General features: G+C 72.6%; 48 protein-coding genes (1 of these 48 running past the window's edge). 21 read left to right on the top strand and 27 right to left on the bottom strand.

The genetic code is table 11. The features are described 5' to 3' along the window. The 4 genes in view from AB0G14_RS12770 to AB0G14_RS12755 are tightly spaced (at most 33 nt apart) and all read right to left on the bottom strand, a layout consistent with a single transcriptional unit that may run on beyond the window. A protein-coding gene (locus AB0G14_RS12770) for an acyl-CoA dehydrogenase family protein (protein ID WP_357460643.1) crosses the window boundary here: on the bottom strand, positions 1-41 show its 5' end (the start). The gene continues 1,150 nt to the left of window position 1, outside the view; 41 of the gene's 1,191 nt are visible here — the first part of the coding sequence; the start codon lies at positions 39-41; its stop codon lies off the left edge, out of view. Then, positions 38-409 (bottom strand): DUF6285 domain-containing protein, encoded by a 372-nt coding sequence (locus AB0G14_RS12765; protein WP_357696680.1) that lies wholly within the window; start codon positions 407-409, stop codon positions 38-40. Before AB0G14_RS12765 ends, AB0G14_RS12770 begins: the two co-directional genes overlap by 4 nt. Then, positions 406-1,062 (bottom strand): carboxymuconolactone decarboxylase family protein, encoded by a 657-nt coding sequence (locus AB0G14_RS12760; RefSeq protein WP_357696678.1) that lies wholly within the window; start codon positions 1,060-1,062, stop codon positions 406-408. Before AB0G14_RS12760 ends, AB0G14_RS12765 begins: the two co-directional genes overlap by 4 nt. A 33-nt stretch (positions 1,063-1,095) precedes the next feature. Then, positions 1,096-1,647 carry a VOC family protein gene (locus tag AB0G14_RS12755; protein ID WP_357696676.1) on the bottom strand — a complete coding sequence of 184 codons (552 nt, stop codon included), beginning with the start codon at positions 1,645-1,647 and terminating at the stop codon, positions 1,096-1,098. 119 nt (positions 1,648-1,766) lie between these two features. Here AB0G14_RS12755 and AB0G14_RS12750 point away from each other — a divergent pair, with 119 nt between their 5' ends. Continuing rightward, on the top strand, positions 1,767-2,375 hold the full coding sequence (locus AB0G14_RS12750) for a TetR/AcrR family transcriptional regulator (protein ID WP_357696675.1): 609 nt from the start codon (positions 1,767-1,769) through the stop codon (positions 2,373-2,375). 56 nt (positions 2,376-2,431) lie between these two features. On the opposite strand, the gene AB0G14_RS12745 is transcribed toward AB0G14_RS12750, so the two are convergent. The 8 genes from AB0G14_RS12745 to AB0G14_RS12710 form a co-directional block, all read right to left on the bottom strand. Continuing rightward, positions 2,432-3,001, bottom strand: a complete 570-nt coding sequence (locus tag AB0G14_RS12745; RefSeq protein WP_357696673.1) for an NAD(P)H-dependent oxidoreductase — start codon at positions 2,999-3,001, stop codon at positions 2,432-2,434. After that, positions 2,998-3,768 carry an ABC transporter ATP-binding protein gene (locus AB0G14_RS12740; protein WP_357696671.1) on the bottom strand — a complete coding sequence of 257 codons (771 nt, stop codon included), beginning with the start codon at positions 3,766-3,768 and terminating at the stop codon, positions 2,998-3,000. Before AB0G14_RS12740 ends, AB0G14_RS12745 begins: the two co-directional genes overlap by 4 nt. Position 3,769: 1 nt before the next feature. Then, positions 3,770-4,570: an ABC transporter ATP-binding protein gene (locus tag AB0G14_RS12735; protein WP_357696669.1), complete on the bottom strand. Its 801-nt coding sequence runs from the start codon at positions 4,568-4,570 to the stop codon at positions 3,770-3,772. After that, positions 4,560-5,702, bottom strand: coding sequence for a branched-chain amino acid ABC transporter permease (locus AB0G14_RS12730; protein ID WP_357696667.1), 1,143 nt, complete (start codon positions 5,700-5,702; stop codon positions 4,560-4,562). Before AB0G14_RS12730 ends, AB0G14_RS12735 begins: the two co-directional genes overlap by 11 nt. Further along, positions 5,703-6,584, bottom strand: a complete 882-nt coding sequence (locus tag AB0G14_RS12725; RefSeq protein ID WP_357696665.1) for a branched-chain amino acid ABC transporter permease — start codon at positions 6,582-6,584, stop codon at positions 5,703-5,705. A gap of 57 nt (positions 6,585-6,641) precedes the next feature. Then, positions 6,642-7,877 (bottom strand): ABC transporter substrate-binding protein, encoded by a 1,236-nt coding sequence (locus AB0G14_RS12720; RefSeq protein ID WP_357696663.1) that lies wholly within the window; start codon positions 7,875-7,877, stop codon positions 6,642-6,644. Positions 7,878-8,397: 520 nt separating this feature from the next. Next, positions 8,398-9,930 carry a pyridoxal-dependent decarboxylase gene (locus AB0G14_RS12715; protein ID WP_357696661.1) on the bottom strand — a complete coding sequence of 511 codons (1,533 nt, stop codon included), beginning with the start codon at positions 9,928-9,930 and terminating at the stop codon, positions 8,398-8,400. Positions 9,931-10,069: 139 nt separating this feature from the next. Continuing rightward, complete coding sequence (locus tag AB0G14_RS12710; protein ID WP_357696659.1) at positions 10,070-10,204, bottom strand: hypothetical protein; 135 nt, start codon at positions 10,202-10,204, stop codon at positions 10,070-10,072. Between the two features lie 162 nt (positions 10,205-10,366). Between AB0G14_RS12710 and shbA the strand changes: the two genes are divergently transcribed. The 4 genes from shbA to AB0G14_RS12690 all read left to right on the top strand — a co-directional run bounded on the left by shbA (position 10,367) and on the right by AB0G14_RS12690 (position 13,887). Continuing rightward, a complete protein-coding gene (shbA, locus tag AB0G14_RS12705; RefSeq protein WP_357696657.1) occupies positions 10,367-10,945 on the top strand; it encodes an RNA polymerase sigma factor ShbA in 579 nt (192 codons plus the stop codon). Then, the gene (locus tag AB0G14_RS12700; protein ID WP_357696655.1) at positions 10,942-11,727 is read left to right on the top strand and encodes an anti-sigma-D factor RsdA; all 786 of its coding nucleotides are present in this window, start codon (positions 10,942-10,944) and stop codon (positions 11,725-11,727) included. Before shbA ends, AB0G14_RS12700 begins: the two co-directional genes overlap by 4 nt. A gap of 270 nt (positions 11,728-11,997) precedes the next feature. Beyond that, positions 11,998-12,456 carry a hypothetical protein gene (locus tag AB0G14_RS12695; RefSeq protein ID WP_357696653.1) on the top strand — a complete coding sequence of 153 codons (459 nt, stop codon included), beginning with the start codon at positions 11,998-12,000 and terminating at the stop codon, positions 12,454-12,456. A 201-nt stretch (positions 12,457-12,657) separates the two neighbouring features. Continuing rightward, entirely contained in the window at positions 12,658-13,887 is a 1,230-nt protein-coding gene (locus AB0G14_RS12690; RefSeq protein ID WP_357696651.1) for a helix-turn-helix domain-containing protein, read from the top strand. Between the two features lie 177 nt (positions 13,888-14,064). Here the strand turns inward: AB0G14_RS12690 and AB0G14_RS12685 are convergent, their stop codons facing one another. Beyond that, a complete protein-coding gene (locus AB0G14_RS12685) occupies positions 14,065-15,978 on the bottom strand; it encodes a Xaa-Pro dipeptidyl-peptidase (RefSeq protein ID WP_357696649.1) in 1,914 nt (637 codons plus the stop codon). 242 nt (positions 15,979-16,220) lie between these two features. Between AB0G14_RS12685 and AB0G14_RS12680 the strand changes: the two genes are divergently transcribed. The 6 genes from AB0G14_RS12680 (at position 16,221) to AB0G14_RS12655 (ending at position 23,302) form a co-directional block, all read left to right on the top strand. Beyond that, on the top strand, positions 16,221-17,111 hold the full coding sequence (locus tag AB0G14_RS12680; protein ID WP_357696647.1) for a carbohydrate ABC transporter permease: 891 nt from the start codon (positions 16,221-16,223) through the stop codon (positions 17,109-17,111). Beyond that, positions 17,108-18,409 carry a sugar ABC transporter substrate-binding protein gene (locus AB0G14_RS12675; protein WP_357696645.1) on the top strand — a complete coding sequence of 434 codons (1,302 nt, stop codon included), beginning with the start codon at positions 17,108-17,110 and terminating at the stop codon, positions 18,407-18,409. The genes AB0G14_RS12680 and AB0G14_RS12675 overlap by 4 nt, the downstream gene beginning before the upstream one ends. Continuing rightward, entirely contained in the window at positions 18,406-19,416 is a 1,011-nt protein-coding gene (locus AB0G14_RS12670) for an ABC transporter ATP-binding protein (protein WP_357696643.1), read from the top strand. The genes AB0G14_RS12675 and AB0G14_RS12670 overlap by 4 nt, the downstream gene beginning before the upstream one ends. Next, a complete protein-coding gene (locus tag AB0G14_RS12665; protein WP_357696641.1) occupies positions 19,413-20,294 on the top strand; it encodes a sugar ABC transporter permease in 882 nt (293 codons plus the stop codon). Before AB0G14_RS12670 ends, AB0G14_RS12665 begins: the two co-directional genes overlap by 4 nt. Positions 20,295-20,311: 17 nt before the next feature. Further along, positions 20,312-20,779, top strand: a complete 468-nt coding sequence (locus tag AB0G14_RS12660; protein ID WP_357696639.1) for a hypothetical protein — start codon at positions 20,312-20,314, stop codon at positions 20,777-20,779. A 135-nt stretch (positions 20,780-20,914) separates the two neighbouring features. Then, positions 20,915-23,302: a glycosyl hydrolase gene (locus AB0G14_RS12655; protein WP_357696637.1), complete on the top strand. Its 2,388-nt coding sequence runs from the start codon at positions 20,915-20,917 to the stop codon at positions 23,300-23,302. Positions 23,303-23,622: 320 nt separating this feature from the next. Here the strand turns inward: AB0G14_RS12655 and AB0G14_RS12650 are convergent, their stop codons facing one another. The 7 genes from AB0G14_RS12650 to AB0G14_RS12620 all read right to left on the bottom strand — a co-directional run bounded on the left by AB0G14_RS12650 (position 23,623) and on the right by AB0G14_RS12620 (position 30,238). After that, the gene (locus tag AB0G14_RS12650) at positions 23,623-24,804 is read right to left on the bottom strand and encodes a peptidoglycan DD-metalloendopeptidase family protein (RefSeq protein WP_357696635.1); all 1,182 of its coding nucleotides are present in this window, start codon (positions 24,802-24,804) and stop codon (positions 23,623-23,625) included. Between the two features lie 193 nt (positions 24,805-24,997). After that, positions 24,998-25,987, bottom strand: a complete 990-nt coding sequence (locus AB0G14_RS12645) for an ABC transporter permease subunit (protein WP_357696633.1) — start codon at positions 25,985-25,987, stop codon at positions 24,998-25,000. Next, entirely contained in the window at positions 25,984-26,874 is an 891-nt protein-coding gene (locus AB0G14_RS12640) for an ABC transporter ATP-binding protein (RefSeq protein WP_357696631.1), read from the bottom strand. Before AB0G14_RS12640 ends, AB0G14_RS12645 begins: the two co-directional genes overlap by 4 nt. Before the next feature lie 11 nt (positions 26,875-26,885). Further along, entirely contained in the window at positions 26,886-27,302 is a 417-nt protein-coding gene (locus AB0G14_RS12635; protein WP_357696629.1) for a GntR family transcriptional regulator, read from the bottom strand. A 108-nt stretch (positions 27,303-27,410) separates the two neighbouring features. Next, on the bottom strand, positions 27,411-28,172 hold the full coding sequence (locus tag AB0G14_RS12630) for a hypothetical protein (protein WP_357696627.1): 762 nt from the start codon (positions 28,170-28,172) through the stop codon (positions 27,411-27,413). 156 nt (positions 28,173-28,328) lie between these two features. Further along, entirely contained in the window at positions 28,329-28,973 is a 645-nt protein-coding gene (locus AB0G14_RS12625) for a response regulator transcription factor (RefSeq protein ID WP_357696625.1), read from the bottom strand. Next, on the bottom strand, positions 28,925-30,238 hold the full coding sequence (locus AB0G14_RS12620) for a sensor histidine kinase (RefSeq protein ID WP_357696623.1): 1,314 nt from the start codon (positions 30,236-30,238) through the stop codon (positions 28,925-28,927). Before AB0G14_RS12620 ends, AB0G14_RS12625 begins: the two co-directional genes overlap by 49 nt. Before the next feature lie 130 nt (positions 30,239-30,368). Here AB0G14_RS12620 and AB0G14_RS12615 point away from each other — a divergent pair, with 130 nt between their 5' ends. Beyond that, on the top strand, positions 30,369-32,489 hold the full coding sequence (locus AB0G14_RS12615; protein ID WP_357696797.1) for an MMPL family transporter: 2,121 nt from the start codon (positions 30,369-30,371) through the stop codon (positions 32,487-32,489). An 80-nt stretch (positions 32,490-32,569) separates the two neighbouring features. On the opposite strand, the gene AB0G14_RS12610 is transcribed toward AB0G14_RS12615, so the two are convergent. Further along, positions 32,570-33,928, bottom strand: coding sequence for a hypothetical protein (locus AB0G14_RS12610; protein WP_357696621.1), 1,359 nt, complete (start codon positions 33,926-33,928; stop codon positions 32,570-32,572). Positions 33,929-34,423: 495 nt separating this feature from the next. Between AB0G14_RS12610 and AB0G14_RS12605 the strand changes: the two genes are divergently transcribed. From AB0G14_RS12605 to AB0G14_RS12575, 7 genes are read left to right on the top strand one after another with little or no spacing between them, the layout of a single operon-like run. After that, positions 34,424-35,449, top strand: a complete 1,026-nt coding sequence (locus AB0G14_RS12605; RefSeq protein WP_357696619.1) for a LacI family DNA-binding transcriptional regulator — start codon at positions 34,424-34,426, stop codon at positions 35,447-35,449. 60 nt (positions 35,450-35,509) lie between these two features. Then, entirely contained in the window at positions 35,510-37,105 is a 1,596-nt protein-coding gene (locus AB0G14_RS12600; RefSeq protein ID WP_357696617.1) for an FAD-dependent oxidoreductase, read from the top strand. A gap of 21 nt (positions 37,106-37,126) precedes the next feature. Further along, positions 37,127-38,410 carry an extracellular solute-binding protein gene (locus tag AB0G14_RS12595; protein ID WP_357696615.1) on the top strand — a complete coding sequence of 428 codons (1,284 nt, stop codon included), beginning with the start codon at positions 37,127-37,129 and terminating at the stop codon, positions 38,408-38,410. 12 nt (positions 38,411-38,422) lie between these two features. Further along, entirely contained in the window at positions 38,423-39,370 is a 948-nt protein-coding gene (locus AB0G14_RS12590; RefSeq protein ID WP_357696613.1) for a sugar ABC transporter permease, read from the top strand. Then, on the top strand, positions 39,360-40,202 hold the full coding sequence (locus AB0G14_RS12585) for a carbohydrate ABC transporter permease (protein WP_357696611.1): 843 nt from the start codon (positions 39,360-39,362) through the stop codon (positions 40,200-40,202). Before AB0G14_RS12590 ends, AB0G14_RS12585 begins: the two co-directional genes overlap by 11 nt. Then, a complete protein-coding gene (locus AB0G14_RS12580) occupies positions 40,199-41,140 on the top strand; it encodes an ROK family protein (RefSeq protein WP_357696609.1) in 942 nt (313 codons plus the stop codon). The genes AB0G14_RS12585 and AB0G14_RS12580 overlap by 4 nt, the downstream gene beginning before the upstream one ends. Then, entirely contained in the window at positions 41,137-41,847 is a 711-nt protein-coding gene (locus AB0G14_RS12575) for an N-acetylmannosamine-6-phosphate 2-epimerase (RefSeq protein ID WP_357696607.1), read from the top strand. Before AB0G14_RS12580 ends, AB0G14_RS12575 begins: the two co-directional genes overlap by 4 nt. 124 nt (positions 41,848-41,971) lie before the next feature. On the opposite strand, the gene AB0G14_RS12570 is transcribed toward AB0G14_RS12575, so the two are convergent. The 6 genes from AB0G14_RS12570 to htpG all read right to left on the bottom strand — a co-directional run bounded on the left by AB0G14_RS12570 (position 41,972) and on the right by htpG (position 55,005). Beyond that, entirely contained in the window at positions 41,972-46,015 is a 4,044-nt protein-coding gene (locus AB0G14_RS12570) for a ThuA domain-containing protein (protein WP_357696605.1), read from the bottom strand. 69 nt (positions 46,016-46,084) lie between these two features. Continuing rightward, the gene (locus AB0G14_RS12565) at positions 46,085-47,263 is read right to left on the bottom strand and encodes a multicopper oxidase domain-containing protein (RefSeq protein ID WP_357696603.1); all 1,179 of its coding nucleotides are present in this window, start codon (positions 47,261-47,263) and stop codon (positions 46,085-46,087) included. Next, entirely contained in the window at positions 47,260-48,228 is a 969-nt protein-coding gene (locus tag AB0G14_RS12560) for a sugar phosphate isomerase/epimerase (protein ID WP_357696601.1), read from the bottom strand. The genes AB0G14_RS12565 and AB0G14_RS12560 overlap by 4 nt, the downstream gene beginning before the upstream one ends. 19 nt (positions 48,229-48,247) lie before the next feature. After that, positions 48,248-51,400 carry a family 16 glycoside hydrolase gene (locus AB0G14_RS12555; RefSeq protein ID WP_357696599.1) on the bottom strand — a complete coding sequence of 1,051 codons (3,153 nt, stop codon included), beginning with the start codon at positions 51,398-51,400 and terminating at the stop codon, positions 48,248-48,250. Between the two features lie 675 nt (positions 51,401-52,075). Continuing rightward, entirely contained in the window at positions 52,076-52,999 is a 924-nt protein-coding gene (locus AB0G14_RS12550; RefSeq protein ID WP_357696597.1) for a diacylglycerol kinase family protein, read from the bottom strand. A 77-nt stretch (positions 53,000-53,076) separates the two neighbouring features. Beyond that, positions 53,077-55,005, bottom strand: a complete 1,929-nt coding sequence (gene htpG / locus AB0G14_RS12545; RefSeq protein ID WP_357696595.1) for a molecular chaperone HtpG — start codon at positions 55,003-55,005, stop codon at positions 53,077-53,079. A 287-nt stretch (positions 55,006-55,292) separates the two neighbouring features. Here htpG and AB0G14_RS12540 point away from each other — a divergent pair, with 287 nt between their 5' ends. Next, on the top strand, positions 55,293-55,652 hold the full coding sequence (locus tag AB0G14_RS12540; protein ID WP_357696593.1) for a hypothetical protein: 360 nt from the start codon (positions 55,293-55,295) through the stop codon (positions 55,650-55,652). Continuing rightward, positions 55,639-56,670 carry a hypothetical protein gene (locus AB0G14_RS12535; protein WP_357696591.1) on the top strand — a complete coding sequence of 344 codons (1,032 nt, stop codon included), beginning with the start codon at positions 55,639-55,641 and terminating at the stop codon, positions 56,668-56,670. Before AB0G14_RS12540 ends, AB0G14_RS12535 begins: the two co-directional genes overlap by 14 nt. Positions 56,671-57,671 lie beyond the last annotated feature (1,001 nt).

Raw genomic sequence — 57,671 nt, 5'->3', positions numbered from 1 at the left:
TCGCGCAGTGGGCGGATGTGCTCCGGGACCTGGAACGTCATGGCGTCTCCTTCAGGTACGCGGGATTGGCCACACGCAGCTTGGCGGCCACGCTCTCGGCGATCGCCGCCTTCACCTCGGCGTACCGGCCGTCCTCGGCGCCGGACCGGATGGCCTCCGCCAGCCCCGCGTCGTCGGCGTACCCGAGCCGGGCCAGCCGCTGCCGGTGGGCGAGCACGTCGGCGCCGCCCTGCGCGAGTTCGCGTTCGACGATGCCCAGGGCGTTCATCGCCACCCGGGTGTGGAACCGGGTGGCGCCCGCGACGGCGCCGAGGACCTCGTCGGCGAGGAACTCACGCACGGCCGCGACCAGTTCGGCGGCGGTGGGTACGTCGTGCAGCGCGACCCGGGGCGGCACGGTCGTGGTCAACGGCGGTCCTCGGCGAGGCTGGTGGCCGCGCCGACGTCGAAGGCCTCGTATCCCTCGGGCGCGGCGACCTCCACGACCGGGTCCTCGCGGTCGTCGAACTCCAGGCGCAGGGCCCGGCTCATCACGGCGTGCATGTCGTAGAGGCACGTGATGTAGGTCAGTTCGAGGATCTGCTCGTCGGTCAGGTTCGCCTTGAGCACCGCGAAGGTGCCGTCGTCGACGCGGCCGCCGCCGGTGACGAGGCTGTCGGTGTAGGACAGGACCGCCCGCTCCAGCGGCGTGAACAGGTCCGACACGCCCCAGGACGGGATGGCGGCGATCCGCTCCTCGCTCACCGTCAGCGCGCGCAGCGACTTGCAGTGCTGGGAGAAGACGAACTGGCTGCCACGCAGCCAGCCGGCGCGGGTCTGCCCCAGCTCACGGAGCACCGGGTCGAGCAGCCGCCTGGGGCTGCGGTAGAGCGCGAAGCCGCGCACGGCGTGCTTGAGCACGTCCGGCACCAGCGCGAAGACCGTCCACCAGTCGCCCGGGGTGCCGGCGGCGGTGCCGGGCTCGGCGACCGGGTCGCGGTCCGGGCCGAAGAGCTGGTCGTACATGGTGACGACGATGTCGGCCTCGGCCTCGTCGCGAGGAACCTGCCGGAGACGTGGCACGGGTGTCCTTCCTTCCCTCGGTGCGGATCGCGGTCAGGCGGTGGCGGGAACGACGGCCCGGGCCGGCGCGTGACGGACGTCGGCGGGGGTGAACTCCCGGAGGTACGCGGCGAACTCGAGGAGGATCCCGTCGGGGTCCTGGAAGTAGAGCGAGCGGACGAAGACCCCGTCGTGCATCTCGCGCGCAACCCCGGACGGGCTGTCGTCGTGGTTGACGATGTAGCCGACCCGTACACCCTTCTCCTTGAGCTTCGCGCGGTACTCGTCGAACTTGTCCGCGGGAATGGTGAAGGCCACGTGGTTCATCGAGCCGACGGCGGTGGTGAACTCGCCCTTGCCGGGGATGGTGGCCGCGGCGGCGATGCCGGGAGCGGCCGGTGGGGCGTCGGGGAACCAGAAGAACGCGAGGTGGTTGCCGCCGCCCAGGTCGAAGAAGAAGTGCTGGCCACCGCCGTCGGGCAGCGCGATGGTCTTGATCAGCGGCAGGCCCAGCACGTTGCGGTAGAAGTCCACGGTGCGCTCCATGTCGGAGCAGACCAGGGCGAGGTGGTTGATGCCCCTGATCTCGAACTCGGTGTTCGTCATCGTCCCGGTTCCTCTCTGGCGGCGCCTCCGGTGCTGGCCGTCCGGCCGGCCCAGAGTTGACATGATAGTCAGGTCAAGTTGAGGGGTCAACGGTCTGCGGGACTGCTACGCTTCCGCCCGTGCCGACGCCGTCCCTGCCCCTGAGCAGCCGCGGTCGCGCCACGCGCGAGCGCCTGCTCACCGCCGCCCGGAAGGTGTTCGAGGAGCGGGGCTTCGTCGACACCCGGATCGCGCACATCGCGTCGACGGCCGGCGTCGCCTACGGCAGCTTCTACACGCACTTCCCGTCCAAGGAGGCGATCTTCTACGAGGTCGCCTCGCGGCTGTTCGACGAGATGTTCGCGACCGACCCGTCCACGTCGCGGCCCGCGAGCCCACGGGAACGCCTGGAGCAGGCCAACCGCAACTACTGCGCCCGTTACCGGGAGAACGCCGCCCTGATGGCGATCGTGGAGCAGGTGGCGACCATCGACGAGGGTTTCCGCACGCTGCGCCAGTCCCACCGCAGGACCACGACCGAGCGCACCGCCCGGTCCATCCGCCGTTGGCAGGCCGAGGGCCTCGTGAGTACCGACCTCGACGCGTACGTCGCGGCGCAGGCGCTCGGGGCCATGGTCGACCGGACCCTCTACCTGCGGTACGTCCTCGGCGAATCGGACGCGAACGACAACGTGGTGGACACCCTCAACCTGCTGACCGTGCAGGCCCTCGGCCTGCCCCGGGACTGAGGGACGGCCGGCGGCACCCGGCGGTCGCCTCGGGGCCCGTCGGGTTGCGGCGGGGCTCAGGAGGGCACCAGCGGGTGGGAGCCGCGGATCTCGCGGACCAGCCTGCCCACCAGCTTGCCGAGCAGCAGCCGGGCCTGCTCGTCGGCCAACGCCAGGTCGTCGTCGAAGCGCCGGTGCGCGTGCGCGACCAGGACCTCGGGGGCGGCCACCACCCGGGCACCGCACAGGGTGAGGACCGCACGCAGCTGGGTCTGGGCGCGGGCGGTGCCGAGCATCCCCGGGGAGGCGCCCACCAGGGCGACGTGCTTGCGCCGCAGCGCGGACGCGGTCGGCGGGACCGACAGCCAGTCCAGGGCGTTCTTGAGCACACCGGTGACGCCGCCGTTGTACTCCGGGGCGGCGAGCAGCAGGCCGTCGGCAGCCACCACCTGCGCGCGCAGCCGCGCCACCGCGCCCGGCGGGTCGGGCAGCAGGTCGTCGTTGAACAGCGGCACCTCGCCGATGTCGGCGATCTCCAGTGCCACCCCCTCGGGCGCGACCGCGCGCGCGGCATGCAGCAGCGCGGTGTTGTAGGAGCGGGCGCGCAGGCTGCCGGAGATACCGAGCAGGCGTACGCGCCCACTCACAGCGCACCACCGAGGTAGGCCGTCAGCACGGCCTCGTCGCGGGCGACGTCGGCCGGCGCGCCGAGGGCGATCCGCTCGCCGAAGTCCAGTACGCAGATCTCCTCGGAGATCTCCATGACCACGCCCATGTCGTGCTCGACGAGGACGACGGCGATGCCGAGCTCCTGCCTGGCCCGGACGATGGCGCGCACCATCTCCTGCGTCTCGTCGTGGTTCATGCCGGCGACCGGCTCGTCGAGCAGCAGCAGCTTCGGCTCCATCGCCAGGGTGCGGCCCAGCTCGACCCGCTTCTGCAGGCCGTGCGGGAGCGACCCGACCCGGCGGTGCCGGAGGTCGCCGAGCCCGAGGAAGTCGATGGTCCGGTCCACCGCCCGGCGGGCGGCGACCTCCTCGCGCCGGGCCCGGCCGAACCAGAGCACCCCGGCGGGCACGCCACCGCGCATGTGATGGTGGCGGGCGAGCAGGAGATTCTCCAGCACCGTCATGGTCGGGAAGACCTCGACGTTCTGGAAGGTACGCGCGATGCCCAGCTTGGCGATCCGGTGCGGCGCCCGGCCGACCAACTCCGTGCCGTCGAACCTGATCGAGCCCGAGGTGGGGCGGTAGACGCCGGAGATGCAGTTGAACAGGGAGGACTTGCCGGCGCCGTTGGGCCCGATGACGGAGAACAACTGGCCGCGCCGGACGTCGAAGGAGACGTCGGTCAGCGCGCGCACTCCGGCGAACCGCAGGCTCAGGCCCTCGACGGAGAGCAGCACGTCGCTCATCTCACGCCTCCGTCACGGGGTCGGCGGCAACCGTCGCGACGCGGCGACCGCTGTGGAGTCCGAGGTAGACGTCACGGACCTCGTCGTCGGCGCGCAGGCTCTCCGCGGAGCCCTCCTTCGCGACCCGGCCCGTCTCCAGGACGTAGCCGTGGTGGGCGACGGAGAGGGCCATCATGGCGTTCTGCTCCACCAGCAGGATCGACGTGCCCTGCCGGTTGATGTCGACGATGACGTCGCGGATGTCCTCGACGACCTTCGGGGCCAGGCCCAGGCTGGGCTCGTCGAGCAGCAGCACCCTCGGCGCGGACATCAGCGCCCGGCCCATGGCGAGCATCTGCTGCTCGCCCCCGGACAGGTAGCCGGCCTTCTGGTCCAGCCGGTCCCGCAGCCGCGGGAACCGGTCGAGGATCGACCCGAACACCTCGTCGCCCGGTTTGCGGGAACCCCGGCGCCGGTAGCCGCCGATGCGCAGGTTCTCCTCGACGGTGAGGTCCACGAACACCTGGCGGCCCTCCAGCGCCTGGGCCAGGCCGGCGCTGACCCGCTGGGAGGCGGATGCCCGGGTGACGTCCCTGCCGAACAGCGACACCGAGCCACGGGTGACAGCGCCACGATGGATACCGAGCAGCCCGGAGACGGCCCGCATCAGCGTCGACTTGCCGGCGCCGTTGGGGCCGAGCAGGCTGACGATCTGCCCGGCGGGAACCCGCAAACTGACGTCGCGCAACACCGTGGTGACCCCGCCGTAGCCGACGGTGACGCCGCGTACCTCCAGGGCGGGGGTGGCAGGTTCAGGCGACATGGCCGGCTCCGCTCAGTTCCGCAATGGCTGGCTCGGGGGTCGGCGGCGGGGCTGCCGGTGGGCGTACGACGAACCGCTTGGCGCGCACCCACAGGGCGTGCAGGCCGTCGGGCTCGAAGAGCAGCACCAGGACGATCGCGAAGCCGTAGAGGAACTCCGACAGCAGCGGCACCGAGATCCCGCCGTCGGTGCTGGAGGTCTCGGCGATGAACGGCAGGAAGCCGGCCAGCGCGTGCACCACCTGGGGCATCGAGGTCACGAAGAACGCCCCGGCGACGGCGCCGAACGTCGTGCCCAGGCCCCCGATGACCACCATCGCGATGTACTCGATGGAGAGCATCAGGCCCCACTGGGTCGGCACGATGTAGGACTGGAAGGAGGCCAGCAGGGCGCCCGCGATGCCGGTGAACGTCGCCGAGACGACGAAGGCGGTGACCTTGGTGCGCCGCACCGGCACACCGGCGACCCCGGCGGCCAGGTCACGGTCGCGCACCGCCATGAACGCCCGGCCCATCCGACTGCGCTGGATGTTCAGGCTGGCCAGCAGCGCGACCCCCAGGGCCGCGAGGGCGAAGTACCACCAGGCCTGCTCACCGGTGAGGTGCAGCCCGCCGATCTCGACACCGCGCAGCAGGTCCTCGCCGTCGAACAGGACGGCGGGCGCGGGTCGGCCGTTGACGCCCCCGGTCAGCTCACCCCAGACCTGCCAGACGTACTGGAGGATGAAGACCAGGGCCAGCGTGGCGACGGCGAGGTAGAGACCCCGGATGCGGGCCGCGACCGGGCCGAGGACGGCGCCGGCGAGGCCGGCGACCAGCCCACTGGCCGGCAGCCAGACCCAGATCGGCAGCTCCTGGTCGACGCCCAGCCAGCACGCGGTGTAGGCGCCGATCGCCAGGAACGCGGCATGGCCGAGCGAGATCTGCCCGGCCAGGCCGGACAGCACGTGCATGCCGAGCGCCGCGATGGCGGCGATGAAGGCGTACACGCCGATCGTCTGCCAGCGGGGGCCGACCAACAGCGGCAGCACCAGCAGCAGGGCGGTGACGGCGAGGGTGCCGACCTTCGCGGAGGTGCCGGGGCGCAGCGAGAGCTCGCGGCGGTAGCGGGCCTCCGAGGTGGGGGACGACATCTAGACTCTCTCCACTTCGCGGCTGCCGAACAGCCCGTAGGGGCGGACGACCAGGACGGCGAACATCACGATGTACGGCAGCACCTCGTGCAGCTTCCCGCCGCCGAAGTCGGCCAGGTAGCCGGCGCCGAGCACCTGGATGAGCCCCACCACCAGGCCACCGACGATGGCGCCGAGGAGCGAGTCGAACCCGCCGATCACGATCGCCGGCAGCGCGGCGAGCGCGACCATGCCCATGGCCGGGGAGACCTGCCGCGGGAACGCGCCCAGGAAGACGCCGGCGACGACGGCGAGGACCGCGGCGATGCCCCACGACAGCGCGAACATCCGGCGGACGTCGATGCCCTGGGCCAGGGCCGCCTCCTGGTGGCTGGCGGTGGCGCGCAGCGCGAGGCCGTACCGGGTGCGCTGGTAGAAGTACGCCAACCCGACGAGCACGACGCCCGAGACGACGATCGTCGCGATGGCGCTGGTGGGGAGCACCACGTCGCCCCACCGGACGGTGCCGCGCCCGACCGGGTCGGCCGAGCCCTGCTCGTTGACGCCCCACACCATGACGACGACCGATCGCATCATGATCGACAGACCCAGCGTGGCCAGCACGACCGTGGTCAGTGACCTGCCAACCATGCGCCGCAGCAACAGGCTCTCCACCAGCAGCGCCACCAGCACCATCCCGCCCACGGCGATCACCACGGCCAGCGCGTAGGGCACCACGCCGGCCGCGGCGATCACCAGGTAGGCGCCACCCATGACGAACTCGCCGTGCGCGAAGTTGAACGACCGGGAGCCCTTGAACACGATCACGAAACCCAGGGCGATGAGTCCGTACACCATTCCCAGGGCCACGCCCTGGAACAGCAGTTGCAGCAACAGGCTCATGGGGCCTCTCTCATCCGGTGTGTCCGTCGGCGCGGGCTGCCCGCCCGGGAACGGGACCTACTTGCCGAGCGACCAGGTCGTGGCCGGCTGGCTGGCGGCCCAGTCGGTGATCGGCGTCAGGCCACCGGTCTTCGGGTCGATCCGGTTCACCCGGGACTCGCGGGAGACCGGGGACCGGCCGTCGCCCATGTTGAGCTTCGGCCCGACGCCCTCGAGGTCGACCTCGAGGTTCTCCATCGCGGCGACGACACCCTCGGGGGTGAGGTCCTTGTTCGCGCAGGCCTTCGCCAGGGCCGCGCCGGTGACCGCGCCGGTGACCCAGCCGGTGACCATCATGTTGTCGGGGGTCTCGTCGGCGGCGTACTTCGCCAGCGCCTCCTCGAGCTTCTTCACGCCCGCGGTGTCCTCGCCGAGGGCGGCGACGCTGTTGACCACGCGGTAGCGCTCGGTGAGGCCGCCGAGCGGCTTGGCGAGCGAGGCGGCCCAGGTGCCGCCCTGCCCGATCCACGTCGGCTCGTACCCGAACTGGGCGGCCTGACCGACCAGGCCGGCGGTCTGCTTGGGCGTGGTGTTGAGGAAGACGGCCTCGGCGCCGGCGTTCCTGAGCTTGTTCACCTGTGCGGTGAAGTCCTCGTCGGTGTTGGTGTACGTGGCGGAGGCGACCAGTTCGACGTTGGGCAGGCTGGCCACCGCGTACCTGGCCGCGGCGTGGAACTCCTCGCCGTAGGCGTCGGCCGGGTTGACCACGCCGAGCTTGAGCTTCGCGCCGGAGGCCGGCACGTTCTGCGCGGCCCAGACGATGCCGTTGATGTTCTCGATCTGGTACGGCGGGAGGAACAGGAAGATGTCCTCCAGCGTCATCATCGAGCCGGTCTGGGTCGCGGGCAGGGTCATGACGTTGTCCCGGGCGATGTCGGCCTTGATCGCGTTGATCGAGGCGGCGCCGAGCAACTGGGTGATGGCGACGACGTCGTCGGACACCGCGCGGTAGGCCTGGACCGTCACCTTCGGGTCGTACTTGGTGTCCTCCCGCACGGCGACGACCTTGCGTCCGCAGATGCCGCCCGCGGCGTTCACCGTGTCGAAGTAGACCTCGGCGCCGACCGCGGCGGCGTTGCCGAGCGCGGCGATCGGCCCGGAGAAGTCGTTGAGCAGCGCCACCCTGATCTCGCTGTCGGTGACCCCGTTGCCCTGCTTGACCCCGTCGGCGGCGGTCTCGCCCTTCGCCGCGCCGCTACCACAACCGGCCAGCAGCGCAACCGCTGTCAGGCCGACTAGCGCCTTCTTCACCATCGCGACAGCTCCTAGCTCCACACGCCGAGCCCCGGCGGGACCCACAGGTACGCGGGCCTCCATGAAATGCGAGCTTGACCACACTGTCAAGTGAATCGTATGCAATATTAAAGGATATCCCTCGCATATAGCCCTCTTTTCGGCGACCAGGACCGGGATTTGTATGCGGGATGGGGTGACCGGTGTGCCCGCGCGACGTCCGGTCCAGCCGGGGAACCCCACCGTCAAGAGCGCGCAACGCGCCGGACATCTCGGTCCGTGACGCTGTGGGGCTGGGGGGCGCACGGCCGAGACGGGCGCGACGGCCTGCCGGGCGGTGGGGTCCGGACCTCGCCTGCCGCACGGGCAATCGGCGCCCGCTGACGCGCCGGGACAGGTCCGCCCCGGCCGCTGACAATCGGGCCGGTGCCGTGCGGCTACGGTCCGGTTGGGGCGGACCTGTCCTGGCGCTCGGGGACGGCGGCACCGGTCAGCGCGCCGCGCGTGAACGTGGCGGGGCCGTGACGGCGGCCCCTTCCGGTCAGCCCGTCAGCTTGGCCGTCAGCTCACGGACCACATCGACGAGCAGGTCGATGTCGCCCTCGGTGGTGCGCCAGTTGACGATCGCCGGCCGCAGCGCCACCCGCCCGTCGTACAGGGTGGTGCCGGCGTAGACCCGGCCGTCCGCCAGCAGCGCGGCGCCCAGCCGCCGGTTGAGGTCGTCGAGGGCCTCCCCGGGCATGCCGGGCGGGTTGGCGCGGAAGCAGACGATGTTCAGCGACACGTCGGCGAGCCGCTGAAGCTCCGGCGCCTCGTCGACCAGACCGGCCAGCCGCTGCGCCAGGTCGAGGTGCCGCTCCACCATCGCCCGGTGCCCGTCCCGGCCGTACGCGGCCAGGGTCGCCCAGATCGGCAGCGACCGGGCCCGGCGCGACGACTCCGGCCCGAGCAGCGCGTAGTCCGGCCCGCCGGACGGTGACGGCAGCGCGCTGTGCTCCCCCGGCAGGTACGCCGCGCCGGGCATGCCGAACGCCGCCGGCAGCCGCGCCGGGTCCTTCAGGAACGCGAACCCGCTCTCGTAGGGCACGTTGAGCCACTTGTGGCCGTCGCCGGCGATCGAGTCGGCCCGCTCGATCCCGTCCACCAGGTGACGGGTGCGCGGGGACAGGGCGGCGAAGATGCCGAACGCGCCGTCGACGTGCAGCCAGGCGCCGTGCCGCTCGGCGATGTCGGCCAGCTCCGCCACCGGGTCGAAGTCACCGGCGTTCACCTCACCCGCGCTGGCGATCAGCACCGCCGGGGCGTCGATCTCGGCGAGCCGGCGCTCCAGCGCGACGAGGTCGACCCGGCCCACGCCGTCGCGGGCGAGCACCTCGACCGAGTCCCGCCCGTGCCCGAGCAGTTGCAGGGCCTTGCGGTCGCTGGCGTGCACGTACCCGCCGGAGAGCACCGGCATCCGGGGCAGCCCGGCCAGCCCCCGCGCCGCCACGTCCACCCCGTGCCGTTCGGCCCACCAGTGGGTGGCCGCGGCGAGCCCGGTGACGTTGGCGAAGGTGGCGCTGGCGACCAGCGCACCGCCGAACCGCTCCGGCAGGCCGAACAGCTCCCGCAGCCAGGTCAGCGCGATCGTCTCCGTCTCGGCGGCGAGCGGGGACGAGGCGCGGAACGCGGCGTTCTGGTCCAGCAGCGCGGCGGTCCAGTCGCCGGCCAGCGCCGCCGGGGTCACCCCGCCGATGATGAAGTGGAAGAACCGTGGCCCGGCCGAGTGCGTGGCGGCGGCCGTGCCGACCCGCAGCAGCCGGCGCACCGCGGCGGCGGCGCCCTCGCCCCGCTCCGGCAGCTCGCCGTCGCCGGCCGGCCACCACAGCTCGCGCAGCAGCGGCTCGGTGCCCGGGTCGTGCACCAGCCGGTCCGGCAGGGACGACAGGTAGGGGGCGGCGGCTTCGTACACCTGGCGCAGCACGGCGTCGGCGTCGCCGTCGCGCAGCGGATCGGTCACGGTGGTGGCCTCCTCACCGGTCGTCGCCGGGCCGGTCGGCGGCCGGCGCGGGCCGCGCACCTCGGGTGGCCCCACCCTGTCACCCGGCACCGGCGGCCGCGCCGGCCAATTCCGGTGCGGTGGCCCGTCCCGACGCCGAACCGGCTGCCCCGGTCGGCGCTGCGCCGGCACTGGTTCAGGTAGACCAGCAGCTCGATCCGGTGCGCGCTGGCGGTCACCACTTGCCGGTGCCGGACGGGCCGAGCAGCAACGATGTCTCTCCGGCGGGCAGCGTCAGGCTGATGCCGGACCAGACCGGCTGACCTCCGAAGGACTTCGTCAGCCCCTGTACCGTCACCTCGACGCCCACGGTTGCCTCCCGTGACTGCCTACTGGGGACATCGCCGCGACCGACCCGACCGCAGCAACTACTTTCCGACGGGCGTCGGGCACGGAACGTGCGCTAGGCAAACGGGGCCGGGCTCGATAGCGTGCCCGTAATCGGCTGGTAACGAAGGTGTTCCGCGACGCGATGACGACAACGATCGAGCCCGAGCTCGTCCGCCGGGCCGCCGAGGGCGACCGGGCAGCCGTCGCGACGTTGCTCAGCGACGTCCGTCCGGGGTTGGTGCGTTACTGCCGCGCGCGGCTGGGCCGGATCGGTGGCGCGTACGTGACCGCCGACGACGTCGCCCAGGAGATCTGCCTCGCGGTGCTGCGGGCGCTGCCCCGCTACCGGGAGCAGGGCATGCCCTTCGCGGCGTTCGTCTACGCCATCGCGGGGCACAAGGTGGCCGACGCACAGCGCGCGGCCGTACGGGCCGCCTCCGTCACGGTGACCGACACGCCTCTCGACCGGCCCGCCGCGGAGCCCGGGCCGGAGCAGCAGGCCGTGGCCACCGACCTCGCCCGCCGACTGTCAGTGCTGCTCGACCGCCTGCCCGACGTGCAGCGGGAGATCGTCGTCCTCCGGGTGGCGGTCGGCCTCTCCGCCGAGGAGGTCGGCACCGTCGTCGGCATGTCCGCCGCCGCCGTCCGAGTGACCCAGTCGAGGGCCCTCGCCCGCCTCCGTACCCTGGCAGGCGACACACTCGACGAGGTGGCGGCATGAGCGAGCAGACCCGCGACGGCGGCGAGGAGCTGGACCTGGCGACGATCGCCCGGGACGACGAGCTGCTCGACGCGCTCGGTCGCGGCGGGCCGGGACCGGCGCGCGACGACCTCGCCGCGATGCTGGCCGTCTGGCGGGACGAGCTCGTCGACGGCCACCACGCCCTCAGGCCCGCCACGGAACCCGTGCCGATGAGGAAGGCCCGGCCGGCGCCGCTCGGCCGGGGGGTGCTGCGTCTCGCCGCCGGCGTCATCGCGGTCGCCGCCATCTCCACCGGGCTCGGAGTGGGCAGCAGGCACGCCGGGCCGAGCAGCCCCCTGTGGTCCCTGACCAGGGTGCTCTATCCGGAACAGGCGGACGTACGGCTCGTCGAACACACCATCCAGCGCGCCCGCACCGCCGCCACCGCAGGTCGGCTAGACGAGGCCCGGGCACTGCTCGCGGAGGCGCGGACGGAGCTCACCGCGATCGACGACCCGGCCGCCGCCCGCCGGCTGGCCGCGGAACTCGACCTCCTGCAACACTCGCTGCTCGATCCGGTGGCGACGCCCGGCGCACCGTCGACGGGCGCCTCGCCCCCGCCGCCCTCGGATGGCGCGGGGCCGGCGACGCCCGCCAGGCCCGCCCCGTCGCAGCCCGAGAAACCCACGCCCGACGGATCCCCCACCCCCGGCCTCGTCGTCCCTTTGCCGGGGTCGCCCACGCTGCGGCCGGACCCGGGTCCGCCCGCGCGCCCGCCCCTGCCCAAGCCGCCTCTCCCCAACGGCCGCATCCTGGGCTAGGTGCCGGGCCGAGCGGCGGTCGCGGTCGCTCGCCCCGCGCCGGCTGCATCATTGTCGGGGCAGCGGCCGGGATGGCGGGCTCCGGTCAGCGCGCACATTGACGTCGATCTCCCGAAACAGCAAGGGAAGCGACCCGGTTCTCGCTGTGTGATTCGTCATACCGGAACGCTGTTACGAATCGCGGCGCCGTGCCGACAACAACATGGGAGCGCCCTCGTTCGACGGCGGCCCTCGATCACTGCGCACTACCGAGGATGGGGGATCCCGTTGTTGCCTGACCCGCACCCTGACCCCGCCCCCCGGCTGCCCGGCCTGTTCCGGGCGGTGGTCGGCGCGATCGACGAGGCCGACTGGGACTGCAGCGTGTCGTCCGAGGGTCCGTTCCGGGTGGGGGACGTGCAGCGGGAGGTGGTCCAGGTTTCGGCGTGGAGCCACACGGGTGATCGACTGTGGGCGGTCTTCGTCGCCGACGCGCCGCCCGGCCGGCCGCGTCCGCCGTTCGCGCCGCTGCACGCGCTGGTGGGGCACGGGGAGGCGGCTGCCACCGCCTCGGTGACCGACGCACTGGCCTTCGTCCGCGGGCATCCCCGCTCCGGACACCCCGAGCCCGCGCCCGATCGGCCGCGCCGGCCGCAAGTCCCCGACGGACGGTCCTGCTCGGCGGCCAGGCCGACGCGGCGGCGCTCCTCGCCCGGTCCGCGGACCGGGGGCAGCACCTGCGCGAGGTGATCGACACCGCCGCCGAGACGCCGCACGGCCTGCCGTTGTAACGCCAGGGGCCGCCGACCGCGCTCACCTATTGACGAGCTGGTCAGATCTTGATCGACTCCGGTCGGGGAGGAACGATCCGAGGCAGCACGGAAAGACCACGGACAGACCGCACGCCCGTGCGGGTCACCGGTGGCGCAGGTCGGGCGACCGGAGGGACACATGCAGGGTGAGCTGCAGCGCATCGTCGACGCCCTCGCCGCCCACGTCGGGCGTCCGGCGTTGATCGAGGACCGGCGTCAGCGCCTGGTCGCCTACAGCGAACACACCGGGTTGATGGACGACGTCCGCAAGGCGTCGATCCTGCGCCGGCAGACCACGCCCGAGGTGATGGCCTGGTTCCGCGACGTCGGCATCCTGGAGGCCCGGGAGCCGGTGCGCACGCCGCCGTCGGCGGAACTCGACCTCCTGCCCCGGGTCTGCGTGCCCGTCCGGCACCACGACCTGCTCCTGGGCTTCGTGTGGTTCATCGACCCGGACGGCACCATGACGGGCGCGGACATCGAGGCCACCGGGCTGGTGAGCGAGCTGTCGCTGGCGCTCTACCGGGAGAACCTGCTCGGGGAGCTGGCCTCCCGACGCGAGACGGAGGCGGCGCGCACGCTGCTGTCCGACAGCGAGACGACCCGTGACCGGTCGGTGCGGGCGCTGCGGGAGGCCGGGCTCATCGTCGGGGACGGGCCGGCGACCGCCCTCGTCGCGCAGCTCGTCACGCCCGGCGGCCAGGCACCCGACGAGACGGCCCGCATCGCGCTGGAGCAGGCGCTGGTCAGCACCCGGCGCTGGATCGGCACCCGGGAGGCGCTGCACGTGGTGCGCGACGACCACGGCGTGCTGCTGCTCTGCGGCGACCGGGGGGCCGGCCGCCCCTCCCCCGAGGTCGCCGCCAAACTCCTGGACGACAACCTCCAGCAGGCGATCCGTGGGCTCGCCTCGGTCGAGCGCACCGTCGTCGGCGTCGGGCAGGCGCGCCCGGGCCTGGCCGACGCCGTCGGATCGTACGCGGAGGCACTGCAGTCCGCCCGGGTGGGCGTCCGGCTGCCCGCCCTGGGCCGCGTGGTCTCCTGGTCCGGCCTGGGCATCTACCGGGTGCTGTCGCGGCTGGACGACCGGCACCTCGACATCGCCGACGTGCACCCGGGGCTGGAGCGGCTGCTCCGCGAGCAGGCGAACCCCGTGCTGCTCGACACCCTGGAACGCTATCTGGACCTGGCCGGCAACGCCCACGCCACCGCCGAGCAGCTGCGGCTGCACCGCACCACGCTCTACTACCGGCTGCAGCGGATCGAGGAACTCGCCGAGACCGACCTGAAGGACGGCAACGAGCGACTCTGCCTGCACCTGGCGCTGAAGCTGGGCCGACTCACCGGCCACTACCGGCCGGAGGGCTGAGGCCGCCCGGCGGGCGCCGAGGCCGAGCTGGGGCCAGGCGGAGGGCTGAGGCCAGGCGGAGGGCTGAGGCCCGCCGGAGGGATGAGGCCGAGCGGCGAGCGGCCCGCCGGGACGCGGACCGGTGGCGACGGGCGGGACGGAACGCCCGGCGCACCGCGCGTCCCGTCCCCGGGCCTCCTACAGGCCGGCCCGCACCGCCGCCGGCCGGCCGCCGACGACGGGCAACTCGATCCGGCTGCGGTCGAAGTGCACGGTGATGTCGGCGCGGTTCTGCTTCGCCCGGCTGCTGTAGCCCGAGTACGAGCCGAGCAGGACCACGCCGATCTGGTGACCGGTGTCGAAGACGTAGTCCTCGGGGAGCAGCCGCACGTCGACGGCATTCCTGGCACCGGGCACCAGCGGTGTCGACACGGTCGGCGAGGCCAGGTTGAGGCCGTCGAGGATGCCCTTGGTGACCAGTTCCTGCGGGTTGCTGGCCACGGTCTTCTCCGTCTGCCGGTAGCAGGCCTCCTCCGCGTGCCCGCCCCAGGTGGCCTCGCCGCCCCAGCAGTCCTCCCCGGCCAGCGTACGGATGCCGTCGCCGGAGGTGCTGAACCTCGGCCGCGTCCCGTAGTCGACGAGCAGGCCGGCCAAGCTGGTGTCCGTGCCGTCGACCGACGCGTTGATCTTCACCACGGGCGAGCCGGAGACGTGCAGCGGCGCCCGCAGCGGCTCGGACAGGAACACCAGCCGGTTCTCCGTGTTCGCCAGCGGATCCGACGGGTGCCGGATGGCGTTGGTCTGGCTCATCGAGGGCGTGTCCTGGAACGTTGCCGAGGCGTTGCCGGGGTGCGGACCCACCGACAGGCCCCCGGCCGCGCCGTCGACACCGGGCCGCAGGAACACCTGGGTCGGGTGGGCGCCCGGCAGCGGCCAGGTGGGGTGGGACTCCCAGACGTCCGGTGCGCGTTCGACGTCGACCGCGGGCTCGGCCATGATGCCGTTGTCGATGCCGTGCAGCCAGTAGTCGAACCACCGGTGCAGCGTGTCCACCCACTTCGCCCGGCGGAAGTCGAACGGGTCGACGTGGCCGGTGCCGGTCAGCCAGAGCTTGCGGGGGACGTCGTGCGCCGCGAGGGCGTTCCACCAGGTGCTGAAGTGGTCCGGCCGGACGTTGTTGTCGTTGAGGCCGTGCACGACGAAGACGCTGGCGCGCACCTGGCCGGCGTGCGGGACGTAGTCCCGCTCGGCCCAGAAGTCGTTGTAGTCGCCGGTGACGTCGTCGACGCCGTCGCCGAGCCGGTCCCGCACCGGCGCGCAGTGCGCCCTGCGGTCGGGGTCGGTGACGGTGTTGGCGAGGCTGCCCGAGTAGTTGTTGGCCCGGGTGACCAGGCCGTTGCTGCGCGAGTAGTCGTACCAGCTGGAGATGGCCGAGATCGGCACGATGGTGGCCAGCCCGTCCACCCCGCCGGCGGCGGCCGCGTTGGCCAGCGTGCCGTCGTACGACTTGCCGATCATTCCGGTCCGGCCGTTGTGCCAGTCGGCGACGACGGCGCGGCCGGCGGCGTCCCGGCCGGGGCGGCGGCCGTTGAGCCAGTCGATCGCCGTCGGCGCGCTGACGTTGTCGGCGCGGCCGCCGGTGACCGGGCAGCCGGTCGAGTTGTTGGTGCCGATCATGTCGAGCAGCACCACCGCGTACCCGCGCGGGACGAAGTAGTTGTCGTAGTACAGCGGCCAGCGGTCGTTGAGGCCGTCGCCGTCGAGGTCGGCCTTGCACTCCCCCTCGTTGCCCCGGCACACCGTCGAGTAGTAGGGGCTGGCGTCCATCACCACCGGCACGCGCAGCCCGTCGTCGCCGACCCGGGGCCGGATGATGTCCATCGCGACGACGTCGCGCGCGCCGTCCGCGTCGGTGTCGACGTCGGAGGTGACGAAGACCCGCTCGCGGATCGCGTCGCCGTAGCCGAACACCGGCTGGGTGACCCCGCCCTCGACGACCGGCCCGAGGCTCTCCGCGGCGGGCCGCGCCGTCGCGGTGGCCGCCGGCAGGCCGACGGCCACGGTCGCCACGACCACCACCGCCGCCCGCCACCAGGTTCTCGTGGTTCGCATCGCGCTCCTCCCGTTCCGGCACCCGCCGTCGGCCCGCCGCGCTCCGGCGGGAGGACCAGGAGGTCGCCGGGCCAACAGCTTGATCGAAGCGTACGAATGGGAACGCGGCCGGTCATCGGACACGTGTGGCAGGTGCGCGTCCCCGGCTCCTACGTCTGTCGCAGGCACCCCGGCCCCCGCCGCCCGCCGCCGGCGTACGACAGGCGTAGGAGGCGGCGGCACGCGATTCCAACAGGTGCCCGATGACCGGACGGCGCGCCGGCCATAGGTTCGGCGACGTGCGGTTGTCGGGTCGCGCCACGATCCCGCGGATCATCGGGCGTTTCGTGGTACCGGCCCTGTTCGCGGCGCTGTTCGCCGCCCCGCTGTGGTTCATGGTGGTCGGCTCGCTGCGCCCCGCCGGCCTGCCCCCGCCGCGTACCCTCGAACTCCTCCCGCCCGAGCCGACGGTGGCCGCCTACGCCCGACTGCCCGAGCTGATCCCGCTGTTCCGCTACCTGGCGAACTCGGCGCTGGTCGTGGCGCTCGCCGTGCCGTTGACCGTCGCCGTGGCGTCGCTGACCGGTTTCGGGCTGCGGCTGCTCGCGCCGACGGCCCGTCGGCGGGTGGTCCTCGGCCTGCTGGCGGTGCTGCTCGTCCCGGCCACCGCCGTCTGGGCGACCCGCTTCGAGCTGTTCCGCCTGGCTGGCGTGGTCGACACGTACGTCCCGCTGCTGGCCCCGGCGGTGCTCGCCGGCAGCCCGTTCCTGGTGCTGCTCTACGCCTGGAGCTTCGGCGGGGTGCCGGAGACCCAGCTCCAGGCGGCCCGCCTGGAGGGCGCCGGGTGGCTGACGGTCTGGCGGCGCGTCGCGATGCCCCAGGTGCGCCCGGCAACCCTCGCGGTGGCCGTGCTGGCCTTCACGTTCCACTGGGCCAACTTCATCGACCCGCTGCTGTACCTGCACAGCGGCGACCGGTACACCTACCCGCTCGGCCTGCAGTTCCTGCGACTGTTGAACCCCACGGACTGGCCGCTGCTGATGGCGGGCTGCGTGGTCGCCACCGTCCCGTGCGTACTGGTGTTCCTGCTGGCCCAACGGATCCTGCTGGACGACGACCCCCTGGCCGCACTCAGATCTGGAGGACGCAGTTGACGATCACCCGGGCACGACGGTGGACGGCCCTGGTCATGGCCGCCCTGCTGGCCGGCTACGCCGCCGGCTGCGGCGGCGGTGACCGCCCCGACGAGGCGTCGGGCATCACCGTCGTGCTGTTCGGCGACGCCGAGGAGGTCGCCGGCTACCGCCGCATGGTGGCCGCGTTCGAGGAGGCCCACCGCGACGTCGACGTCAACCTCTCCCCGGTCGCCGGCCAGGACGAGCTGATGGCCCGGCTGACCACCTCGTTCGCCGGCGGCAGGCCGCCGGACGTGTTCCTGCTCAACTACCGCCGCTACGGTCAGTTCGCCGCGCAGGGAGCGATCGAGCCGGCGCAGTCCTACCTGGAGCGCAGCACCGTGCTCAAGGAGAGCGACTTCAGCCCCCAGGCGCTGGACGCCTTCCGCTTCGACGGCAAGGCCCTGACCTGCCTGCCGCAGAACCTCTCCTCGCTGGTCGTCTACTACAACGCCGACCTGTTCGCCGCCGCCGGCGTGCCGCTGCCGAAGGCCGGCTGGACCTGGGACGACTTCCTGGGCGCCGCCCGCGCGCTGACCCGCGACGGCCGCTACGGGGTGGGCGTGGAGCCCTCCGTGCCCCGGCTCGCGCCGTTCGTCTGGTCCAACCGCGGCGAACTCGTCGACGACCCGACCCGCCCCACCACCCTGACCCTCACCCGGGACCCGGCCACCCGCAGGGCCGTCGACTGGTTCCTCGACCTGCAACTCACGCACCACGTCGTGCCGCCCGACGCCGAGGAGCAGAGCGAGTCGAGCGAGGCCCGGTTCCTGCGCGGCACCCTGGGCATGTACCTCAACAGCCGGGTGGCCGTGCCGACGCTGCGTACCATCGACGGCTTCACCTGGGACGTGGCGCCGCTGCCGGTCGCGCCGGGCGGCGTGCCCGCGTCGATCCTGCACAGCGACGCCTACTGCATGGGCGCCGGCCTGCCCGACCACGACGACGCGTGGCGGTTCATCGAGTTCGCGATGGGCCCGGCCGGCCAGCGGATCCTCGCCGAGTCCGGCCGCACCGTGCCGTCCCGGCTCGACGTCGCCAACTCCCCGGCGTTCCTCGACCCGGCCGAGCCACCGAAGTCGTCGCGGGTCTACCTCGACGCCGCGCCGCACCTGCGCGCCACCCCACGCACCGCCGCCTGGTCCCGGGTGGAACGCGAGGCGGGCACCCTGCTGGCGGAGGTCTTCTACGGCCGGGTCGGACGCGAGGAGGGGCTGCGCCGGCTGGAGGAGCAGAGCCGGCCGTTGTTCGCCCTGCCGGCGGGAGCGGGCGGGTGACCGGACGCGGGGCCATCCGGCTGGAGGCGCTGACCAAGTCGTACGGGCGGACGACCGCCGTCGACGGGATCGACCTGGACGTGCGGGCCGGTGAGATGATCACCCTGGTCGGGCCGTCGGGCTCCGGGAAGTCCACCGTCCTGCGGCTGATCGCCGGGCTGGACCGGCCGGATCGCGGCCGGGTCGTGGTCGACGGCCGGGACGTCGCACTGGTGCCGCCGCACCGGCGGGCCGTGGCGATGGTCTTCCAGGACTACGCCCTCTACCCGCACCTCACCGCGCTGGGCAACCTGACGTTCGGCCTGCGGGTGCGCCGGGTCCCCCGCGCCGAGGCCGAGCGGCGGGCCCGCGCCGCGGCCGAGCGGCTGGGGATCGCCGAACTGCTCGACCGGCACCCCGACGAGATGTCCGGCGGGCAGCGCCAGCGCGTCGCCCTGGCCCGCGCCCTGCTGCGCGAGCCCAGCGTCTACCTGCTCGACGAGCCGCTGGCCAGCCTGGACGCGCCGTTACGCTTCGCCACCCGGGCCGATCTGCTCGCCCTGCACCGTGACCTCGGCACGACGACCGTCCACGTCACGCACGACCAGGCCGAGGCGATGACCCTCGGCGACCGGGTGGTCGTCCTCGACGGCGGCCGGGTCCGGCAGGTCGGGCCGCCGCAGCAGGTCTACGACGAGCCCGCCGACACCTTCGTGGCCGGCTTCCTCGGCAGCCCGCCGATGAACCTGGTGCCCGGCGGCGGCGCGCTGGGCGGCCGGCCGGGCGTGACCCTCGGCGTACGGCCGGAGGACCTGGCGCTCGACGCCGAGGGCCCGGTCGAGGCGACCGTCGAGGCGGTGGAGGCGCTCGGCAGCGAGGCCGTCCTGCTGACCCGGTGCCCCGACGGCACCCGCCTGATCGTGCGGACCGGCCCGCGGCCGGGCGTACGGCCGGGCGACCCGGTGCGGCTGCGCCCCGACCCGGACCGTGTCCACCGCTTCGACACCGCCACCGGGCGGCGCCGGTGAAGGCGGTCCGGGCCGGCCGGCAGCTCACCGCCTGGGCGTTCCTCGCCCCGTACGCCGTGTCGGTCGCGCTGCTGGTCGCCCTGCCCACGCTGCTCAACGTCGGGTACGCGTTCACCGACCACACCGGGCTGACCCGGGACCCGCAGTTCGTGGGCCTGGCCAACGTACGCCGGATGCTGGCCGACGGTTTCCTGCTCGACAGCGTGCAGGCGTCCCTGACGCACGTGGCGCTGGCCGTGCCGGTCCGGCTGCTCGCCGCCGTGGGGCTCGGCCTGCTGCTCGCCGCGCCCCGGCCGGGCGGGCGGTGGTTCCGGGTCGCGGTCTACCTGCCGACGGTCGTCCCCGACGTCGCCCTGGCCGTGCTGTTCCTGTGGGTGCTCAACCCGCTCTACGGCCCGCTCAACCAGGTGCTCGGGCTGTTCGGCCATCCCGGCTTCACCTGGCTGTCGGACCCGACCACCGCCCGGGTGGCGGTGGTGCTGATGCTGGCGTTCCCGATCGGCGAGGGCTTCGTCGTCGTCCTCGCCGCCCGCCGGATGCTCGACGGCCGGCTGTACGAGGCGGCGGCGCTGGAGGGCTGCGGCCCGTTCGGCCAGCTGCGCCGGCTCACGCTGCCGCTGCTGGCTCCCGTGCTGGTGCTGCTGGCGGTCCGGGACACGATCCTCACCCTCCAGGTGAACTTCGTCCCGGCGTACGTGCTCACCGACGGCCGGCCCGCCAACGCCACGCTCTACCTGCCCGTCTACATCTTCGACCAGGCCTTCGAGTTCTCCGGCTTCGCGTACGGCGCGCTCATCTCGACGGTGCTGATGGCGCTCACGGCCGCCATCATCACCGCCCTGCTGCTGATGGTGCGACGCTGGCGGGTGCTGCGGTGAGGTGGCATCCTGCTGCGGTGAGACTCCGGGTGTTCGCGGTCGCCGCCACGATCCCGCTGCTCGTCGCCTGCGGCGGGACGGACGCCCCGCAGGCGACCGGGCGGGGCCCGGGGATGCTGGCGAACCTGCCCAGTTGCGACCGGGTGCCGCTGGACACCGAGCCGGAGGTCGACGCCCGGGTCACCGGCCTGGTGCTGCCCGACGGCGCGCGCGTCACCTCGGTGGTGGAGCAGGGGGCCCTGACGACGGTCGAGGCCACCGTCCGGATGACCCCGCTGGACGTACGCGCCCACTACGAGGGCCGCACCGACATCGAGCTGCTGCGCGTCGAGGACGAGGTCTTCGAGGCCGAGGTGCTGGCCCGGGCGCAGCAGCGGCGGATGTACCTGCGGGCCGGCGCGCTCTGCGCCGACGGCACCACGCTGACCGCGGTGGTGGGACCGGACTCGGAGGACGCGGGACTGCCGGAGTTCCAGAGCGGATAGTGACGGCGCTCGACAGCTGTCCTAACCCGACGGCCGGAATCCCAACAGTTGCCGGGTGACGCCGCTCACCGTGCTGTCTACCGTGCGACGCACGACCGGATTCCGGTCGCACCCGCACATGGACGGGAGATCCGCATGAGTCCCACCCTCGTCCGAGGTAGGCGCGTCCTGCCGGTGGCAGCAGCCCTGGCGCTGCTGACGGCGGCCGCGTTGACGACCTCGGCACCGTCGGCCCGCGGCGAGGAGTCGCTGGCCACCAGCAGCCCCACCGGGCCGATGGAGCTGCCCGCCGAGTGGATGACCGCCCAGCGGCTCAGCGACGGCAGCACGGACCTGTCCGTCGCCAAGTACGCGAAGGCCCGCGGCGAGGCGAACCAGCTCGCCGCCCGTACCCGCAGCGCCTACCGCGACCTCGCCGGGGAGCAGTGGCGCTTCTTCGGCCCGAGCAACATCGGCGGCCGGGTGGTCGACATCGCCGTCGATCCGCAGGTCGCCGACCAGATCTTCATCGCCGCCGCCTCCGGCGGCATCTGGCGCTCCGCCGACGCGGGCGCCACCTTCGAGGCCGCCTGGCCCGACGGCGGGACGCACAGCATGGGCGCGGTCGCGATGACCACCGACGGGGTGCTCTTCGCCGGAACGGGCGAGGCGCAGCCGGGCGGCGGCTCGATCACCTTCGGCGGCGACGGTGTCTACCGGTCGCGGGACCGGGGCCGGACGTGGCAGCGCGTCGGCCTGGAGAACAGCCACGCCATCGCCCGGTTCGCCATCGACCCGGGCAACCAGGACCGGATCTTCGCCGCGGCCGCCGGCAACCTGTTCGTGCCGGGCGGCGAGCGGGGCGTCTACCTCTCCGAGGACGGCGGCGACACCTGGCGGCAGGCCCTCGCCCCGCCGAACGCGACCACCGGCGCCACCGAGGTCCTCGTCGACCCCGAGAACCCGAACCGGGTGTACGCGGCGATGTGGGACCACCTGCGCGAGCCGCACCAGCGCACCTACGGCGGGCCCGGCTCCAGCCTGTGGCGCTCCGACGACGGCGGACGGACGTGGGAGCGGATGACCACCGGGCTGCCCACCGACGCCGACCAGGGCCGCTGGGGTCTCGCACTCGCCCCGAGCAACCCGGACCGGCTGTACGCGTACGTCGGCACCGCCCTCGGCCCGTTCCGCGCGTTCTACCGCTCCGACGACGGCGGCGACACCTGGACGCAGACCCCGGTCAACGCCAACCAGGCGTCCCAGTCCACCTTCAGCTGGTGGTTCGGCAAGCTGTTCGTCGACCCGGCCGACTCCGACCACGTGTTCCTCACCGGGGTGAACCTGCGCCGCTCGACCGACGGCGGGCAGAGCTTCGGCAACGTCGGCGGCGTGCACGCCGACCAGCACGTGCTGCGCTGGGATCCCAAGGTGCCGGGCCGGGCCTACCTCGGCAACGACGGCGGCTTCTACCGCTCCGACGACAACGGGGTGAGCGGCTGGGTCAAGTCCACGTACGAGCCGTACACCCAGTTCTACACCGTGGACGTCGCGCAGACCGACCCGGCGCTGAAGGTCGGCGGCGCCCAGGACAACGGCTGCAACCGCGGCTACAACGGCGTGGGCGGCCCGTGGAACGCCATCGGCTGCGGCGACGGCCTCCAGGTGATCATCCACCCGGAGAACCCGAACATCGTCTTCGGCTGCAGCCAGTACGGCTCCTGCTACCGCTCGGAGAACGCCGGCGCCGCGCCGCGCCAGTCCATCGGCCCCGGCCAGACCACCTCGGACCGGCGCAACTGGCTCACCCCGCTGCAGTTCGACCCGAGCGACCCGGACGTCATGTACTACGCGGGCAACGTCGTCAACCGGTCGACGGACAACGGCCGCACCTGGACGGCGATCAGCCCGGACCTCACCGGCGGCGGGCCGAACGACCCGTCGGGCTACCCGTGGGGCACGATCACCACGATCGCGGCGGCCCCCACCGACGGCGACAAGCTCTACGTCGGCACGGACGACGGCAGGCTGTGGTGGACCGACGACCTCGGGGGCACCTGGACCCAGGTCGACCCCGCGCAACTGCCGGGCACGTGGGTGACCCGGGTGGCGGCGCATCCCACGGACGCGAACATCGCCTACGCCACGTTCTCCGCGTTCCGCTCCGGCAGCGACCGCGCGCACGTCATGATGACGCGCGACGGCGGCCGCACCTGGACGGACATCGGCCGGGGGCTGCCCGACGCGCCGGTCAACTCGGTGGTGCCGACCGCCGACGGCCTGTTGCTGGTCGGCACCGACGTGGGGGTGTTCGTGTCGGCGTGGAACGGCGGCGAGTGGGCCTCCCTCGGCGGGGAACTGCCGGCGGCGGCCGTGATGTACCTGCGCTACCACGAGCCGACCCGGCAGCTCACCGCGGCGACGTTCGGCCGGGGCGTCCACGACCTCACCGTGCCGCGGTGCCCGGCGGCGTCGACCCGGCTGCCGCTGCCCGAGCCGGGCGTCGGGGTGGTCGGCGTGCTCGCCTCGTGCCGCGCGGCGTGACCCGCTGAACAGGGGCGGGGGTGGCGGGCGGCAGCCCGTCCACCCCCGCCCCTGCCCGTCACGGGGCCGGGTGGCGCGGACCGGGCGGCCGAGGTCGTGGCGCTGCTGACCGCCGCTACCGGCCCTGGCCCGCCTCAAGCACGCCAGGTGCAGCAGTGCCGGCGACCGGCCGGTCGACAGGTAGCCCCGCCCGGGTGGATCGGTGAAGTACTGATCCGGTTCGAGAGCCACGTTGTGCGCGAGCGCCGTCGCACGGTTCGACGCAGCGGCCCCCACCGTCTCCGGCGGGGGCCGCTGCGTCGACGCTCGGCGGGGGCCGGTCAACACCAGCCGTTGACCGCGCCGTTCACGCCGGTCCACAGGTAGGCGTCGGAGACCCAGGTGCCGTCGCTGAGCCGGTTCCACAGCGACGTGGTGCCGTACCGGCCGGTGTGGCTGGTGCCGTTGGCGGAGCAGGAGATGGTGACCGTCGCGCCGTCACCCACCGAGCCGAGCGCGGCGTAGCCGGTACCGGGGCCGGACCGCTTGGTCAGCGAGCCCCCGCCGTTGGCGTCGACGACCGCCTGGTTGAAGCCCAGCGCGCCGTAGTTGTAGATCGCGCTACCGGCGCCCCGCCAGGTCGAGCCGTGCCGCGCGCCGCCCTGGTAGGCCGAGGCGCCGTTTTCGAACACCCACTTGCCGAGGCCGTGGCCGGCGATGGGCACGTACGCGCTGTTCTGCCGCAGCCCGAAGTGGACGTGCCGGCCGTACGCGGCCCCGCCGCAGGTGACGTCGGTGCCCGTGTAGCCCAGGTACGCACCCTGGCCGACGGCGGCGCCGTTGACCGAGATGCTGCTCCACAGGTGGTAGTAGTCGGTGGAGTAGCCGCGGTCGTGGATCACCCGGATCCAGCCCCGGCACATCGTGTACGCCGTGCCGCCACGGGCCGCGCGGACCACCTCGTCGCCGCCGGCCAGGTCGATCGAGCTGTACGGCGACTCGTAGCCGCCCCAGCCGTGCGGACCGCTGGTCAGCGTCCAGGTCTGGCCGACCGCGAACGGCAGGGCCATGCCGGTCCGGTAGTCGCCGCCCGCGTACATCGTGCCCGGAGTGCGGGTGAAGACCTCCTTCTCCTGCTTGTTCACCAGGGGCGACTCGGCGGCCAACTCGCCGAACTCCGCCTCGCCGTCGAAGCTCACCTGCCACCCGCCGGCCTCGGCGTGGGCGATGAAGATCGCGCCGGTCGGGTGGATGTCCTCCTCGTTGGAGGTGACGGCAACGGCGGTGCCGAAGGCCCAGCGGCCGCTCTTGCGGGTGACGGTGATCCGCGTGTCGGCTGCCTCGACGGGTGCCTCGCCGGCGACCCGGGCCTGCCCGAGCAGCTTGGCGGTCACGGCCTGCTCGACGCTCGCCCGGGCGGGGTCCGGCGTGGGTGCGGCGGCGTGCGCAGCGGTGCCCGCGACCAGGAGTTCCGTCGCCAGGAGAGCCGTGGCGACGCCGGCCCATCGTCTGATGTGCACCATTGACGACCTCTTTCAAATCGAAGGACATCGCTAAGTGGTGCTGACGATAGACAGAACCAAGAATATTGTCTACATGTTGACACGCTGGCAATGAAGGTATGTTTCGGCCCGCCCGCCGCCAAGGCCGCCGGCCGCGTCGGCGAGGCGCGGCCGGCGGACGTCCGGATGCCCGGGCCGGGCAGCCGGCGGGTGGTCAGGCGATGCGGCGGATGCGGCGGACGGCCAGGAGGAGCAGCAGCGCCGCGAGCGCGACGAAGATGCCGGCCTCGATGCCCTGGAACAGCCAGAACCGGCTCTCGGGCTGGTAGAGCCACCAGTTGTAGGCGCCCGGCCCGAGGCCCAGGTCGGCGCCGCAGGCCCGCCCGTCGGGGCCCGTGGCACCGGACGGGCAGATCACCTGGGCGTTGGGTGCGACGAGTTTGCCGTTGGCGTCGTGGACGCCGTTGGAGAGGATCCAGTCGCGTCCCCTGATGGCGAGCTCGTCGGTGGAGCCCTGCACCGGGTAGGTCAGCTCGCGGGCGGGCAGGTAGCGGGGCCTGGCCAGCACGGCCACGGCGACGCGCAGGCCGAGGAAACCGACCAGCGTGCCGGCCATGGCGGGCAGCGCCCGGGGCCAGACGGTGCCGGCGAAGACGCCCAGCGCGACCGCGAAGAGGGTGTACCCGATCGGCACCACGCCCTGCATGTCGAAGAAGAACGCGTCGAACCGGCTCTGCCGCCAGCCCTGGTTGAGCGGGGTCAGCCACCAGGACATGCCCAGCCCGTAGGCGACGGAGACGAGCAGCGCGGCGGCACCCACGAACCCGAACTTGACCAGCGCCCAGCGTTGCCGGCTGACGCCCTGGGTCCAGACGAACCGGTGGGTGCCCTGCTCGACCTCGCGGGCGATCAGCGGGGCACCCCAGAACAGACCGACCAGCAGCGGCAGCACGAGGAAGAGGATGCCCGCCAGGCTCAGCGTGCCGAACTGGTCGTGGAACTGGTTGAAGGCCCGGTCGCAGGTCTCGCCGAGCCCCGGCGTCGGGCCCGGGTCGCCCGCGGTGACGCACTCCGGCAGGCCGTAGTCGTCGAAGGCGTCGCGCATCGCCAGGCCACTGATGATCATGAACGCGCCGAGGACCGCGAGCCCGCCCAGGGCGAACAGCGCGTCCCTGCGGTGTTGCCGCCAGGTCAGCCAGATCATGCCGGCACCCCCCATTCCTCGTGGCTGGCCTGCGTGTCGCCGTCGGCGAGGTAGGCCAGGATGACGTCCTCCAGGGACACCTCCCGCACGCTCCACCGCGGGTCGGCGACGGGCCCGTCGGCGCGCACCAGCAGGGTCGACTGCCGGTCGGTGTGGCTCGCCCGCACGACGTCGGCGACGCCCGGGATCGGTTCGCCGCCGTGCCGGGGGCCGATCAGGCGCCGGTGCGCGGCGACCAGGTCCTCGACCGCGCCGGCGAGCCGGACCTGGGCGGCGTTCAGCACGATCAGGTGGTCGCAGACCCGTTCCACGTCCGCCAGCAGGTGCGAGGAGAGCAGCACGGTGGTGCCGGCGTCGGCCACGCTGCCCATCAGGGTCTGCAGGAACTCCCGCCGGGCGAGCGGGTCGAGGCTGGCCACGGGCTCGTCGAGCAGCAGTAGCCGGGGTCGCTTGGCCAGGGCGAGGGCGAGCGCGACCTGGGCCCGCTGCCCGCCGGAGAGCTTGCCGACCGGCTTGTTCGGCGGGATGCCGAGATCCGCCAGGCGGGTACGCGCCATCGCCGCGTCCCAGCGGCGGTTCAGCCTGTCGCCCGCCGTGATCAGCTCGGCCGCGGTGAAGTCCCGGTACAGCGGCGTGTCCTGGGCGACGAAGCCGATGTCGGCCAACGCTGCCGGGTTGTCGTAGGGGGGCTCGCCGAACAGCCGCACCGCCCCGGCATCGGGCCGCAGCAGGCCCACCGCCAGGTGCAGCAGCGTGCTCTTGCCCGCCCCGTTGGGCCCGACCAGGGCGGCGATCCGCCCGGCCGGCAGGCGGAACGAGCAGTCCCGCAGCGCCCAGTGTCTCCCGTACCGTTTGCCCAGCTGGTCGGTCTCCAGCACGGCCTCCATGGCGTGTCCTCTCATCCTGCCGACGTGGCGTTCTGCGGCGGGGCTTCGACCGGGAGCGTGGCCCGCATGGTCGTCTCCACCAGGGCGATGATGTCCTCGGGCGTCAGTTCGGCCGCCTGTGCGCGGTGCAGCCAGGCCACCAGGTCCGCCCGCAGTTCGGCCTGGTTGGGCAGGGACGCTCCGGCGAGGCTGCGCCTGACGAAGGTGCCGACGCCCGGCCGCCCCTCCGCGAGGCCCTCGATCTCCAGCTCGCGGTACGCCTTCAGCACCGTGTTGGGATTGATGGCCAGCGACTGCGCGACGTCGCGGACCTTGGGCAACTGGTCCCCGGGGACCAGCAGCCCCACCCGCAGGGCCTGTTTCACCTGCTGCACGAGCTGCATGTAGGTGTTCACCTTCGACCGGCCGTCCAGCACGAACTCGATCACCCGCCGCGCCTCCCCTGTTGTCTTACGACAGTAGGACTATAGAACAAGTTGGCGCCGATGGGAGCCCCCCTTCGTCGACGTGCGCGCCCCTTCCGGCGGGGGCGGATGTCAGACCAGGCCGGCGACGGCGCCTATCGCGGTGATGGCGACCGCCACCTGCTCGGAAAGAGGACCGTCGACCGGCCACGAGCCGTCCGGGCGCTGGGTCGCGGTGAGCCGCCGGACCACGGCGCGGAACACGGGATAGTCCGGGGGCAGCAACGCCGTGTGCAGTGCGCATCCGGCGCGGGCGACGTCGGCCGGCGGCGCGTCGAGCAGCCGCCGCGCCAGGACGTCCAGTCCCTGGTCCGCCTCCTCGCGCAGCCCCACCGCCCACAGCAGGGCGGCGGCGAGCCAGGTGGTGGTCAGGCACGACGGCCAGGCGCCTGAGGCTTCCACGGCGTCGCGCACCGCCCGGGCGGCCCGCCCGGCCGCCTCGGGCCGGTCCAGGACCGCCAGGCACCAGCCGACGTAGGCGGGCAGGTAGAGCGGGTCCTGCGCCGGCAGGTGCCCGGCGTCCACGGCGGAGCGCACCGTGCCGTCCGGCGCGACCAACGCGGCGAGCCAGTCGGCGCAACGGTCCACCCGGGAGTCGCACCGCAGGTCCAACTCGATTATCCGGGCGTTCCGTTCGCACGTCGCCGCCACGGAGGGGGCGCCAGCCGACCAGGGTGCCGGGAAACCGCCCTCGGGAGACTGGTCGGCGAACAACGCGTCCGCCACGTCCAACGGCGTCGGCCACACCCCGGTCAGCACCGTCGCCAGTCGGTGCCCGTCGGACTCGTCACCGTGCGCGATCACCCACTCGACCGCCGCGCCCTTGTCGATCACGAACCGAACCTAACAAGTACCGGGACGAAGGGCCGAGCTGCGGCACGCCTTCGGCGATCCGCGCGGACGGTCAGCCGGGCCAGCGGCAGCGGCCCGGGGTGCGCGGCCCGCGGCCCGACCGCGGCGCCGGCCAGGCCGGCCAGCCACGCAACGACCTCACCCGTGCAGGTACGCGAGGACCGCCAGCACCCGGCGGTTGTCGTCGTCCGACGGCGGCAGCCCCAGCTTGCTGAAGATGTTGTTGATGTGCTTGCTGACCGCCTTCTCGGTGACGAACAGCCGCCCGGCGATCGCCGCGTTCGACCGGCCCTCCGCCATCAGGCCCAGCACCTCCCGCTCCCGCGCGGTGAGTTCCCGCAACGGCTGTGCCGTCGCGTTGCGGGCGAGGAGCTGGGAGACGACCTCCGGGTCCATCACCATGCCACCGCCGGCCACCCGGCGCACCGCGTCGACGAACTGGTCGACGTTGGACACGCGGTCCTTGAGCAGGTAGCCCACTCCCCCGCCACGGTCGGCGAGCAGCTCGCGGGCGTACAACTGCTCGACATGCTGGGAGAGCACGAGGATCGGCAGGCCCGGCAGCCGGGTCCGGGCCTGCAACGCCGCCTGGAGCCCCTCGTCGGTGAAGGTCGGCGGCAGGCGCACGTCGACGACCGCGACGTCCGGGTGGTGCCGGACCAGCGCCGGCAGCACGGACGGCCCGTCGGCGACGGCCTCGACCACCTGGCAGCCGAACGCGTCGAGGATGCGCGTCAGCCCGTCCCGGAGGAGGGCGAGATCCTCCGCGATGACAACTCGCACGGCAGCTCCATGGTCACGACAGTCGGTCCGCCGGGCGGACTCGTCACGGTCATCGTGCCATCGAAGGCTGCCAGACGGCGTTGCACGCCCGACAGGCCGGTCCCGGAGTCCGGCGTCGCGCCGCCCCGGCCGTCGTCGCCGACCACCATGGTCAACCGACCGTCGCGGTGCGCCAGCCGGATCCACGCCCGCGCCGCGCCGCTGTGCTTGGTGACGTTGGTCAGCGCCTCGGCCACCGCGAAGTAGGCCGCCGACTCGACCGCGGCCGGCGGGCTGCCGGGCAGCGCGACGTCGAGCTCCACGGGCAGCGGCACGGCCAACGCGAGCGCCCGCACGGCGCCGTCGAGTCCGCGTTCGGCCAGCACCGGCGGGTAGATGCCGCGGACCAGGTCGCGCAGCTCGACCAGGGCGCGGCCGCTGGTCTCCTGCGCCTCGGTGAGCAGCCGCTGCGCCGCGGCCGGGTCGTCGGCCATCAGCTTCTCGGCCAGGCCGATGCTCATGCGCAGCGCGACGAGCCGGGCCTGCGCCCCGTCGTGCAGGTCGCGCTCGATCCGGCGCAGCTCCGCGGCCTGGGTGTCGACCGTGTCGGCCCGGGTGGCGGAGAGCTGCCGGACCCGCAGCGCCAACTCCTGCGCCCGGGTCGGGGCCAGGAAGAACCCGGCGAAGCGGAAGTGCAGCCACACCAACCACGGCGCGACCACCAGGCCGGCGAACAGGAACAACCATCCCTGGGGTACGGACAGCACCGCCTGCACGAGGTTGTCCATCGGCCAGAACACGCCGTAGCCGTACCAGTCGACGGTGAGGAACAGGACCACGGGCAGCAGCAGGACGCCCTCCAGCCCGTACACCGGCAGGACGAACGCCAGCAGGCAAGCCCCGCCGGTCACCATGCCCGGCATCAGCCAGGCGAAGTCCCGCCAGGTCGCCGGGTCACCGACCACCCAGCGGAACCGCCGCCAGGTGCCGAGCCGGGCGCCCTCGGGCGCCGGCGGGTACGGCGAGGCGATCGGCATCCCGTGCCACCCGGCCACCCGGCGTTGCAGCCCGGTCGACCACCGCACCAGCACGGTGACCGCGGGGAACAGCGCGAACCCGATGCCGAGGGCCGGGATGAGCGCGAGCGAGACCACCGACAGCACGAACAGCGCCGCGTTGGTGGTCAGGCTGAGCAGGGCCACGGCCAGGCCCTGCACGGCGGCGAGCGCGCCGGGCCGGACCGACTGCCTGACGAACGCGCGTACGGAGCTGTCCACGGCGCCCATTCTCCGGCACCTGTCCCACCGGAATCGGTGGTGCTAGCACCACCCACGTTCGGGACCTGGCACCCCTGCCCTCACCCCCCTCCGGTCGAAGGATCAAGGCGTGACCACAACCAGGCAGGAGAGACCCGACATGTCCCGGCGGCAACGACTGGCCGGCCTACCGTCCGGCCGACGCACCAAGTACGCGATGCTCGTCTTCTGGCTCGTCCTCGTCGCGGTGGCCGGACCGCTGGCGATCAAGCTGACCGAGGTGCAGAACAACGACACCCTCGGGGCGCTGCCCGCCTCCGTGGAGGCCAGCCGCGCGGTGCAGCGGGCGGAGGCGGCGTTCCCCGACTCCCAGGCGCCCCTCGCGGTCGCCGTCTACGTGCGCGAGAGCGGGCTCACCGAGGCCGACCGCGCGAAGGTCGACGGCGACCGGGCCGCGTACGCCGCGTACGCCGACGGCGGCCAGGTGCCGCCCCCGGTCCCGAGCGAGGACGGCAAGGCGGTGTTGGTGTCCTTCCCGGTCGCCGGCGACGACGAGCAGCGGGCCGACGCGGTGGCCGACATCAGGGACCGGCTGGCCGCCGACGCCCCCGACGGGCTGCGCACCGCGCTCACCGGCGAGGCCGGCGCCACCGAGGACGTCTTCGACGCGTTCGCCGGGATGGACACCGCCCTGCTGCTGGCGACCGCGGGCACCGTCGCGCTGCTGCTGCTCCTCACGTACCGCAGCCCGGTCCTGTGGCTGATCCCGCTCCTCACGGTCGCGCTGGCCAACCAGCTCGCCAGCGCGGTCGTCTACCTGCTGGCCGAGTACGGCGGCCTGGCGGTCGACTTCCAGAGCCAGAGCATCCTCACCGTGCTGGTCTTCGGCGTCGGCGTGGACTACGCCCTGCTGCTCATCGCCCGGTACCGGGAGGAACTGCGCCGGCACGCCGACCGGCACGCGGCGATGGCCGTGGCGCTGCGTAGGTCGATCGGCGCGATCTGCGCCTCGGCGGCGACCGTCGCGGTCGGCCTGCTGTGCCTGCTCGCCGCGCAGCTGCCGGCCACCCGGGGCCTGGGACCGGTCGGCGCGGTCGGCATCGCCGCGGCGTTCCTCGCCATGACCACGCTCCTGCCGGCCGTGCTGGTCATCTTCGGGCGCTGGCTGTTCTGGCCGTTCGTGCCCCGTCACACCCCCGACGCGGTCGTCGACGACGAGGCGTCCGGGCACGAGCTGTGGCGCCGGGTCGCCGGCGTCGTCGGTCGCCGCCCGCGCGTGGTGTGGCTGGGCACGGCCGCGGCGCTGGTCGCCCTCAGCTTCGGCATCGGCAATCTCAGCATCGGCATGCCGGGGGACCAGTCGTTCACCACCGAGGTCGGCTCGATCACGGGCCAGCGGATGATCGCCGCGCACTACCCGAGCGGCACCGTGGCGCCCGCCGAGATCCTGGCCACCGCCGGCACGGCCGACCAGGTGGTGGCCGCCGCCCGTGCGGTGCCCGGGGTGGCCGAGGTCGGCGAGCCGCAGCGCTCCCCCGACGGCCGGTGGGTACGCGTCGCGGCCGTCCTCGCGGACACGCCGGACAGCGACGCCGCGCTGGACACCGTCGACCGGCTCCGCACCGCCGTGCACGCGGTGCCCGACGCGCAGGCGCTGGTCGGCGGGGACACCGCGTACCTGCTCGACGAGGAACGCACCGTCGGCCGCGACAACCGGGTCGTCGGCCCGCTGATCCTGGCGGTGGTGTTCGCCGTCCTGGTGCTGCTGCTGCGGGCCCTGGTCGCGCCGCTGCTGCTGCTGGCGAGCGTGGTGCTGTCCTACGTCGCCGCGATGGGCGCGGCCGGGCTGATCCTCGACGCCATGGGCTATCCCAAGCTGTTCGTGGGGATCCCGCTGCAGACGTTCCTGTTCCTGGTCGCCCTCGGCGTGGACTACACGATCTTCCTGGCCACCCGGGCCAGGGAGGAGACGGCCCGGCTCGGGCACCGCCGGGGTGTGCTGCACGCGCTGACGGTCACCGGCGGCGTCATCACCAGCGCGGGCGTGGTGCTGGCGGCCACCTTCGGCGCGCTCAGCGTGCTGCCGCTGGTGCCGTCGGTGCAGTCGGCCGTCATCGTCGGCGTCGGCGTGCTGCTGGACACGTTCCTCGTACGCAGCCTGCTCGTGCCGGCCCTGGCGCTGGAGATCGGCCGCCGCACCTGGTGGCCGGGCGTGCTGTCGCGGCGAGGGTCACCGCCGGTCCGGACGGAGCCGGTCGAGCCGGCTGCGGCGGGGGCGTAACGCCCGGCCGCCCCGCCACCGGGCGGGCTCACCGGGCAGGCGCCGGCCGTACCCAGAGCGGTACGGCCGGCGCCCGCCGGTCAGCTGCCGCGCCGGTCGTGGGGCACGGTGACGGTCACCGCGCAGCCGACCGGGCGGCCGATCTCGTCGTGGCCCGCGTACGTCAGGGTGTAGACGCGGTCCCCGCTGGCGCCGTCGCGTTCCGCCCGCAGCCGGCCGCTGGTGTCCGGGGTGCCGACGGTGAAGCCGCTGACGTCCGCGACGTCGCCGCCGGTCACCGCCGTCAGGGTGAGCGCGTTCGGGCCGAGGACGCCGTCGCGCAGGTCCGCCGTCACGGTGACGTCGACCAGTTCGTGGTTCGGCGGCCACAGCACCGGCCGGTCCACCGCGCAGTCCATCTCCCGGGCGGGCACCGGCTGGTCCAGGGTGGCGACGGCGTGGCCGATCGTCGCGGTGAGCCGCCCGCCGGCCTCGTAGTACATGTGCGCCGTGCGGCCGTCGAAGTAGAACGTCGGCGCGGCCGACCGCCCCAGGTCCGGCGCGGTGTTCATCGAGTCGTGCACGACGCCGAGGTGGACCTCCCGGTCGAAGTTCTCGCCGACGTCCACGGCGTGCATGTTGCCGTCGGCGGCGTGGAAGATCACCAGGTTGCGGCCGTTCCAGCGCAGGAAGAACGGCCCCGAGGCGTTCGGGCCCTCGATGCCCTGCGGGGTCACGATCGGGTCGGGCTGGATGGTCCAGGTCCGCGCGTCCGGGGAGACGGCCCAGCGGATGCGTCGGGAGACCGGCCCGGTCGGGCCCGGCAGCGCGGCGGTGGGATTGTCCATGAAGACCATCAGGTACCGGCTGCCCAGCCGCGGCACCGCCTGCTCGAACACGCGGGCGTAGGAGGTTTCCCCACCGGTGCTGTGGTCCCGGCTGACCGCCGTCCCGCCGTAGCTGAAGTGGATGCCGTCGTCCGAGGTGGCGTACCGGGTGATCGAGTTCTCGCCGTGGAAGTAGAGGAACAGCTTCCGCTCGCCCTCGACCCAGATCGCGTGCGGCGAGGAGATGTGGCTGACCGTGGCGTAGTGGGGCAGCCAGGTGTTGCTGATCAACGGGTTGGCCCGGTACTCGGTCCACGGGCCGTCGATCGAGTCGGAATACGCCAGGGCGATCCCACCGGGCCGCTCGTGGGGCGCGTAGTACAGGTAGTAGGTGCCCAGCGGCTCGGAGAAGTAGTCGGCGGCCCGGATGACGCTCGGGAAGATGAACTCGTTCGTCGGGTTGTAGGTGAGGGCGCTCTTGTCGAACGCGGTGCCCGCGTAGGTGAAGCGGGGGAAGTCCGGTGCCGGGTCGGCGGCGGCCGGAGCGGCACCGGCCACGGCGGCGACCAGGATGCCCACGCCGGCTGCCGCCACGGCGGCGCGGCTGGGCACTCGGACGGGTGCTTTCGTCATGGCTGCTCCTGCTCTTTCGGGGGTGGTGGGGGCGCTCCCCGGCCGGCCCGGGCGGGGAGCCGGTGCAGGGGACCGTCGACGTGGAGATCAGGGGGACGGCCCCGTACGGGTGGTGACTGTGGACGTGGCGCATCGCGCCACGTGGCGACGCGAGGTCACGCAGGGTGAGACGGTCAGCTGACCGCAGCCGCGGGGCGGGTAGCCCGACCGGCGACTAATACGTATTAGCATTGACGCTTCCCGAATGCTGCTCGACCCGGGCCAGCCTTGTCAAGGGGGCCGCCGCGCTCCCCGACGCACCCCCGTCGTGCGGCAGGCGTCGCACGACCCGGTGCGGCCGTCGGTGGTCCACTCGCGAGCTAATGCGCATTAGCCCTGGGAGTTCATCTCGCTGAAATATCTACGCCCACCCCTTGACACACACCCGGTCGGCCCGCCAGGCTCCTCCCATCGCCGAGCGCTAATACGCATTAGCCGCACCGGAAGGACAGCGTTGTGCCCGCTACCCCCCGACGCGTCACACAGCGTGACATTGCCCGGCTGGCCGGCGTCAGCCAGGCGACCGTGTCGCTGGTGCTCAACAACCGGGCCGACGCCGACGTCCGCATCGCGCCCGAGACCCGCGACCGCGTGCTGCGGGTCATCGCCGAGACCGGGTACGCCGCCGATCCCGTGGCCCGCCGACTCGCCGCGCGGTTCAACCGGATCATCGGCGTCTTCACCTACGAGCCCGCCTTCCCCAGCGGCAGTCGCGACTTCTTCCACCCCTTCCTGCTCGGCATCGAGGACTACGCGGAGCGCGCCGGCTGCGACCTGCTGCTGTTCACCAGCGCCCCGGTCGTCGACGGCCGCCGGCGCATCTTCCACCAGGACAACCGGCTACGGCTGGCCGACGGGTGCATCCTGCTCGGGCGGGAGATCGACGGCGCGGAACTGAGCCGGCTCAACCGCGACGGTTTCCCGTACGTCGCCGTCGGCCGCCGCGACGACGCCGGCGGTCCGGTGCCGTACGTCGGCGCCGACTACGCCAGGGCGGTGGGCGAACTGGTGGTCCTGGCCCTCGCCCGCGGACACCGGCGCCTGGCCTACCTGAGCATGGGCACCACCGCGGAGTCCTCCGAGGACCGGCGGCGCGGGTTCGTCGCGTCCGCGACGGCCGCGGACAGCGCCCGCCACCTGACGGCCGCCGCCCAGGACGCCGAGGCGGTCCTCGACAACCTGCTCGCCGACCGGACCACCGTCGCCTTCGTGGAGGACTTCGCCACCGCCGTGGCGCTGGAGCTGGCCACCCGGCGACGCGGCCTGGCCGTGCCCGGCGACCTGTCGATCCTGACCCTCGGCGACCCGACCGTCCCGGTGCCCACCGACATCGCGTTCACCGGGTTCCGCATCCCGCGCGAGGAGATGGGCCGGCAGTCGGTCGAGGTGCTGACCGGCGTCATCGACGGCAGCGCCGACGGCGTGCAGCAACGGCTGCTCCCCTGCGAACTCGTCGAGGGCGACACCCTCGGCGCCCCCTGATCGGCGGTCGGCCGCGCCCATCGCGGTGACCGTGCAACCGGAAGGAAGCAAGTGGTACAGATGCGTGCGGACGTCCTCGTCGTCGGGGGCGGGCTGGGTGGGGTGGCGGCTGCGCTCGCCGCGGCCCGGGCCGGCCGGTCGGTCATCCTGACCGAGGAGTTCGACTGGCTCGGCGGGCAGCTCACCAGCCAGGCCGTCCCGCCGGACGAGCACTCCTGGATCGAACAGTTCGGGGCCACCGCGAGTTACCGGGCCCTGCGCACCGGGATCCGCGACTACTACCGCCGGCACTACCCGCTCACCGAACGGTCCCGGGGCTGGACGGACCTCAACCCCGGGGCCGGCTGGGTCAGCCGGCTCTGCCACGAGCCCCGGGTGGCCGTCGCCGTCATCGAGCAGATGCTGGCGCCGTACCGCGGCGCCGGCCGGCTGACCGTGCTCCAGCCGTACCGGCCGGTCGCCGCGGAGACCGACGGGGACCGGGTGGTCGCGGTGACCGTGGCGCACCGCGACCGCGACGACCGGATCGACATCACCGCCCCGTACGTCCTCGACGCCACCGAGACCGGCGAGCTGCTGCCGCTGTCCGGCACCGAGTACGTCACAGGCTTCGAGTCGCAGGCGGACACCGGCGAGCCCAGCGCGCCGGCCGAGGCGCAGCCGATGAACATGCAGGCCGTCTCCGTCTGCTTCGCCCTCGACCACGTCGACGGCGACCACACCATCGACCGTCCCGCCGGATACGACTTCTGGCGCGACTACAAGCCCGACTTCTGGGGTGACCGGCTGCTGTCCTGGCGGTCGCCGCACCCCCGCACCCTGGAGATCGTCGAACGCAGCTTCACCCCCAACCCGGACGACGACCCGCTGGCCGTCAACGCCGACCAGCGGGTCAACCCCGGCGACGGCAACCTCTGGACGTTCCGGCGCATCGCCGCCCGGCGCAACTTCACCGACGGCGCGTACGACAGCGACATCACGCTGGTGAACTGGCCGATGATCGACTATTTCGAGGGCCCGGTCATCGACGTGCCGAACGCGTCCTGGCACCTGAGCAAGGCCCGCGAGCTGTCGTACTCGGTGCTGTACTGGCTGCAGACCGAGGCGCCCCGGCCGGACGGCGGGACCGGCTTCCCCGGCCTGCGCCTGCGCGGCGACGTGACCGGCAGCCGGGACGGCCTGGCGCAGGCGCCCTACATCCGGGAGTCACGCCGCGTCCGGGCCGAGTACACGGTGGTCGAGCAGGACCTGTCACTGGCCGTCCGCGGCGACCACGGCGCCGTCAGCTACCCGGACTCGATCGGCGTGGGGATGTACCGCATCGACCTGCACCCGTCGACCGGCGGCGACAACTACATCGACGTCGGCTCCTGCCCCTTCGAGATTCCGCTCGGCGCGCTGATCCCGCAGCGCGTCGAGAACCTGCTCCCGGCCGGCAAGAACATCGGCACGACGCACGTCACCAACGGCAGCTACCGGCTGCACCCGGTCGAGTGGAACGTCGGCGAGGTCGCCGGCCTGCTCGCCGACTTCTGCCTGGCGCGGGGCGAGTCCCCGCGCGCGGTCCGCGGCACCCCCCGCCTGCTGGCCGAATTCCAGGACCGCCTCTCGGCGGCCGGCGTGGAGATGCGCTGGCCCCGGATCGTGGGCTACTGAACACCCCCGGAGGAGAAGATCATGAGATTGGGAAAGGGTGTGCGCGGTGTCGCCGCGGCACTGGCCGGCGTCCTCGCGCTGTCCGCCTGCGGTGGCGGTGACGACGCCGGGAACAAGGGCCCGGCCAGTCTGCGGATGACCATCTGGTCGGCCAACGAGGCGCACCTCAAGCTGTTCAACGAGATCGCCGACGAGTACCGCAAGACCCATCCGGAGGTCGCGGCCATCACGTTCGACCCGCTGCCCTTCGAGACCTACACCACGACGCTGACCACCCAGATCGCCGGCGGGAACGCGCCCGACCTAGCCTGGGTGTTGGAGAACTCCGCCCCCGACTTCGTCGCCTCGGGCGCGCTGCTGCCGCTCGACGAGACCCTCAAGAAGGCCGAGGGCTACCAGTACGACGACATCTCCCCGGCCACCCTCAAGCTCTGGCAGAACGGCGGCAAGCTGTACGCGTACCCGTTCTCCACCTCGCCGTTCGGGGTCTTCGTCAACACCGACCTGCTCAAGAAGGCCGGCCAGAAGACGCCGGCCGAGTTGGTCGCGGCCGGGCAGTGGAACTGGGACAACGCGCTGGCCGTCGCCGGCGCCACCGCGGGCGCGACCGGCAAGGCCGGCCTCGTGATCCGCGACTTCGACTACAAGGGCTGGGACAACCTGTCGACCTTCTGGACGGGTTGGGGCGCCCAGGCGTGGAGCGAGGACGGCAAGTCCTGCGGCTTCACCGCCCCGGAGATGGTCGAGGCGATGACCACCCTCCACAAGGCGATCTTCACCGGGAAGGCGCTGCCCGGCCCGGGCACGACCGCCGACTTCTTCGCCGGTGACGCGGCCATGACGGTCACCCAGATCTCCCGCGCCTCGCTGCTGAAGCCCGACGGCTTCGGCTGGGACCTGGTCCCGCTGCCGGCCGGGCCGAAGGGCAGCTACTCGGTGGTCGGCCAGGCCGGCGTCGGAGTCATGAAGAAGAGCCCGAACGCCCAGGCCGCCGCCGATTTCCTGGCGTTCCTGACCAACCCCACCAACTCGGCCAAGCTCGCCCAGTTCTTCCCGCCGCCGCGCCAGTCGCAGCTCACCGCGGAGACGCTGGCCAAGACGAACCCGACGCTGAAGCCCGAGCAGTTGCAGAAGGTCGTCATCGACGGCATCACCAACGGCGTCATCAAGCCCAGTCACGCCGGGCAGGCCGAGCTGAGCCAGCAGGTCCGCGCCGGGCTCGACCCGCTGTGGAAGCCGGACGCGGACGTCACCGCCGTCCTCGGCGCGCTCTGCGCCAAGATCCAGCCGCTGCTGGCGAAGTAGGGCAGCCGGACCATGTCCCAGACGGACACGCGGGTGGGCGGGGTCGAGGCCGCGCCCACCCGGGGCGGGTCGCGGCGGTACTGGACCAGCCGCCGCCGCGACCAGCTCACCGGTTACCTGTTCATCGCGCCGCAGCTGCTCGGCAGCGTCGCCTTCGTGATCCTGCCGCTGATCCTGGTGGTCTGGTACAGCCTGCACGAGTGGAACGTGCTGGCCGGCACGTTCGAGTTCGTCGGCGCCGAGAACTACTCGGCGCTCGCCGACGATCCCAACCTCGGCGCGGTGCTGCGGGCCACCGGGCTGTTCTCCGTCGGCCTGGTCGTGTTCAACCTCGGCCTGGCGCTGCTGCTGGCCGTCCTGCTCAACCAGAAGCTGCGCGGCACGATCGTGTTCCGCACCCTGTTCTTCTCGCCGGTGGTGGTCTCGCTGGTGGCCTGGACCATCGTGTGGGGGTTCCTGCTGCAGGACGACGGCGGCGTGAACGGCCTGCTCGACACGGTCGGCGTGGACGGACCAAACTGGCTGCGCGGCGAGGGCACCGCGATGCTCTCGGTCGTCGTGGTGCAGGTGTTCAAGAACGTCGGGCTGAACATGGTGCTCTTCCTGGCCGCCCTGCAGGGCGTGCCGGCGGAGATGTACGAGGCCGCCGAGGTCGACGGAGCCAGCCGGATACGCCAGTTCTGGCGGATCACCGTGCCGCTGATCAGCCCCACGATCCTGCTCACCTCGATCATCACGGTGGTCGGCTCGTTGCAGGTCTTCGCGCAGATCGCGGTGCTCACCCAGGGTGGGCCCGGCACCTCGACCACCGTGCTCGTCTACTACCTCTACCAGCAGGCGTTCCAGTTCCACCACTTCGGCTACGGCGCCACGCTGTCGATCGTGCTGTTCGCCATCGTGCTCGCGCTCACCGTGCTGCAGTGGCAGATGCGCAAGAGATGGGTCTTCCATGAATCGTGACCTGTCGCCCCGGACCAAGCTGGTGCTCTACGGGGTGTTGCTGGTCCTGGCGATCCCGTTCGTCTTCCCGACCTGGTGGATGGTCACCTCCTCGCTGAAGCCGGTCGCCGACATCTTCGCCTTCCCGCCGCAGCTGCTGCCGGCGAGTCCGAAGCTGGACGCGTACCAGCGGGTGTTCGAGTTGCAGCCGTTCGGCCGGCAGTACCTGAACAGCCTCTACATCGCGCTGGTGGTGACCGTCGGCACGCTGGCCGTGTCCGCGCTGTCCGGGTACGCCTTCGCCCGGATCCGGTTCCGCGGCCAGAACGTGCTGTTCCTGGTGGTGCTCGCGGGCCTGCTCATCCCGAGCGAGGTGACGATCGTGCCGCTGTTCCAGATGTTCTTCAAGCTGGACCTGGTCGACACCCACTGGCCGCTGATCCTGGTGCCGATCCTCGGCGCGCCCAGCGTGCTGGCGACGTTCATCATGCGGCAGTTCTTCGTCAGCCTCCCCGGCGAGTTGGAGGAGGCGGCGCGGGTCGACGGGCTGGGGCGCTTCGCGACCTTCTGGAAGATCGCGCTGCCGCTGTCCCGGCCCGCGCTGGGCGCGGTCGCCATCTTCACGTTCCTGCACAGCTGGAACCTCTACCTGGAACCGATCGTGTTCCTCTCCTCGCCGGAGAAGTTCACCCTGCCCCAGGCGCTCACCCAGTTCGTCGACGCCTACGGCGGCCCGATGTGGAACGTCCAGCTCGCCGCGGCGTCGATGACCGCGCTGCCGGTCCTGGTGGTCTTCGTCATCGCGCAGAAGCAGTTCGTCGAGGGCCTGGCGCACACCGGACTCAAGGGGTGACGAGGCCCGCTCCCCTCGTGGGCCTCGACATCGGCGGCACCAAGACGGCGGCGGCGCTGGTCGGACCCGACGGGGAGGTGCTCGGGCGTCGCCTGGCACCCACCCCCGCCGCGTCGGGCCCGACGGCCGTGCTGGACACCGCCGCCGGGCTCGCCCGCGGGCTGCTCGACGCGGCCGGCGCCGGCCCGGTCGGCGTGGGCACCGCCGGCACGGTCCACCCGACGACCGGCACCATCCGGTACGCCACCGACAGCCTGCCCGGCTGGGCGGGCACCAGGGTCGCCGACGAGCTGGCCGAACGGCTGGGTCGACCGGTCCGGGTCACCAACGACGTCAACGCCGCCGCACTGGGCGAGGGCTGGGTGGGAGCGGGACGGGACTGCCCGCACCTGCTGCTGGTCGCGGTCGGCACCGGCCTCGGCGGAGCCATGATCCGGGGTGGCCGCCTGGCGACCGGTGCCCGGGGCGCCGCCGGCGAGGTGGGGCACCTGCCGGCCCCCGGCGCCGAGCGGCTGCGCTGCGGGTGCGGCCGGGACGGACACCTGGAGGGCATCGCCTCGGGCAGCGGGCTGTCCGCCGCGTACGCCCTGGAGACCGGCCTGCGGATCAGCGGGCAGGACGTGGCCGAGCGTGCCACGGCGGGCGACCCGGTCGCCCGGGAGGTCGTGGACCTCGCCGGCACGGCCCTCGGCCGGGCGCTCGCGGGACTGGTCGCCGTCCTCGATCCGCAGGCGGTGGTGGTGGCGGGCGGGGCGGCCGGCGCCCTGCTCCCCGGCGCCCGCGCCGCCTTCGCCGCCGAACTGCCCGCGGCCTGGGCAGACGTGCCCCTGCTCCCTGCGGCGCTGCGTGCCGACGCGGTCGTGGTGGGCGCCGCCCGACTGGCCGGCGACCCCGGCCCGACACCGGCCGTGGCCGACGACGAGAGGACGAGACCGTGAGTGTGTTCGACGACCTGGCCGGTGGCCTCGTGATCTCCTGCCAGCCGCTGCCCGACGAACCCGACGACCCGATGCGCGACCCGTACGTCCAGGCCCGGGTGGCCGCGTCGGTGGTACGGGGCGGCGCGGTGGCGGTCCGGGCCAACGGCACCGCCGACATCACGGCGATCCGCGCCGCCGTCGACGTGCCGGTCATCGGGTTGCACAAGCACGGCGTCGACGGGGTGTTCATCACCCCGACGGCAGCGCACGCGGTCGACGTCGCCGAGGCCGGGGCACACATCGTCGCCGTGGACGCCACCAACCGTCCCCGTCCGGACGGGCGGACCTTCGCCGACACGGTCCGCGCGGTACGGGAGCGGACCGACGCGCTGGTCCTCGCGGACGTCTCCACGGCGGCGGAGGGGGTGGCCGCCGTCCGCGACGGTGCGGACGCGGTCGCCACGACGCTCTCCGGCTATACGCCGTCCAGCCCACCCGGCGACGGCCCCGACCTGGTGCTCGTCGCAAGGCTCGCCGCGCTCCTGCCGGTGCCCGTGATCGCCGAGGGCCGTTACCGGAGTCCGGAACAGATCGACCGGGCCTTCGCGGCCGGAGCCCACTCGGTGGTGATGGGAAACGCCGTCACCTCTCCGCTGTGGATCACGCGCCGGCTCGTCGCGGCCACCCGCCGGGCGGCCGTGACGCACGCGGAGCACCGGGCCTGACGCCGGCCCCCGCGCCGCTGGAGAGTCCGTCTGCCCCGGCCGGGCCGGCACGATCGTCGTCGCGAGGGCGCGGCCGGCAGTGCGCCGGGTGCGGAGGATCACCTCCGCACCCGGCGCCCGGCTGCTACAGCTCCCGCACCCTGACGTTGCGGATGTCGATCAGGTCGCTGTTGCCGTGGTTCTGCAACCCGACGAATCCGCTCAGGAACTGGCGCAGGTCCGTCGGCGGGTCGCCCTGGCGGGACGAGGCCTTGCCCGGCGTGTTGTCGAACTCGTTGATCACGACGCCGTTACGGGTGATCGTGTAGTGCTGCCCGACCACCCGGATCTCGTAGTCGTTCCACTGGCCCTTCGGAGTCACCCCGGCCTGGTCCAGCCCGACCGGGTCGAAGTTGTAGATCGACCCGGTCTTCTGCGGCTCGCCGGTGGGACCGTCGTAGATCTGGATCTCGTGACCGCAGTAGATGGCCACCCAGGCCTGGGAACTACGGGCCGACCCGACCGTCCCGCAACTGCCGGCCGGTCGCTGGTCGAGCGGGATTCTGGGATCCGGGAACCGGACGAAGGCGCCACTGTTGGCGTGGACGCCTTCGGCGGAGACGTCCCGGAACTGCATCCGCAGCGAGAAGTCGGCGAACTCCTGCTTGGCGTACCAGAGCATGCCGAGCCCGCCGGAGCTGCGGATGGACCCGTCGGGTCGCAGCGTGAACGACCCGCCGGGTGCCTGCCGCCAGTCGGCCAGTGACTGCGCCGTCCCGTCGAAGATGGCCCGGTAGCCGCTGATCTTGCCGATCTCGGACTGGGCCGCCGCCCGGCTCAGCGTCGACGCCTCGCGGTTGTCGAGCACGCCGCCGGAGCGCAGCCCGGCGACCACGTCGCTGACGTGGCTGACGAACTGGCCGTGGTTCGGCCACATGCGCTCGTCGTCGATCAGGTCGTTGACGGTGCAGTTGCCGCCGACCTGGTGGTTGGTCACGCCGGTGTCGGCGTCGAGGAGCCGTACCGTCCTGCGGGTGTCCGGTGCGGCACAGCCGACGACCACCTCGATCGTTGCGGTGGCCACCTCGCCGTCGGCGTAGGTCACCTTCACCGTCGCCTGGTAGGTGCCGAACTTCGCGTACGTGTGGGTGGGGTTGGCCTCGCGCGACGGGGCGCTGCCGTCACCGAAGTTCCACTCCCAGGCCACGCCGCCGGCCTTCGCGCTGGAGAAGGCGATGGTCTTCGGGTTGCTCTGCGCGACGGCCCGCGCGGTGGCGTGGTTCGGGTTCGGCGTGGCCGGGCCGCCCTGGTATGCGATCCGGATCAGCTTCTGGTTCGGGTGCAGGCTGAAGAACCCGCCGGCGTAGTCCAACAGGTAGAGCGCGCCGTCCGGGCCGAACTTGGCGTCCATCCAGGACTGGAGCTGGGTGCCGCCGCTGCCCGAGCGGATGATGCTGCGCAGGTCCTCGGCGAAGGCCGGGGGCCCCTGCTTCGGCACGTTCGCCGGGTCGACGGTCACCGCGACGCGGTTGTTGGCGTTGGACTGGTCACCGATGAACCACTTGTTGTCCCAGTACGCCGGCCAGGCCACGCCGCTGTCGACGTCGACCTTCTCCCGCTGGTAGGTGGGGCCGTCCATGATGGCCTGTCCGCCGCCCTTGAGGTACGGCTGGGTGAACGTCTCCTCACCGACCTGGTAGGTCGGCAGGCCGCTGCCGTCGGTGCGCTTCGGGTAGACCGGGCCACCGCCCTGCGGCGAGTACCAGATCATGTTGTCCCGCGCCGGCGGGATGTCGACCAGCCCGGTGTTGCGCGGCGAGGTGTTCTTCAGGTTGTCGCAGTCGTACCAGCCGGCGAGCACGTTGGCGTCGGTGTTGCTGCGGTCCCGGTAGGGCTGCCGGTTGCCCATGCAGTACGGCCAGCCCTGGTTGCCGGCGGAGGTGATGATCGTCGCCGTCTCGTACTTCGCCGGCCCGAGCTCCGGGCTGGGGCCACCGGCGTCCGGGCCGACCCACGCGGCGGTCAGCCAGTCGTTGACCGGGTCCCAGGCGATCCGCGCGATGTTGCGGACACCCATCACGTAGATCTCCGGACGGGTCTTGCCGCCGCCCTCCTCCTTGCCGGTGAACAGGTTGCCGTCGGGGATCGTGTAGGTGCCGTCCGGCTCCGGGTGGATCCGCAGGATCTTGCCGTTGAGGTCGTTGGTGTTGCCGGAGGTACGCCGGGCGTCCTGGAACGACACGCCCTGGTACTCCTGGGTCCAGTTGTTGCCGGAGTAGCCGCTGGAGCCGCCGGAGGAGTTGCTGTCGCCGGTACCGATGTAGAGGTTGCCACTCTCGTCGAAGGTCATCCCACCGCCCGCGTGGCAGCAGCTGTGGATCTGCGTGTCCCAGTGCAGCAGGTCCTTGCGGGTGCCCTGGTCGATGGTCTGCTTGGCGGCGTCGTAGGTGAACCGGGATACCGTCCGCTGGCCGATCCGCTTGACCCGGTCGATCGACTCGTGCGGCATCCAGTAGACGTAGATCCAGCGGTTCTGCGCGAACTTCGGGTCGAGGGTGATGCCGACCAGGCCCTCCTCGTTCTTCACCAGCTCGCTGCCGCTGCCCCGGTTGCCCATCACCGGAAGGGTGGTGAGGAGCTTGACCTGCTTGGTCTTCGGGTCCCACTGGTGGATGGTCCCGCAGCCGAGGCCGACCTTGGGGTCGTCCCAGCTGACGATCGGCCCGGACGGGCAGGCCGCCTTGCCGATGTAGAACACCGTGCCGTCGGGCGCGATGGTCAGGCCGTGCGGCTCGCCGATCTGGTCGAGCTGGCCCGGCTGGTTGGTGGCGGTCAGCCGCTCGATCCGGTAGTTCGAGGCGACGGTCGCCTGGCAGTCGCCGCGGACCAGGCCGGCGGTCCACCTGATCGCGCCGAGCAGGTGGCTGCGGAACTGCTTGTCGGTGGTGTAGCTGGCCTCGGTGCGCCCCATGCCGGTGTAGAAGGACCGGCCGCCGTCGTAGTCCTGGCACCAGGAGATCGGGTGGAAGGCGCCGTTGCCGCTCAGGCCCGGGTTGTAGGTGCCCTCCTCGACCTGCGCGACGGTGTGCACCCGGCCGGTCGGGCTCGGGTCCCAGTTGATCCACTGGTCGGACCGCTTCCAGGTCAGCGGTAGGCCCTGGTTGGCCGGGTGCTGCCGGTCGGTGAGGTCGACCACGGCCTGCTGCACCGTGCTGTCCGGCGGCGGGCCGGCGTCGGGTCCGATCAGCCACAGCTCGGCGAGCTGGATCAGCGGTTCCCCGCTGTTGGCGGTGACGTTGAGCCGGTAGTGCTGGTAGGCCTTGCTGTTGGTGAAGCTGAACTGCCGGGTCTGGAACCGCTGCGGGAACGTCTCGTTGCTGCGGGTGTCCAGGTCCGTCCAGGTGGTGCCGTCCTCGGAGCCCTGCAGGGTCCAGTTCTTCGGGTCCCGGCCGGGGAAGTCGTTGGCGGAGGTCAGCGCGTAGCGGCTCACCACCACCGGCTTCGCCAGCTTCACCGCCAGCCAGCCGGTCGGGTTGAAGGTCAGCCATTTGGTCCCGGTCGACCCGTCGATCACCTTCGCGGCGGTCTCGTTCGGCGGGTTCTCGGCGCTCGCCGAGGCGGAGACGGGCTTCTCGGCGTTCGGCAGGCCGGCGGCCGGGCGGGTGCCGATCAGGCCGGTGAACCAGGCGGAGGTGGGTTGGGCGCGGGCCGCGTCGTGCACGCCGAGGAAACCGCCACCGCCCTTGATGTACGCCTGGAAGGCGGCTTCCTGGGCGTCGTCGAGGGTGACGCCGTTGGCGGACAGGAACACCACGCTCCGGTACCGGGCCAGGTTGCCGAAGGTGAACACCCCCGGGTCGGCGGACGCGTCGACGGCGAAGCCGTGCTCCGCGCCCAGGTCCCGGATCGCGTCGACAGCCTTGGTGACCGGGTCGTCCTGCTGGTCCACCGGACCGTGGAAGACCAGCAGCTTCACCGCGGCAGCGGCCTCGGCGGGCGCCGCCTGCACGGGCGCCGGGCCGGCGGCGTGCGCGGGCAGGGCCAGCAGGCCGAGCGTCAGCACGGCGCTCGCGGCGAGGGCGCTCGTGCGTCGTAGGGCCCGGCGGGTGACCGGTGGTGGGGCGGCTGTGACGTCGACGGGCCGACGTCCGCCCCATCGGGACAGCCGGAAACGGCGTTGTTGAGCCATTTCGACTCCTTCACAGGTGAGGTGTGGCGGAGGTGCGTTGTCCGAGCGGGTCGAGCAGGAGACGGTGCGTCAGTTGTGCTGGTGCTGCCCGGCGCCGGTGGTGGTGCCGGTGGCGTTCGCCGGGTGGGAGTGGTGGTCGTGGCCCGGGGGCATCGTCCCGTCCTCGTCCAGGACGTGCAGCATGGTCGACATGCCACCGTCGGAGTGGAACTGCATGTGGCAGTGCAGCATCCAGTGCCCCGGTCCGACCGAGTCACCGGCCGCCACCTGGAACCCGAACGAGTCACCGGGGCCGAGCGGCTTGTTGTCGATGATCGGGACGCCGTCGGCGAACGGCTGTCCGTTGTCCACCAGGCCGGTCCGGGTGTCCGCCCAGGAGTGCCCGTGCAGGTGGAAGGTGTGCATGTCGTTGCCGATGCCGACGACGACGAACTCGACCTTCTCCCCCTTGCGGGCGACCAGGCAGGTCGGCCCCGGCTGCGGGTTCTGCGCGTCGCAGGTGTCGGCGGCCGCGCCGCGGCGCAGGTTGATGCTCTGCCGATCACCGAAGACCACGGTGTAGGTGCGATCCGGCTTCGGGTCGCCGGGTCGCCGGACCACCAGCCCGCCGAAGAGCCCCGCGCCGAGGCCCTGGGTGCCGTGCGGACCGCCCACCACGTGGTCGTGGTACCACCAGTAGCCGGCCGTGCCCGGCGAACCGGTCTTCCTGTTCCGCTGCTGGGCGAACCAGGTGTACGTGCGCGACTCGCCGGGCGGGACGAAGGAGCCGCTCTGCACGGTGCCGTCGGAGAGCTGGGTGTACTTGACCCCGTGCACGTGCAGCGAAACGCCCAGTGGGTGCGCCGGGTCGGTACGCAGCTGCGTCAGGGTGGCCGCCGGCACCAGGTTGTGCAGGGTGATGGCGACGCACTCCCCCTCGGTCATCTCGATCGTCGGGCCCGGGTAGGAGGCCGTCTGCGGGGTGAGGCCGTAGCCGAGCCGGATCTGGGTGCCGTCCTTGGGCAGCTCCACCGCGTACAGCTGCATGCTGCGGTCCGGCTTGGCACAGCCTTCCGGCCGTTCGGCGAAGAACGCCCCGGAGCGTGCGGCGGCCAGGCCGCCGGCGCCGACCAGGGTCAGCAGCACGGTGGCCGCCACCACCAGCAGCCGGCGGGTGCTCGGTCCGCGGCGCTGGCCGGCACGGTCGTCCTCGGGCGCCCCGCCGTCCCCGGGCGGCGGGGGGTCCTCGACGAGACGCCAGGCGCTCACCGGTCACCCCGCAGGTCGACGATGCGCTGGTAGCTGCGCTCGGCGGCGCCGAGGGAGCCCGGCGGGTTGGGCTGGGCATTCGGCCCGGTGTCCTGCTCCCACAGATAGGTGAACCGGCCACCCCCGTCGAGCTCGGTGAAGAACTCGGCGAACGGGATGACCCCGGCGCCGAACTCGACGTCCAGGTAGGAGTTGCCCTGCTGCGGGTCGGGCAGCGGGACGCCGTCCTTGACGTGGAACAGCGGGAACCGGTGCGGATGCGCGTTGACGTAGTCGACCGGCCGGAACCCCGGGTACTTGCGGGCGCCCCCGTACGCCCACAGGATGTCCATCTCCAGGAACACGTACCGGGGATCGGTCAGCTCCAGGAACAGGTCGTACAGCCGCACGCCGGGCCGGTCGACGGCGAAGCTGAACTCGATGGTGTGGTTGTGTTGGTAGAGCTTGATCCCCCGGGCCGCGGCGGCGGCGCCCCACGCGTTGAACTCGGCGGCGGCGGCCTGGTACCCGGCGATGGTGCGGTTGCCGGTGGGCGCCTGCGCGGTGCCGAGGGCCGGCATGCCGAGGGTCTCGGCGACGTCCAGTTCCCACTCCAGGTTGTTCCGGAAGTCACCGAGCCCGCGGTGGCTGCCGGCCGCCTTCAGCCCGTTGTCGTCGAGCAGCCGGCGGATCTGCGCCGGCGTGATCGGGCCGACGTTGCCCTGGGTGTAGCCGGCGAACTCCACCTCCCGGTAGCCGATGCGGGACAGCTCCTCGAAGACGGCCGCGAAGCCGAACTGCGTGACCTTGTCCCGGACGCTGTAGAGCTGGATGCCCAGGTGCCCGCGCGGCACCAGGTGGCCGTTCGAGGCGCCGCCGGACGCCGTGGCGGGCAGCGCTCCGGCGAGGCTCGCCGCGCCGACCGCGACGGTGGAGCCGGCGAGGCCGCGCAGTAACGCCCGACGGTCGATCCTGTTCTTCGCCATGGTTGTTCCCCTTCGATCGTCAGCAGCAGCTGCTCGGGTTGGCAGAGGAGGGCGCGCCGCCGGGGCAGCACGCGGAGAGCGGCGCGATCCGCACGTCGCGGAAGCTCACGACGTCGGCGGTGCCGTGGTTCTGCAGTCCGATGTATCCGCGGGCGTACTGGCGGCCGGCGCCGCCCGGGTCGTCGGCCCGGGGCGGGCTGAACACCGCGTCCGGGGTGTTCACGTACTCGTTGATCAGTTCGCCGTTGCGGAAGACGGAGTAGTGCTGGCCCACCACCCGGATCTCGTAGTCGTTCCAGGTGCCCTTCGGGGCCACCTGCGCGCCGGCCAGGTCGACCCGGTCGAAGCCGTACACCGATCCGCTCTTGTACTGGTCGCCGTCGGGCCGGTCGTAAATCTGCAGCTCGTGGCCGTACTTGATGGCCACCCACTCGGGCCGGGACTCCTGGGCGTGGCCGTGCACGTCTGGGAAACGGACGAAGACCCCGCTGTTGGCGCGGCCGGTGCCGGGGGCGTCGTCGCGCCACCGCAGCTTCAGCGAGAAGTCGCCGTACTCGGCGGTGGGGAGCCAGAGCATGCCGAGGCCGGGGACGGCCCGGCTGGTGATCGAGCCGTCGGCGTTGCGGGTGAAGCCGCCCGCGCCGACGTGCTCCCACCGGTCGAACGACGCCGCCGAGGCGTCCAGCAGCGGCTGGTAGCCGTTCTTCCCGTCCGGCTTGCCGACGCCGGAGCGGGCGGCGGCGCTCACCAGGCGACCGTGTTCCTTGTGGTCGATCAGGCCGAGGTGGTGCAGGTGCTCCGCGACGTCCGTGACGTGCTTGACGAACTGGCCGTGGTTGGGCCACGCCTTCTCGTCGTGGATGGCGTTGTTGATCGTGCAGCCGTCGGCGACCACCCGGTTCGGCACGCCGCTGTCGACCGTGCCGAGCCACACCGTCGGCCGGGTGTCCGGCACCGGGCAGGCGCTGGGGCCGCTGGCGACCACGGTGAAGGTGACCGACGCGGTGCCCGAGGTGTTGCCGGCCTTGTCGGTGGCCCGGTAGCTGACCGTGTGCCCGCCGGGCTGGTTTACGGTGACCGGGGCCGAGTAGCGGGCGTACGGCTGCCCGTCGAGGGAGTACTCGACGCGGTCGACGCCCGAGCCGGCGTCGGCGGCGGTGAGGATGACGGTGGCGCTGCCGAGGTAGGCGCCGTGGTCGTCGAGCTGGCCGGAGAGCGCCGCCGTGACGGTCGGCGGGGTGGTGTCCGGCGCCGGCGGGTCGACCACGGTGAACGACACCGACTGCGGGGTCGAGGTATTGCCGGCCTTGTCGGTGGCCCGGTAGCCGACCGTGTGCTGGCCGACCTGGTTGACGGTGACCGGCGCCGAGTAGGCGGCGTAGGGCTGCCCGTCGAGGGAGTACTCGATCCGGTCCACGCCGGTGCCGGCGTCGGTGGCCGAGATGGTGACCGTGGCGGCGCCGACGTACGCCCCGGCGCTGTCCCGCTGGCCGCTCACCGTGGCGGTCGCCGTCGGTGGCGTGGTGTCCGGGGCGGGCGGCTGCACCACGGTGAACGACACCGACTGCGCGGCCGAGGTGTTCCCCGCCTTGTCCGTCGCCCGGTAGCTCAGCGTGTGCTGCCCCGACTGGTTGACCGTCACCGGCGCGGAGTAGCCGGCGTAGGCGGCCCCGTCCAGGGAGTACTCGATCCGGTCGACACCCGACTCGGTGTCCGTGGCGGACAACGTCACGGTGGCGCTGCCGACGTAGGCACCGTTGTCGTCGCGCTCCCCGGTGACCGCGGCGCTCGCGGTCGGCGGGGTGGTGTCCGGCTCCGGCGGTCGCACCACGGTGAACGACACCGACTGCGCGGCCGAGGTGTTGCCCGCCTTGTCCGTCGCCCGGTAGCTCAGCGTGTGCTGGCCGGGCTGGGTCACCGCGACCGGCGCGGTGTAGGTGGCGTACGGCTGCCCGTCGAGGGAGTACTCGATCCGGTCGACGCCCGACTCCGTGTCGGTGGCCGACAGCGTCACCGTCGCCGAGTCCACGTACGCGCCGTTGTCGTCGCGCTCCCCGGTGAGCGCGGCCGTCGCGGTCGGCGGGGTGGTGTCCGGCTTCGGCGGTTCCACCACCGTGAAGGAGACCGACTGGGCTGCGGAGGTGTTGCCCGCCTTGTCGGTGGCCCGGTAGGTCACCGTGTGCTGCCCCGGCTGGTTGACCGTCACCGGCGCCGAGTAGGTGGCGTAGGCGGCGCCGTCCAGGGAGTACTCGACCCGGTCGACACCCGACTCGCTGTCCGTGGCGGACAACGTCACGGTGGCGCTGCCGACGTAGGCGCCGTTGTCGTCGCGCTGCCCGGTGACCGCGGCCGTCGCGGTCGGCGGGGTGGTGTCCGGCTTCGGCGCCTCCACCACGGTGAACGACACCGACTGCGGGGTGGAGGTGTTGCCCGCCTTGTCGGTGGCCCGGTAGGTCACCGTGTGCTGCCCCGGCTGGTTGACCGTCACCGGCGCCGAGTAGGTGCCGTAGGGGCCGCCGTCCAGGGAGTACTCGACCCGGTCGACGCCGGAGCCCTCGTCGGTCGCGGACAGCGTCACCGTCGCCGACCCCAGGTAGGCGCCGGTGTCGTTCCGCTCGCCCGACACCGCGGCCGACGCGGTCGGCGGCGTGGTGTCCGAGCCGCCACCGGTGACGACCAGGAGGCCGGCCATCCCGCCGTGGCCCGGGATGGCGCAGAAGTAGCGGTACGTGCCGGGCGAGAGCACCACGTCGACGGTCCACCGGCCGCCGTTGGCATCCGTCGGGTCGGCCAGGATGTTCACGTCGACGTCGCTGTTGTACGCCGGGTTGGTGGTGTCGAAGGTCAGGGTGTGCTGCATGCCGGTGGTGTTGCCGGTCGCGGCGCTGTTCTCGAACACGAGCGTCGCCGGCCCGGCGACGGCGGTGGTGGGCGCGGAGAGGTACGAGAGGAAGTTGTCGCCGGCGGTCCAGGTCAGCACCTGGGCCTGTAGCTGCCGGGGCGGCCCGCTCGCGTCGGCTGTCCGTGCGCGGTCGGCGTCGACCGGGCGCGCGTTCGCCGGGGCCGCCACCAGTCCGGCGGTCACCAGCAGCAGGACCGCCGTGGCGACTGCCGCAATCGCATGCCGGAGCCGGCCCACGGAGAGCCGACCGGGCGGTGAGTACCCGTTCATGGATTCCTCTTTCACGGTCCGAGGGGGACACCGGCGCAGCGTGCATCGGCCGGCCGATGTCATGAGTAGTCAGCGCTGCCGCGTCCCGAGGCTTCGGGAGCTGCCCAGGGGCGGCAGGGGCACACCTGTCCGCGGATCCAGGTCGAGCGTCGTCACATGCCCGTACGAACCCTTCATCAGATCGACGGCTTCTTCGTATCGGCAGCCTGTGCGCCCCTCCCTGGCCGCACGAGGTCCTCGGCCGTGACCAGCTGTCACGGTCGTCCTGGGTGAACGGGGTCTGCCTGATGCCAGCGGCGAGCCGGTTCGCGCGCGGGTCAGACAGGTGCCGCGTCGGGGTGACGGGATGTGAGTGTGAAGGGATGGGCATCGGTCAAGCCACGGCGCGTTTCCGCACCGGGGCGCTGTCTTGGAGCGCCGACCCGGGGTGCCATCCCTGGCCTTACCCGTGGCCGCCGGGCGTGTTGCGCCGCCTGGGACCACGGTCGAGAATCACCGCGCCGCCGGTTCTTCTCGATGAAACATATTGATGTGCACCGACACTACTGACTTGCTGTCAGCGTGTCCAGACCTTTCGTCGACACTGACACTACTTTCATTCAGAATGACGAAAGTCGGTAGCGTCGCAGGTCGCGTAGGCGTTACACCCCGCCAGCGCTGCCCTGAGGGCGCCGGTCAGGAGACGGGTTCGGGGCAGCAGACCGTCAGCGCACCGGGGACGACCCGCACCTTGAGCTTGGTAACCTCCCTGCGGGCGCCGCCGTCGAGTTCGTACCTGCGCGGCGCCGCGAGGCGGACCCTGACCCTGCGGCCCCGCGTGATGCGTACGAACGGCGACTCCGCCGAGTGGCCGGCGGCCATCCGGCCGAGGGTGCGCGCCCAGTCCACCGCGCCGTCGGCGGTGGACACGCCAACCTCCAGGCAGCCGTCGTCGGGGCGGGCGTCGTCGAAGGCGGGGATGCCGCCGGTGATGGTGCCGACGTTGCCGAACAGCACGCAGCTCGCCTCGCCGTCGAACCACTCGGCGCCGTCGACGGTGATCCGGGTGCGGACCAGTTCGCCCCGGACGTGCCGCAGCCCCGTCCACATGTACGCGAGGCGGCCGAACCTGCCCTTGAGCGTACGGTTGGCGTCGCGGATGAGATCGCCGTCGAAGCCGGCGCCGGCCATCACGGCGAAGTGTTCGCCGTTGAGCCTGCCGAGGTCCAGGGCGCGGCGCGGGCCGCGCAGGCCGATCCGGACCGCCGCGGAAAGGTCCTCGGGGATGCCGAGGTTGGCGGCGAAGAGGTTGGCGGTGCCCGCGGGCAGGATCGCCATGGCGGCGCCCGAGCCGGCGAGGGCGTCGGCGCAGCGCTGCACCATGCCGTCGCCGCCCCACACGAAGACCAACTCGGCGCCCTTCTTCAGCGCCTTGCGGACCTTCTTCGGCGCCTTGCGGCTCTTCTGCACCTCGCACCAGATCAGGTTCTCGACCCCGGCGCCGGCCAGCTCCGCGCGTAGCGCGTCGAGGCCGCCGCCGAGGGTCTTTCTGCGGTGGGCGACGACCGCGACCGTGCCGACAGCCGCCGGCGCGGCGTCCGCCGCGGTACTCGTGCTCATGGCGGGCGGTGATACCCAGCCCGCGCGGTTCCCACGCCCGGCCGGTGGGAGCGACCCCACCGGCCGGGACGCGACGGTCAGAGGGTACGGGCGAGACGGTCGGCGAGGATGCGGGTGAACCGGGACGGGTCGGCCAGCTCCCCACCCTCGGCGAGCAGCGCCATGCCGTACAGCAGCTCGGCGGTCTCCTTCAGCGACTCCTCGGTGCCGCCCTCCTCGTGGGCCTTGCGCAGGCCGGTGACGAGCGGGTGCCCCGGGTTCAGCTCCAGGATCCGCTTGACCGCCGGCACCTCGTGCCCCATCGCCCGGTACATCTTCTCCAGCGTCGGGGTGATGTCGTGGGCGTCACCGACGACGCAGGCGGGCGAGGTGGTCAGCCGGGAGGAGAGGCGGACCTCCTTGACGGAGTCGGCGAGGGTGTCGCCCATCCAGGTGAGCAGGTCGGCGAAGTCCTTGCGCTGCTGCTCGCGCTCGGCCTCGGCTTCCTTCTTCTCCTCCTCGGTGTCCAGGTCGACCTGGCCCTTGGCGATCGAGCGCAGGGTCCGGCCGTCGTACTGGCCGACGCGCTCGACCCACACCTCGTCGACCGGGTCGGTGAGCAGCAGCACCTCGTAGCCCTTGGCGCGGAACGCCTCCATGTGCGGCGAGTTCTCGATCATCGAGCGGGACTCGCCGGTGGCGTAGTAGATGTCGGCCTGCCCGTCCTTCATCCGGCTGACGTAGCCGGCGAGGTCGGTCGGCTCGGCCGGGTCGTGGGTCGAGGCGACCGAGAGGATCTCCAGGAGGGTGTCCCGGTTCTCCGTGTCGTCGATCAGGCCCTCCTTGACCGCCGCCCCGAACTCGGTCCAGAAGGTCCGGTAGCGCTCGGCGTGGTTGGCCTTCATGTCCTTGACGGTGGACAGGATCTTCTTGACCAGCCGGCGGCGGACCACCTGGATCTGCCGGTCCTGCTGGAGGATCTCCCGGGAGATGTTCAGCGACAGGTCGTGCGCGTCCACCACGCCCTTGACGAAGCGCAGGTAGTTCGGCATGAGCGCTTCGCAGTCGTCCATGATGAAGACGCGCTTGACGTAGAGCTGCACGCCGCGGCGACCCTGCGGGGCGAAGAGGTCCAACGGGGCGTGGGAGGGGATGAACAGCAGCGCCTCGTACTCGAAGGTGCCCTCGCCCTTCATGTGCACGATGTCCAGCGGGTCGGCCCAGTCGTGGCTGACGTGCTTGTAGAACTCCTTGTACTCGGCCTCGTCGACCTCGTCGCGGGGCCGGGCCCAGAGCGCCTTCATCGAGTTGAGCGTCTGAGTCTCGGTCGTGGTCGCGTCGCCCTCGACCGGGCGCTCGACGGTCATCCGGATCGGCCAGGCGATGAAGTCGGAGTACCGCTTGACGATCTCCCGGATCGTCCACTCGGCGGTGTAGTCGTGCAGGTTGTCCTCGGCGTCCGCCGCCTTGAGGTGCAGGGTCACCGCGGTGCCCTGCGGCACCTCGTCGACGGCCTCGACGGAGTAGGTGCCCTCGCCGGCCGACTCCCAGCGGGTGCCGCCGGTCTCCCCCGCCCGCCGGGTCACCAGCTCCACCCGGTCGGCGACCATGAACGCCGCGTAGAAGCCGACCCCGAACTGGCCGATCAGCTCCTGCCGCGCCCCGGCGTCGGCGGACTCGCGCAGCTTGCGCAGCAGCTCCGCCGTGCCCGACTTGGCGATCGTGCCGATCACCTGGACCACCTCGTCGCGGGACATGCCGATGCCGTTGTCCCGGACGGTGAGCGTGCGCGCCGCCTTGTCGACCTCGATCTCGATGTGCAGGTCGGAGGTGTCGACCTCCAGGTCCTTGTCGACCATCGACGCCAGGCGCAGCTTGTCCAGCGCGTCCGAGGCGTTCGAGATCAGTTCGCGCAGAAAGACGTCCTTGTTCGAGTAGATCGAGTGGACCATCAGCTGGAGCAGCTGACGCGCCTCGGCCTGGAACTCCAACGTCTCGGCCTGGTTACTCACGCCGTGTCCTTTCATTCTCGAAAGCCCACCAGAGGTTCGCCGAAAGGATACGAGCCGTCGCCCACGGCGAGACGACCACGCCCGGTCGGAGTTTCCCGACCGGGCGTCATCAGGGGTACGCGCCAGCGGCCGAGCCGCCGACCGGGGACGATCAGCCCCGGGGTCGCGCGGGGGGCCGGGGGTTGCGTACGGCAGGCGCGCTTTGCCCGGAGGCTCTACCGTCGACGGTGGCGTCACCGTGGCCGCCGGGAAAGCCGAGGGCTGGTGCGACCGCCGCGTGCGGCGGTCAGTACGGTAGGGATGTGTCTCTATGGATGGCCGCGATGTGGGGGCTGGTCGGCAGCGCGGTGGCCGAGGCGCTCAACCTGTCCGGGATGATGCGCCCGACCACCGAGTCCGGGGGGCGGTGGCAGTGGCCGTGGCGGGACCGGCGGGACGCCCCGATCGTCGTGTTCGCGGTGCTGCTCCGGACCGTGGCCGGCACCGGGCTCGCCGCCGCGGCCGGGGCGGGTGGCCTCGCCACCACCGCCTTCGCCAGCTTCACCTTCGGAGTGGCGGCGCCGCTCGTGATCGCCAAGATGTTCGACCAGGTCCGGGTGACGGACCAGCCGTCCGACGACACGCGTGGCGGACCGGACGGCGAGCACGATGACGCCGCGTGAGAGCCTGCTGGGCAGGTTCGTCTCCGCGCTGTCGGCCCGGCCGGCCGCCACGGCCACGGCCGTTCCCGTGCCGACCCGCACCAGGCTGGCCGCCGCGCTCGCCGCGCGGCCCGTGGCCGCCCGAGCGGCCGGTCACGCCCCGGAGCCCGTCGGGGAACCCGACCACGGGGGGAAGCTGACCCAGCGGGTCAAGGTGGTGCTGGCCGGCATCCTGGGCGTCACCGCCGACCAGTTGCGGGTCGACGCCGACGGCGACGTCGGCATCCGCGTCGGCTCCGCCATGATCTTCGTACGGGCGCAGGACGACCCGCCGCTGGTCGACGTGTTCTCGCCGCTGCTCACCGGGGTCCAGCCGACCGAGTCGCTGTACCGGCGACTCTCCGACCTGACCAACGGTCTCGTCGTCGGCCGCGTCTACTGCACCGGGGACACGGTATGGGCGTCCGTGCCCGTCTTCGGGCAGGACTTCGTGCCCACCCACCTGCTGCTGGCCGTACGGGCCATGGTCGAGCTCGCCGACGACCTCGACGACCAACTCCGGCGGGAGTTCGGCGGCAGCCGATTCTTCGGCGAGGAGTCCTCGGGCCTGGCGGCGGTGCCCGACCCGACCGGCTACCTGCGGGACCTCGACCGGGCCGGCGCGAGCGGAGCGGGCAGCGTCCTGGTCGACCTGCTGGCCGACCGGGGGCGGACGGAGGAGCTGCGGGCCCGCGCCGAGCACGGCGACTGGCACGCCGCCGCCCGGCTCGCCGCCCTGCTCGCCGAGGAGGGGCGCGCCGACGAGGCCGAACGGTACTGGCGGATCGCCGCCGACCAGGGCGACCCGAGGGCCCGCGACGAGCTGGCCGCCCTGCTGGCCGCCCGGGGCCGACACGACGAGGCGATCGCGCTGCTGCGGCAGGCGGTCGAGGCCGACGACTGGCGCCCCCTGCCGCTGCTGCTCACGCTGCTCACCGAGCGTGGCCTCGTCGACGAGGCGATCGCGCTGCTGCGCCGCCACGCGGCCACCCGGGACTGACCCCACCGCGCCGCCGCCGTGGAGCACACGCAGCGCCCAGCCGGCCGGAGGTGCGGGTGTGGCTGCGGGTGGCCACCGACAGCGTCCGGATCTCGGTGCGGGACTTCGGCACCTGGCGCCGCCTGCCGCCCGACAACTGACGGCCCTCAACAGCCCCGCCAGCCGACGCGCCTCGCAGAGATCGGGGGCGGAGAGCCGGACGACGTCGCAGACGATCCAGGTCGGGGTACCACTTCTCGCCCCCTGTTGTGTGCCCCCACAGATGGGGCACACAACAGGACAGTCGCAGGCGACCAGTCTCACCAACCCGTCGATCCGGCCGGGGCCACGGCGCTGATGTGACGAGCGGTCCTACGGACGGGGCAGCTCGACAGGGCCCACGGCACCGACCCTCCGGACCTGTCGAGGCGGGTCGACCGGTCGCGATGCAGCCCGACGCCTCGCGGCCGCCGTACCGCCCGACCGACATTCAGGCACGGACGCCGCAGGACCACCGACGGGTGTGGCCCGCTTGTGCCGGCGCAGGAACCAAGCCTGATGCCGGACCTACCGATGCCCTGGACCAGACAATTCCCGGCTGGTCGGTTGAGGGCCCGCTGGGGTGTGTGTCCGGTTCGGCGAGGATCGCGGGTCCAGCCTGGGGTGTCATGTCCGGTTTGAGGTGGATTGTGGTGGCGGGGGCCACCGGCCCGGCGGGCATGGGTCGGGGGGCCGGGGCGTTGTAACCATCGTGAGCGCGTGCCCCCCGGACCGTTTCGGCGGCCCGGGGCGACGGCCGGAATGCCGGCCGGACCCGCGTCGTTACATCCCCCCGGGACCGCGCCCCGAACGCAGGGCGCCCCCCATTTCTGGCTTGACCTTTCCTTTCCCGTGGCGCACCCGCCCCCCTTCTGGTGTGTGCCGCGTACCCCCGATCGAAAGGTGCTTCATCATGCGTACCGATCTGATCCGTAAGGCCGCCCTGACCGCTGCCGGCCTCGCCTTCACCGGCGGCGCCATCG

The sequence above is a fragment of the Micromonospora sp. NPDC023814 genome (genome assembly GCF_040639595.1).
Lineage (GTDB): Bacteria > Actinomycetota > Actinomycetes > Mycobacteriales > Micromonosporaceae > Micromonospora.
The sequence above is the reverse complement of the archived record's forward strand: the minus strand, read 5'-3'. Positions and strand labels throughout refer to the sequence as shown.

Bases quoted from the DNA above. Each gene is read 5' to 3' on its own strand.
- AB0G14_RS12585 (WP_357696611.1), top strand. From the start codon at position 39,360: ATGAATCGTGACCTGTCGCCCCGGACCAAGCTGGTGCTCTACGGGGTG.
- AB0G14_RS12550 (WP_357696597.1), bottom strand. From the start codon at position 52,999: ATGAGCACGAGTACCGCGGCGGACGCCGCGCCGGCGGCTGTCGGCACG.
- AB0G14_RS12735 (WP_357696669.1), bottom strand. From the start codon at position 4,570: ATGTCGCCTGAACCTGCCACCCCCGCCCTGGAGGTACGCGGCGTCACC.
- AB0G14_RS12720 (WP_357696663.1), bottom strand. From the start codon at position 7,877: ATGGTGAAGAAGGCGCTAGTCGGCCTGACAGCGGTTGCGCTGCTGGCC.
- AB0G14_RS12740 (WP_357696671.1), bottom strand. From the start codon at position 3,768: ATGAGCGACGTGCTGCTCTCCGTCGAGGGCCTGAGCCTGCGGTTCGCC.
- AB0G14_RS12590 (WP_357696613.1), top strand. From the start codon at position 38,423: ATGTCCCAGACGGACACGCGGGTGGGCGGGGTCGAGGCCGCGCCCACC.
- AB0G14_RS12685 (WP_357696649.1), bottom strand. From the start codon at position 15,978: ATGCGAACCACGAGAACCTGGTGGCGGGCGGCGGTGGTGGTCGTGGCG.
- AB0G14_RS12725 (WP_357696665.1), bottom strand. From the start codon at position 6,584: ATGAGCCTGTTGCTGCAACTGCTGTTCCAGGGCGTGGCCCTGGGAATG.
- AB0G14_RS12560 (WP_357696601.1), bottom strand. From the start codon at position 48,228: ATGGCGAAGAACAGGATCGACCGTCGGGCGTTACTGCGCGGCCTCGCC.
- AB0G14_RS12650 (WP_357696635.1), bottom strand. From the start codon at position 24,804: ATGGTGCACATCAGACGATGGGCCGGCGTCGCCACGGCTCTCCTGGCG.
- AB0G14_RS12620 (WP_357696623.1), bottom strand. From the start codon at position 30,238: ATGGGCGCCGTGGACAGCTCCGTACGCGCGTTCGTCAGGCAGTCGGTC.
- AB0G14_RS12595 (WP_357696615.1), top strand. From the start codon at position 37,127: ATGAGATTGGGAAAGGGTGTGCGCGGTGTCGCCGCGGCACTGGCCGGC.
- AB0G14_RS12645 (WP_357696633.1), bottom strand. From the start codon at position 25,987: ATGATCTGGCTGACCTGGCGGCAACACCGCAGGGACGCGCTGTTCGCC.
- AB0G14_RS12640 (WP_357696631.1), bottom strand. From the start codon at position 26,874: ATGGAGGCCGTGCTGGAGACCGACCAGCTGGGCAAACGGTACGGGAGA.
- AB0G14_RS12755 (WP_357696676.1), bottom strand. From the start codon at position 1,647: ATGACGAACACCGAGTTCGAGATCAGGGGCATCAACCACCTCGCCCTG.
- AB0G14_RS12615 (WP_357696797.1), top strand. From the start codon at position 30,369: ATGTCCCGGCGGCAACGACTGGCCGGCCTACCGTCCGGCCGACGCACC.
- shbA (WP_357696657.1), top strand. From the start codon at position 10,367: ATGACGACAACGATCGAGCCCGAGCTCGTCCGCCGGGCCGCCGAGGGC.
- AB0G14_RS12730 (WP_357696667.1), bottom strand. From the start codon at position 5,702: ATGTCGTCCCCCACCTCGGAGGCCCGCTACCGCCGCGAGCTCTCGCTG.
- AB0G14_RS12555 (WP_357696599.1), bottom strand. From the start codon at position 51,400: ATGAACGGGTACTCACCGCCCGGTCGGCTCTCCGTGGGCCGGCTCCGG.
- AB0G14_RS12535 (WP_357696591.1), top strand. From the start codon at position 55,639: ATGACGCCGCGTGAGAGCCTGCTGGGCAGGTTCGTCTCCGCGCTGTCG.
- AB0G14_RS12680 (WP_357696647.1), top strand. From the start codon at position 16,221: ATGACCGGACGGCGCGCCGGCCATAGGTTCGGCGACGTGCGGTTGTCG.
- AB0G14_RS12570 (WP_357696605.1), bottom strand. From the start codon at position 46,015: ATGGCTCAACAACGCCGTTTCCGGCTGTCCCGATGGGGCGGACGTCGG.
- AB0G14_RS12690 (WP_357696651.1), top strand. From the start codon at position 12,658: ATGCAGGGTGAGCTGCAGCGCATCGTCGACGCCCTCGCCGCCCACGTC.
- htpG (WP_357696595.1), bottom strand. From the start codon at position 55,005: ATGAAAGGACACGGCGTGAGTAACCAGGCCGAGACGTTGGAGTTCCAG.
- AB0G14_RS12655 (WP_357696637.1), top strand. From the start codon at position 20,915: ATGAGTCCCACCCTCGTCCGAGGTAGGCGCGTCCTGCCGGTGGCAGCA.
- AB0G14_RS12600 (WP_357696617.1), top strand. From the start codon at position 35,510: ATGCGTGCGGACGTCCTCGTCGTCGGGGGCGGGCTGGGTGGGGTGGCG.
- AB0G14_RS12610 (WP_357696621.1), bottom strand. From the start codon at position 33,928: ATGACGAAAGCACCCGTCCGAGTGCCCAGCCGCGCCGCCGTGGCGGCA.
- AB0G14_RS12700 (WP_357696655.1), top strand. From the start codon at position 10,942: ATGAGCGAGCAGACCCGCGACGGCGGCGAGGAGCTGGACCTGGCGACG.